Genomic DNA, 57,671 nt, shown 5'->3' with positions numbered 1-57,671 from the left:
ATCAATAAAAATTATGTAAATTAAAGTGGCTAATAGCAATAAATACAATTGCGAACCACCAGCTAAAGAATATAAATAAATATTACAAATAATAGCAATAAGAATAGTTAGGCTTCCACCTAAAAAACTATACCAATCAAGATACCTTGCTATTGATTTTTTCTTCCTATTTAGTAGCAATAAATAAAATAATAGCGTGCATATTATATAAAGCGAAGATATAAAAAACTCCTTAGCAAATAGCATAGCAACACCTAAAAAGCCAAAAACTATGATAATAGTTAATATCAAAATAACATATATTCTTTTTAGAGTAATATTTCTATTTTTTATATCTTCATAAGTTTCGTAAAGTTCTTGTATAAATTCTACTTTTTGATTGTCGTTTTGCATCATTCCTCATCAAAACTATAATCGTCATCATCATACATATCTTCATCATAGATATTGTATTCATCAAGACTGCCTAATTCATCTTCATCAAATTCATCATCAAAGTCACTAAACTCGTCTTCATCATCTAAGAATTCTTCATCAAAATCATCATATTCGCTAAAGCCGTCTAATTCGTCTTCATCAAAAAATTCTTCATCATCATAAGCCATTTGGATATCCTTAAATAAGTTCAAAAACTGCTAATATACCATTTTATTTATATTATTTGTTAAAATCCATAGAAAAATAAAGGAAAAAAATGCAACTTACTCACATAAACGAACAAAATAATCCAACAATGGTAGATGTAAGTGATAAAAATATCACAAAAAGAAGAGCTTTGGCAAGTGGTAAAATCACAATGAACGAAGAAGCATTTAATGCAGTTTTAAACGGAAATGCTAAAAAAGGTGCTGTGATAAATACTGCAATTGTAGCAGCAGTTCTAGCTGCAAAACAAACATCAAATTTAATCCCTATGTGTCATCCACTGCCTATTAGCAAGGTTGATGTTGATATAACTCCCGTTGATAACGAATTTGCTTTTAAAGTAAGCGTTGTGGTTGTTACTGAAGGAAAAACAGGTGTTGAAATGGAAGCACTAAATGCTGTTAGCGTTGGCTTATTAACTATTTATGATATGGTTAAGGCTATTGATAAAACAATGGTTATTGATGATATAAAATTACTTGAAAAAGACGGAGGCAAAAGTGGTCAATTTAGAAGAAATTAAAGCTGATTTAAAGATTGAATATCCTTGCAATTGGAGTTATAAAGTAATCTTAGATAAAGATAAGGATATAAACGAATTAGTTAAAGAATTAAAAATAGAAAATGCAAAAATAGAGAATTCAAAATCAACTGATAATTATAAAAGCTATAACATAAGCTTAGAAGTGCCTAATGAAGCTTATAGGCTTGAGTTATTTTCTATGCTAAAAAAACATTCTAAATTTGTTTTATAAGGATAATTATGAAAAACATACTATTTAATGAAATTAAAGAAAAAGCAAAATCAGAGTTTTTAAAATCAAATGATGAAGAGCTAATCTCTAAATTATATAAGCAATACTGCAATGAATTAGAGCAATTACAAGCACTCAGTAATGAAAATAAAAACATAGTTTTAAAAGCACTTTTAAGAGCAAAAATGTCTATAAAAGAGCAAGAAATCTATAATCTTACAAATGAATTAGAAAACATTAGAAAAGCTATTAAGCAAAAAGAAAACGAGCTTTATGATATAGCAAAATCAAGCTTTAATGAGCTTAGCAAATTAGATTTAAACGATATTCAAAAAGAATACCTTGAAGAATTAATGCTAAATGAAGCAAATTCATTGCAAATACTTTATGAAACAGCTCAAAATGCTTTCATTAATGTGCTTGAAAATAGCGTTATGATAGAAGAAAGATGCTTTTTAATAAGTAATTTTATGTTAATTAATGTTCTTGAGTATGCTAAATTTAATAAAGACAAGATTATAAATGCTGCTGAACTTATTTTAAAAGCTGCAATTGAACTTGCAAACGAGTGGCAAAGCTATGCTGAAGAGCTTTTAACTGGAGTTTTAAACGGGCTTTTAGAAGGAATTTTTGCGATACTTGAAAGACTTAAAAAAGAATTAGAAGTAAGCCTAAGCGATAATGAACTTGATAATATGAAATTATCATTACTTAGCCTTGAGCGTGATTTTATTGCAATGATTAAGCAAAATCTTAATAATGATGCTTCAGGCAAAGCATTAGAAAATATTTTAAACAATAAGCTAGATAATAACTTCGCAAAATTTGCAAGATTAGTAAGAGAAAATAAGCAACTGCTAAATATAAAACTAATCAAATTCCAAAACTCAGAACTAAATGAAAAAATCAAAAAAGAGCTAAATACTTTAGAAAAAGATGTGAAAAAAGCTTATAACGATTTTGATGCGAAAAAATTAGCAAAAAATCTAATGTCAAAATTTAGACAAAATAAAAACTAAAGAATTTGAAATAGGAAATTCCTATTTCAAATTCTGATTAAAAAATATTAGTCTTAAAGGTATTTATAACAACTAGCCTAAAATTTGTTTTGGCTAATTTCTTATCTCTCATAAAATTTATATAATAATTCATTTTTATGTATTTCTTTTTCTTCACCATCATTAATTACAAACGCATCCTTGCAAGCAACGCTTTTATCAGTATTTACAAAAAAGTTAATTTTGTAAGTTCTTGATTTTACTTCTTTTGGTAACTCTCTAAACCAAATAGGTTTTATCTCTTCTTGACTATATCTTAAAATAGGAAGCAAATAATTATCTAGCCCTATCTTAAAAAAGCTATCTCTAGGCTCATAGTTAAAATTTTTTAACTCTTCATCTGTACTCTCATCACATTCTCCCATAGATAATGAAAAAAAACTTTCATTTTTGTTTAATTTACAATGTTTTTTTGCAAGTTCTAAAAGTTCTTGAATACTAGGAAACTTAACATCAGTTTTACTTAAACTTTGTAAGTTATCCTTAAAAATATTATAAGTATTCTCAATCATCTCTTGATTTCTTTGTTTTGCAGCATCTAAAGCTTTTTGATACTCAGCGTTTATTTGATTAAACTCATCTTTTAAAATCTCACTCTTGATTTTACAAGTTACAGTTACTATATTTTGTTTATTCTTGCTAGTATCTTCCCATTTTACACTTTCGCATTCTTTAAAACTATCAATTGCATCGCCTATTGTCATAGTTTTGTTTTGTGATAATGTTGCTTTTTTTACAATATCTATATTGCTATCACCACAACCAATTAAAGCCAAACAAGCAAGTGAAAAATAAAATTTTTTCATAATTATCCTTTCTGATTAAATAAAATTCTTTTTCAAAATACTACTTAAAAATATTTAAATAATAAATCATGAATAATTAATTTAAATATATAAATATTATTTTAAAAGCGTTTATATAAGTTAATTTAGATTTTAATTCTAATTAAATTTTAGCTTATTTAAAGTAGATATTTTCTTTCTTTAAATAAGCAATATTAATTATTATATATTCATAATATTTTTTTGGTTTTTAAGCACAATCAAACTCTTATCTTTTATAAAATTCACGAAGCATTCTATCAGCGCTTACTTCTAATTCTTTATCATCATCAATTACAAAAGAATCTTTTAAGTCAATAGTTTTATCAGTATTTACATAAAAACTAATTTTATAAGTTCTTGATTTTACTTCCACAGGAGTTTCAAATAAAACAATTTCTTCTCCTTCTGCATTATAATACGCAAATGCTTTTAAAAGATTTTCTAAATTATAAGCAGTATATTTAGGCGCACAATTAAAATTATTGATTTCATCACTTATTGTTTTTTCACATTTTAAGTAAGAAAATGCAAGACCTTTAGTTCTTTTGGTTAATTCGCAATGTTTTTTCGTAAGTTCTAAAATCCCTTGAAGATCTGGAAGTTCTAAATCACTCTTACATTTATTTTGTAAATTCTTTTTGATAGTTTCATATTCTTTAGCAATTGCAGCTTGATTAGATGCTTTTTTGCTCTCAAAAGCTTCTTGCTTTTCTTTAAATTCATTTTTTAAAATCTCTTTTTTAATTTCGCAAGTTGCAGTTACTATATTTTGACCGCCTTTGCTAGTATCTTTCCATTTTACGCTCTTGCAATCATTAAAATTATCAATTGCAGTTCCTATTGTCATAGTTTTATTAAAATTTAAAGTAGCGTTTTTTACAATATCTGTATTGCTATCTCCACAACCAATTAAAGCCAAACAAGCAAGAGAAAAATAAAATTTTTTCATATCTATCCTTTTAGTTTAATAATATTTTTCAAGATACTACTTAAAAATAATTAATAATTTTAATTTTATTTATTTATTGTTTAAAAAAGACCTTTTATTTATCCACAAGTAAGCTTTAAAATTTTTGATTTAAAGGCATTTACATCGGCTAAATCATGAGTTACCATAATACAAGCGATATTTAATTTGCTTATATAATCAAGCACGAAGCTTCTAATTGAAGAGCGAAGATTAGCGTCTAATGCACAAAAAGGCTCATCTAAAAGCAATAATTTTGGCTTTTGAGCTATACATCTTGCAAGAGCAACGCGTTGTTGCTGACCACCACTTAGGGTTTTTGGATAAGCATTTGCTAGGTTGCTAATCTCAAGTGAGTTTAAAATATCCATAGCGATTTCTTTTTTATCGCCATCTTTTATACCAAATGTTACATTTTCTATTACTTTTAAATGTGGAAAGAGTGCGTAATCTTGAAATAAAAAACCTATATTTCTTTTATATGCAGGAAGTTTAGAAATATTTACACCATCTAAAATAATTTCGCCTTGTTTTAATTCTATAAAACCTGCAATTAGTTTTAAAATAGTGCTTTTTCCACTTCCACTTTGACCTAAAATGCTTAGCCTTTCTGATTGTTCTAAACTAAAGCTAAGATTAGAAAATAAAGGCTCTTTATATCCAAATGTAACATTTTTAAATTCTAAATAACTCATTTTCTTTCCTTAATAAAATTAAAAATAACTAATAATATAAAGCAAGTAATAATTACAACAAGTGCAGGAGCACTAACCATAGCAAGCTGCTCATCACTTGCGTATCTATCCATTTCAAACGAAAGGGTTTTAAAATCACTCGTAGCAAGCAAGCTAGCAAGTGGTAATTCTTTTATAACTTCTATAAAAATTAATATAAATGAGCTAAGAAAACTTGGAATTATTAGCATAAACTCAATTTTAAAAAAGCCTATTAATTGATTTTTGCTAAGGCTTTGCCTTGCATAAATAATTGAGCTTGATAGTTTATTAAATCCTGCATCAAGTCCATTAAACCCAAGTGAAAGAAATCTTACCACATAAGCAAAGATTAAAACCACAGGGCTAAGCGTTAAAAATAAAGTTTTGTTAATTCCAAAAAACTCATAAATAGGTGCATTTAACCTATCAAAAGATATAAATAAAGTAAGCATACAAATAGCAATAACCGAACCAGGAATGCTATACCCCATATTTGCTAAAGAACTTATTGCAAGTTTATTAACGCCACTTTTAAAGCGTTGATTATATGCTAAAAACATAGCTACAAATAATATAATTAAGCTAGAAATCGTGCTTAAGAAAAAACTATTTTTGCTAAGCGTAAATAAAGCTGAGTAATCAACATCAAAATAACTTCTCTTAAACCAAATCAAAATATGAATAATAGGAAGTAAAAAACAAATAAAAAACACTAATGAAAATAAACTTATGATAATAAAACTAGCTTTTTTACTAAGTTTTGCCCTTGTGATAGGATATTCTTTAGAGCTTATTTCATAAGGCTTTCTAAAAATCTTTTCAACAAAAAGAATAAAAAACACAATTAATAATAAAATCACAGCTAATTTAATAGCAGCATTTAAATCGCTATATCCAATCCAAGCTTTATAAATACCAGTGCTAAATACATGAAGTCCGTAATAATTAGGCGCTCCGTAAGCATTAAGGCTTTCCATAGCACAAAGACTTGCACCTGCTACAATTACAGGGCGACTTAATGGCAAAATAATTTTAAAAAATATTTCCGTATCACTTTTACCAAGACTTTTTGCACTATTTATAATACTTGCTGAAAATCTTGCAAGAAAACCTCTAGCTAATATATAAACATAAGGAAAAAACGATATTGTAAATATAAAAATACACCCATAAATATTCATAATATCAAAGTGGATTTTAATATCAAAAGTATTTCTTAAAAATATATTAAACCACGAAAAATACGAGAAAAAATCAGCATAAACATAAGCAAACAAATAGCTAGGAATTGCGAATGGTAATACTAGCACAAAACGAAAAAACTTCCTAAATTTATACTCATAAAAACTTTCAAAATATGCTAAAAATACACCGATTATAGTTGAAAATAAAAGCGTAAAAAATAAAATAATCGCTGTATTTTTAAGATACTCCCCTAAGTAACTCTCAAACAACACAGCCGTATTTGGCTTTATCGGCTGTGTTATAAAAAACATTACATAAAAAATAGGAATAAGTATTATAAAAAGTAAAAAATAAGCAAAAAAATCGCTTAACTTTCTCACTTCCACATTGCCTTATCTGCTATTACTTGTGCTTCTTCAAGATTTTTTGCTATTTCGTTAAAATCAATTTCACTTGCTTTAAACTCGCCCCATGATTTTACAACATCAGCTGGACTTGCTTCACTATTTACTGGGAACTCAAAGTTTGTTTGAGCTAAAATCTCTTGAGCTTCTTTACTTACTAAAAACTCCATTAAAGCTGTTGCTTCTTTTACATTCTTAGCATATTTTGTAATTCCTGCACCACTTATATTAATATGTGTTCCGCCATCATTTTGATTTGGGAAGAATATTTTAAGATTTTTAAATACCTCTTGCTCGATTGGATCTTTTGAAACTGACATTCTGCCTAAATAATAGCTATTCATAATAGCAACCGCACCTGTGCCACTTACTATTGCTTTTGCCTGATCTCTATCGTTACCTTTTGGATCTCTTGCAAAGTTTGATACTAATTTATTAGCCCAATCTTGAGTTTTATCGATTCCATCTTTTGCAATCATAAATGCGATTAAATGACGATTATATGATGATGTTGATGAGCGAGTTAAAACCTTGCCTTTAAACTTAGCATCAGCTAATGCTGCGTAGGTGCTAAGCTCTTTTTCGCTAATTTGTTTTGGATCATATACAAATACTCTAGCTCTATAAGTTACACCTGCCCAAGTTTTATCCTTATCGCTAAATTTTGCAGGAACTTTTTCATCAACTAATTTTGATGAGTAAGCTTGTAATAAACCTTTTGATTTAGCTTTATATAAATCCCCAGCTCCAACTGTCATAAAAAGATCAGCACTTGTGTCTTTTCCTTCTTGCTCTAGTTTTGCAATTAATGGGTCAATTTTGTCTTGCACTAAATTTACCTTAATGCCTGTTTTTGCTGTAAATGCGTCAAATACGATTTTATCTGAATCATAATGTCTTGAAGTATAAACATTTACTACACCTTGTGCTAAAAGCACGCTACTTGCTAATAATGTTAAAGCTAACTTTTTCAATTTTTCTCCTTAAATAATATTCATAAGTTTTGAGATATTAGCAAGAAATTTATAACAATTATTATTTTTAATATTAAATAATTTATAAAGATTTTATACTTTATTAGATATTATTAAAAATAATAAAAATATTTATTTAATTAAATAAATTTTTATTATAAAAGTATTTATTATTTTATATTTTTTAAATGCTAATTCCGAATTCAAATTCTTTTGTTTAAATTAAATATTTTTCTTAGAATTTGAAATAGGAATTTGAAATAAGAAATTAGTATGTTTATTTTTGTATTTTACAAAGGTTTTTGCATAATTCTAATTTATAAAATTTAGAAAGTTCATTAATCTTAAAATGAATTAATAAAGTATAACGACCATCTGATAATTCGCCCAAATTAACTTTAAATTTCTTTGTATTGTCATCAAAATCAACATTTAAAACTCTATCTTCATTCTTAGTATGTGGTCTTGTAAGCTTTGCTTTAGTGCTTATATCTTTTGCTTTTAGTTTTGATTTTTCTTTAATTTCTATCTCTACTACATTATCTACAAAAACCGCAGGGCGTTTAGTAATATCTAGCCTTGTCTTATCGCCAATCACTCTTAAAGCAAAATTGTTTAAAAACTCTTGCTCTCTTTCTTTAATTTCTGCGAAATTTTTCTCTACTTCTTGATATTTTAAAAAATAGCTCTCGTCTTCATCAACAGGATAACCAAATGATAAATAAACCGTGTAAATACAAGCAATCATCATAAAAATGATTGAACCTACGATTAAATACGGCCAATATCTTCCTTCTTTTATCATTTTTTCTTAACCTTTCTTTTTATTAAAACAAATATAAAAATAATCACAAATATATAAAATAGCATTCTTAAAGTGTTAATAATATTGCTATTTAGATTGCTAAAACCATTTTCTAATTTAACATTTTTACTATCTGCAATTACATTGCAAAGTTCTGCAAAACCATTTAATACTGAAGTATTTACTAAATCATTTCCTTTAGGCTGAGTAAGTATCGGTAAAATCGCACCTTGTGTAGGAAAAAATCCATATTTTAAATAATAATATTCAGTTACACTTCTAAAGTCTAAGCCCAAATCACTAATAACATCAAGCTTTTTATCTTTTAAACTCATTACTAAACAAGCATAATTTTTCTCATTTTTTACGCTTTCTTTAAGCTCTTTAAAAGACAAATCATTAGATATTAAAACACTTGCTTTAACGCCTGTTTTTTGTTCTAATTCATTACTTAAAATATTAATTTCATTTAATACATTTACGCTTAATGGCTCTTGTGAAAATAAATTCACAAGAGCTAAAAGCATTATAATTGCTAATTTTTTCATCCTATACCTAAGTGATTAGGAGTTAAAACTGACCAAGCAGTGATAATAGCTAATGCAACCATACCTAAAACTATAATTGTTTCTAATAACTTGCTCATTTTGCGTCCTTTCTAAAATCTTCTAAACTTCTATTTTCACGCATTTTAGCATCTTCAATTTTTTCTAGTTTGTATGGATTTCTCATTTCTTTTTGTTGAACATTAATTCCCCAAATAGTAAGCCCAACAAGGATTGATAATAATAAAACGGTTGCTATTAACATCCCTGTAATTCCATGCAAACCAAATACATTTCTATTATGATTATCCATATTTTACTCCTTTGATAATGTGCTTACATAGCGTGAAAGCGCATCAATTTGCTCTTCACTTAGCATAGCTTTAAAGCTAGGCATTGCACCTATAACTTTTACACTAGCATCACTATCTGCAATTTTTCCACTAGCTAAAACCATCTTAATAAAATCAGGTTTTGTGTAAATATTTAATGCAGGTGCTACGCCTTCTGTTCCTTCGCCGTTATCTCCATGGCAACTTGCACAATTTTCTTCGAAAATATCTTTTCCAACTTCACCTTGCATACCATTTGCCACATAAGTTGCAACAGCTTTTGCATCATCGCCCTCAACTAAACCAGCTGGCATTTCACCAAATCCTAGTCCTGTTGAACCATTAGCTAATACATCTAATATACCTGCAACACTGCTCCATTTTGTTAAATCTTGAGCTTTGCCATTAATTCCTGTTGCTTGAACCCCATGACAAGGTGCGCAGTGTAAGAAGAATAAGTTTTTACCAACATTTAACTTTGATTCATCATCTAAAGTTTGATATTTTTCTTTATATTTTGCATTATGAGCTGCAACTTCTTCATTATATTCGCCTATTGATGAATATTTATTTAGCGGATATCCTGCTAAGAAATACCATACTGCAAATACTAATAAAACAACAAACATAACAGCCCAACCGGTAGGAACAGGGTTTTTATACTCTCCTATTCCATCCCAACTATGCTCACTTAATTCACTTTCTTCTCTTTTGTTTTTCATTTGCTTAAATGCATTTAAGCTTACTATTAATACAGCCAAAACAATAATTGTTGCACCGACAATAGAAAGCAAGTTTACATTATCAGAAAGGTTAAACCACTTCATTACTTTCTCCTATTTTCTAATAAAGATGAATCTATATCATCATCTAATGCAAGTTTTGCATACTTTTCATAATCTCTTTCGCCGCTTCTTTGAGCTTTATATAAATGCGCTATGTAGGCATATAAAACTATTGTTAAAAATGCTACTAAGAAAAAATAAGCGTGTCCTTGATATTGCGCAATTTCAACTAAACTCATATTTTTTCCTTACTTTAAGCTATTTAAATAAGCAATTAATGCAACTATTTCTTTAATCTCACATTTACTATCAAGTGCATTTGCACGGCAAGGTTCAAACGCCTTTTTAACATTCTCATCACTCATCGCATCAACAATAGGAGTAGCTTGTTCTACCATCATTTTGCGTGATTCTTCATAGCTGCCTAATTTTGGATAACCAGCTTCATCATAAGGAACATTGAAAACTTTTTTAACAGTTAAAGCTTCTGCATAAGCAGTTTCTAAATCTGCATTTTTGTTAAATAAATGCGGATACTCAGGCATAATTGAGTTTGGAACAACTGAAACAGGTTCTTTCATGTGATTTTCATGCCAATCAGTAGTTCTATAATTACCAACTCTCATTAAATCAGGGCCTGTTCTTTTTGAACCCCATAAGAATGGTCTATCGTAAGCATACTCACCTGATTTTGAATACGCACCATATCTATCAGTTTCTGCTTTAAATGGGCGAATTAATTGTGAGTGACAAGCGTTACAGCTTTCTTTAATATATACATGACGACCTGCAAGCTCTAAAGCTGTATATGGCTTTCTATTTTCAATAGGTCTAGCGTTTGGACTAAATGCAGGTAAAATCTCAACTATACCAGCATAAGCGATTACAACAAATACAAATACCGCAAAAAAGAAAGGATTTTTTTCTAACCAACTAAACATATCTTACCTCCTTACGCTTGCATAGGACTTGCTGATTTTGGTTCAACTTCAATGCTTCTGCTTGAAGTAACTGACTTATAAATATTATAAGCAAACATGAAAAATCCTATTAAGTATAATAATCCACCGATAGCTCTTATAATAAAGTAAGGGTGTAATGCAACAACAGTATCAATAAATGAGTAAAGTAAAGCACCACCATCATCATAAGCTCTCCACATCATACCTTGAGTAATACCAGCTATCCACATTGAACTAAAGAATAAAACAATTCCTAAAGTTTGAATAGTAAATTGTAATTCCATAATTTTCTTTGAATAAATCTCTTTTTTGAATACTCTTGGAGTCATATGATAAATTGCAGCCATAGTCATAAATCCTACCCAACCTAGCGTTCCATCATGCACGTGTCCTGGAATCCAGTCTGTAAAGTGTGCTAAAGCATTGATTGATTTAACTGATTGAATTGAACCTTCAAGTGTGCTAAACATATAGAATGTTGAAGCAAAAATCATAAACTTAATTAATGGGCTTTCTTTTACTTGGTGCCACTCACCTTTCATTGTAAGAAGAATATTTATAGCACTACCCCAGCTAGGAAGTATCAATACAACAGAGAAAATTGAACCCATTGTTTGCATCCAATCAGGAACAGTTGAATAAATCAAGTGGTGTCCGCCTGCCCATAAATATATAAACATTAATGACCAGAATGAAAATAATGATAATTTATAAGAAAATATCGGCTGACCGCTTTCTTTTGGTAAGAAATAATATATCTCAGCAATAATAGCAACAGTGAAAACAAACGCAACCGCATTGTGTCCAAACCACCATTGAACTAAAGCATCGTTACTTCCTGCATACATTGATACTGAGTGAATCCAGCTTCCCATTCCTGTAACAAGTCTAGTTGGAACTTCCATATTGTTAAATAAATATAGCATTGCTACACCTAAAAACGCTGCAATGTAATACCAAACAGAAATATATAGGCTTTTCTCACGGCGAATTCCTATTAGTCCAAAAATACTCATTCCCCATAAAACCCAAATCACAACCACTGCAATATCAAATGGCCACTCAAGTTCTGAATATTCTTTAGATGTCGTAATACCAGCAAAAAGGCTAACAACAGCTAGTAAAATAGTAATCATAAATATAATAAAATGAGCTTTACCTACGAACATCAAAAACTTTGATTCTCTCATAGATACCTTTAAAACTCTTTGACCTACATAATACCAAGTAGCCCAAATTCCACTAAGCATAAAACCATAAATCACACCATTAGTATGAAGTGGTCTTAGGCGTCCAAATGTAGAATATTCACCTGCTATATTATTTAGCTCAGGAAATGCTAATTGAAACGCTATTAAAGTTCCAATTCCCATACCGATTATGCCAAACAAAATACATGCGAACATAAACCACTTAGCTACGGTATAATCATAGCCAAGATTTTGCGATGGATTTGCCATAACTTCTCCTTAAATAAAAATTAAAATAATCTTCTAATTATAGTCTTAAAAAAAATAATTTAAGCTTAATTTGTAATAATTTTGAAATCTTTTTTATGAAATTCTAAAAAAATTCTATTGTTTCTCTCGTGCAATTTAAAATCATTCAAACAATCTAGCTCATCTTTTACGAAAGAGCCTTTATATAAAATAAATTTTGTATTAGAGTTTGAAATATCATTACATAATGTAACAATCATCTCGGTTTTTGCAAAAGCCCTTGATGTAATTAAATCACATTTCAAATCATTTTCACATTCAACCTTAATCGGCTTAACAAAAACATTTTCTAAATTAAACTTAGCTTTCATTAAAGACAAAAAAGCAGCTTTTTTGTAATTTGGCTCATATAAATAAAACTCACAATCACGCTTTAAAAAAGCTAAAAATAAAGCAGGAAACCCAGCACCTGAGCCAATATCAGCAACTCTAATTCCTGATTTAAATTCCACGAAATTTAATATCTCAATGCTATCAAATGCTGCTGCTTTAATATCTTTTAACCTTGTAATATTATGGGTTTTATTAAAAGTCTTAATTCCTATTTCAAATTCTTTTACGAATTCTAAAAACTCATTATTCATTTAACATATGTCCCATTTTGCATGATTTAACTTTTAAATACTGCTTATTGTAATCATTGCTTTTCATTATTAAAGGTATGCGTTTTACATCTTTACTAATGGCTTTTAGTTTTAAAGGATTGTTTGTAAGTAATTTTACGCTTTTAATCTTGTAATACTCAAGTATAAAATCAACTATTTTATAATCTCTTTCATCATCTTTAAAGCCTAGTTGTAAATTTGCTTCTAAAGTATCTAGCCCACTATCTTGAAGATTATAAGCATTTACTTTATTAAATAGCCCTATCCCGCGACCTTCTTGGCGAAGATAAATAACCATTCCGCCATTTTCTTCAATATATCTTAAAGATGCTTTTAACTGGTCTCTACAATCACATTTAAGCGAGCCTAAAGCATCACCTGTAAGGCATTCAGAATGTATGCGAACATTAACCTCATCATTAATTTCACCTTTCATAATCACTAAATGCTCTTTATCATTTTCTTTAAAAGATTGGATAATAAAATTTCCAAATCTTGTAGGTAAATTTGCTTGTTTTGAAACTTCAACTTTCATCTAATAACTCTTTTTTGATTTAATTAGCTCTAATTATACAAAAAAAGGAGTTTAGTGTGCGTAAATTTAGAAGACTTAGAAAAAGCCCTATAATTAGGGATTTAGTAAAGGAAAACCAACTTAGCTTAAACGATTTGATTTACCCTTTATTTGTAGTAGATAAAAAAAATGCAAAAATTGAGATTAAATCAATGCCAGGGGTTTATCAACTAGGTTTTGATGAATTATTAGCAGAATGTGAAGAGTGTTTAAAGCTTGGAATTAAGAGCATTTTATTATTTGGTGTATTAGATGAAAGTGCAAAAGATAGCTGTGGAAGTGATGCGATGAATGAAAATGGGCTAATTGCAAGAGCTATTAGAGCTATTAAAGAGCGTTTTGGAAATGAGCTTTATTTAATAGCAGATTTGTGCTTTTGTGAATATACAGACCACGGACATTGCGGGGTATTAGATGAAGATGGATATTTAAACAATGAAATTACGCTTAAAAACTCAGCAAAACAAGCTCTAGTAATGGCAAGAGCTGGAGTTGATATGATTGCACCTAGTGGAATGATGGATGGCATAATTCATACTCTAAGAACTGCTTTAGATGAAAATGGCTTTGATACTTTACCGATAATGGCATATTCAACAAAATTTGCAAGTGCATACTATGGACCATTCCGTGATGTAGCTAACTCAGCTCCTAAAAAAGGCGATAGAAAAGCGTATCAAATGGATAGTGCAAATGGCAAAGAAGCTTTACATGAAAGCTTAGAAGATGAAAAACAAGGCGCTGATATATTAATGGTAAAACCTGCTTTAGCATATTTAGATGTGGTTAAAGAGATTAGTCAAAACTCACTTCTTCCACTATGCGTTTATAATGTAAGCGGAGAGTATTCAATGCTTAAAAACGCTGGAATGCAAGGGCTTGTGGATTATCCAAAAATCTTAATGGAAACTATGATTAGCTTTAAAAGAGCTGGAGCAAAACTAATAATTACATATCATGCTAAAGAATTAGCCGAAATGTTAAGGGGTTAAAAATGGATTTTAGTGTATTAGCAAAATATCAAACAAGTGGCCCAAGATATACTTCATATCCAACAGCTATTGAGTTTAGCGAAGATTATAAATACGATGAGTATATAAAAGATTTAGAAAGTAATACTGATAAACCTTTATCGCTTTATTTTCATTTGCCGTTTTGTCGTTCGGCTTGTTATTTTTGTGGCTGTAATGTGATTTATACAGCAAATGAAGATAAAAAAGAAAGATATTTAGATTATATTTTAAGAGAGCTTGATATTTTAAAAACTCATCTTAAAACCAAAAAAGCTATTCAAATGCACTTTGGCGGTGGAACGCCTACATTTTTTAGCGCAAGTCAGCTTGAAATATTGCTTAAAAAAATTAATGAAATATTTGAGTTTTTACCTGATAGTGAGCTTTCGTGCGAGATTGACCCTAGATTTTTAAATGTTGAGCAAATGAGTGTATTTGCAAAATACGGCATAAATAGAATTAGCTTTGGGGTGCAAGATTTTGATGCAAAAGTGCAAAAAGAAATCCATAGAATTCAACCTTACGAAATTACAGAAAATGCTGTAAAACTTGCAAGAGCAAATGGGGTAAAGAGCATAAATACTGATTTAATTTATGGCTTACCTTATCAAGATTTAAACTCATTTAGCAAGACACTTGAGACAATTCTTAAAATAAATCCTGATAGATTAGCTGTGTTTAATTACGCTCATGTGCCTTGGATTAAAAAGAATATGAGAAAATTTGATGAAAGCACTATCCCAGAGGCTAAAACAAAGCTAGAAATCCTAAAACATACAGCAAAATTTTTAGGTGAAAATGGTTATAAAATGATAGGAATGGATCATTTCGCAAAGCCTGATGATGAATTATTTAAGGCTTTAGAAAACGGCACACTTCATAGAAATTTTCAAGGATATACTACAAAAGGTGGGGCTATTTTAGTTGGCGTTGGGCTTACTAGCATTGGAGAAGGGACTAACTATTACGCACAAAATTATAAAGATTTAAATGATTATGAAGCAGCTATTGATAATGGCAAACTACCATTTCATAGGGGAATTAAGCTAAATAATGATGATTTAATTAGAAAAGCTGTAATAATGAGCCTAATGGCTAATTTTAATCTTAATATTAAAGAAATTGAAAAAGAATTTAAAATCGGATTTTGGGATTATTTTAAAGATGCAAAAGAGCATTTAAAAACCTATGCTGAGTTTTTACAAATTAGCGATGATGAAATAAAAGTAAATGAAACAGGCACATTATTAATCCGTAATATTTGCATGGGATTTGATGCTTATATGAAAAATAAAGGCGATAAGACCTTTTCAAAAACTTTATAAAGGTAAGTAAATGTATGAATTAGCAAAAAAAGTTATTTTTAAGTTTGATCCTGAAGATATGCATAATCTAACGATTAAAGCACTTAAAACTCAGAGATTTTTAAAGGTAATTGATTATAAAAAAACTTATAAAAACCTTGAAAATGAATTATTTAGAATGAAATTTAGCAATCCTGTTGGGCTTGCAGCAGGATTTGATAAAAACGCTGAAGTAGTAGCTCCTTTGGCAAATCTTGGCTTTGGCTTCATTGAAGTTGGAGCGATTACTCCTAAGGCTCAAGCTGGAAATCCACGTCCAAGAATTGAGCGTTTAGTAGATGAACTTAGCATTCGCAATGCAATGGGATTTAATAATGACGGAGTAGAAATTGCAAAGGCAAATCTAATGCGTGAAAATTTCGCAAAATTACCTCCGATTTTTATAAATATAGGCAAAAACAAAGTTACGCCTAATGAAGAAGCTATAAATGATTATGAGATTTTAGTGCGTGAGCTAAAGCCTTATACTGATGCTTTTGTAATCAATATAAGCTCACCAAATACTCCAAATCTAAGAGATTTACAAAATGCTGAGTTTATTGAAAATATTTTTAAAAGACTTAATGCTATTAACGATGTGCCAAAATTTATAAAATTTGCCCCTGATATGGACTTTGGCTTAGCGACTGAACTAGCCTTAACAGCCTTGCAAAATAATGCCACAGGAGTGATTTTAAGCAATACAACGCAAGATTACTCACTAAGCAAAAAGAGTGATTTAACTAAGGTTGGGGGCTTGAGTGGTAAGGTGCTAGCTAGTAAGTCTTTAGATATGCTAAAAGCAATCGCTCCAAGCATTCATAAAAAAGGCGTGATAATTAGTAGTGGTGGGATATTTAACGGAAATGATGCGTATGAGCGTATAAAATGGGGTGCGAGTTTAGTTCAAGTTTATACAGCTATGATTTTTAATGGTCCAAGAGTTGCTAGAAATATCAATGATGAACTTACAAAATTACTACAAAACGACGGCTTAAGCTCGATAAACCAAGCCATCGGCGTAGAACTTTAAGAATTTGAAATTCCTATTTCAAATTCTTAAATTAATTTAAAAGGAAAAAATGAAACCGTTTGTAAAATGGGCAGGTGGAAAAAGACAATTACTACCAACCTTAATAAACAATTTACCAAATATGAATAATTTTACAACCTATATTGAGCCTTTTGTTGGTGGTGGGGCAATGTTGTTTGAAATTGTAAAGTTATATAAATTTGAAAAGATAATAATAAATGACATAAATTCAAGTCTTATGAAATGTTATGAACTTATAAAACAAGACCCACAAAAACTAATAAATGAATTAAAAATATTGCAAAATGAGTTTTTAAGCACCCAAAAACAAGATGAGTTTTTTTATCAAATAAGAAATGAATTTAATAAATCACAAGAACCAAAATATTTTATATTTTTAAATAAAACTTGTTTTAATGGGCTTTTTAGACTTAATAAAAGTGGTGAGTTTAATACCCCATTTGGTAAATACAAAAACCCTTTAATATGCGATGAAGAAAATATTTCAAATGCTCATGAAGTTTTAAAAAATGTGATTATAAAAAATACAGATTATAAAAATTTGATAAATGATATAGACAACAAAACCTTTATATATTTTGATCCACCTTATCGCCCACTTAGTAAAACAGCATCTTTTACTAGTTATTTTAATAATATTTTTGATGATAATGAGCAAATAAGATTAGCTAATTTTATAGATAAATGCAATGATTTAGGGGCTAAGTTTTTACTAAGCAATTCTGATCCTAAAAATACAAATAAAGATGATGATTTTTTTGATAAACTTTATAAAAATTATGTGATTTTAAGAATAAATGCCACTAGATGTATAAATTCAAAGGCTAATAATCGTGGAGCTATAACTGAACTTTTAATTAAAAATTATAAAGGATAAAAATGAGAGATTTTAATGCTTGGCTTAATACTTTTAAAGAAACTATAGCTGATTATAAATACTACACAGATTTTGAAAAAGTTTATAAAAATGTTGATGAAATTAAAGTGGAGTTAAATATTTTAAATTCATTAATAGGTTCAAATAATATTGAAAATGATTTTTTAATACTTTGTGAAAAATATCCAGAGATTTTAAAATGTATTCCTATTTTGTTAGCCATAAGATGCAATGAAATAAAAATTTATGATAAGTTTCTTAAGATATATGATTTTAAAAATCCAAATTATACTACTAAAGATTACGCTTATTTTATGCAAAATAGTGGCTTATTTGAACTTGTATCTAAAAAATTAATTGCTAATTTATATGATTATGTTTTAGGCATTGAAGTTGGTCTTGATAGTAATGCTAGAAAAAATCGTGGTGGGCATTTAATGGAAAATATAGTTGAAAATTATTTAAAACTTGCAAAAGTTAAGTATTTTAAAGAAATATATGTAAAAGAACTTGAAAGTAAATTTGGAGTGGATTTAAGTGCTATATCAAATAATGGAAAAAGCGAAAAAAGATTTGATTATGCTGTAAAAACTGATAATAATTTATATTTATTAGAATGTAATTTTTACGCTTCTAATGGTTCAAAACTTAATGAAACAGCAAGATCTTATGAAAAAATAGCACTTGAATGTAAAAACCTTAAAAATATATATTTTGTATGGCTAACTGATGGCAAAGGTTGGTTTAGTGCAAAAAATAATCTTTTAAAAACTTTTGAAAAACTAGAGCATATTTATAATTTAAATGATTTAGAGAATGGTATATTTTTAAGGATTTTTAAGTGAAATTAGCTCCAGATGATTTTGCTTTAGAATTAAATACTGTTTGGAAATTCCCAAATCGTGGCAAATGGGCTACACACGATGCAAAATATAGGGGAAATTATTCTCCTTATGTGCCTAGAAATTTGATTTTAAGATATAGTAAAGAAAATGATTTGATATTAGATCAATTTGCAGGCAGTGGAACAACTTTAATAGAAGCAAAACTTTTAAATCGTAATGCAATAGGTATTGATATAAATCCAAATGCAATAGAAATTTGTAAGAAAAAATGTGATTTTGATAGTAAAAGCTTAGTGCGTTTATACAATGAAGATGCAAGAAAACTTAGTTTTATAAAAGATGAAAGCATTGATTTTATATGCACTCATCCACCTTATGCAAATATTATTAAATATAGTGATGATATACAAGGTGATTTATCCCATCTTAAAATAGATGAATTTTTAATTGCTTTAAAAGATGTTGCAAATGAATGCAATAGAGTACTTAAGAAAAATCATTTTTGTGCTATTACGATAGGTGATACTAGAAAAAATGGTTGCATGATACCACTTGGATTTTATTCTATGCAAGTATTTTTAAACGCTGGTTTTACGCTAAAAGAAACTATCATAAAAAAACAATTTAATTGCAAAGCCACAGGATTTTGGAAGACAAATAGCATTAAGCATAATTTCTTACTAATAGCTCACGAATATATTTTCGTATTTAGAAAATAAAAGTCAAATTCCTATTTCAAATTCTTGATTTTTAGCATTGCTAGAACATAAACTAAGACAAATGAATATAAGAATAACATCTTAATAAATTCATAAAAAACGCCGTATCTATCAAAGCAAATTATATGAATATAAAAAGCTATAAAAGATACTAGAGTAATTGTTTTTGCAATTATTCTAAAGCCTAATTTATAGCGATTTAATAAATAAAATATATCAATATAAATAATAGGCATTATTAAAATAGCAATGTAATAAAATATCGTTGTAATAATAAATTTATAATCCTTAAAGCCTTGATAAAATAACTCTAAACAGAATGGAATAAGCATAAGTATAAATAAACACAAGCTAAAAATAATTATCAAATTAGGCTTACTAGCATTTGTTTTAAAATCAAATGTCAAAAAATACGCTAAAGAATATTTAGGATTAGCTTCATTAAAATGCCTTTCTTTTATAAAAGCTATTAAAACAATCAAAATACTAAGCAAAACCAAAGCATAAAATGAATTAATTGCACAAAAAGATAAGAAAACAAGCAAAATTGTAATTAATAATTTTAAAGTCTTATTTTTTGTAATTGAATTAAGCCTTTGTATTACACAAGTTAAAAACACTATAAACATAGCGATTGTAAAGTTTTGATTTAAACTATTAAATATTATTTGATTATAAGCAAGTGCGACATCACGAAAATCCACACTAAAAATTGTAAAATTTGCTAATACTAAACGCACAAACCTTGAAAACTCTATCAAAAAATAAAACAAGCTAAAAGCTAAAATCGGAAAAACAAAAATCATAAAGGCATACGAACGCCTACTCATAGTAGCTCTTAAATCAAAATTAGCTACATTAATCAAGGCTTCTTTTATAAAATTCATCTTCGCTTACTCCTTTAATAATTCGCAAATATCAATACCTAAAACCTTGCTTATATTATAAACATGCTCTAGGTTAAAATGCTTGCCGTTTTTGTTGTTTTCGCAATTTGAATAAAAGGCAATTGATTTTATTCCTATACTTAGAGCTAATTCTAGTTGGCTTATATTTTTTTCGGTTCTAATTCTTTTAACATTACTTGATACGAGTTTATAAAATCTTTCTATTTCTTCAGTATTTTTCATTCATTATCTTATATAAAAATTTAAAATCTAGCTTAAAATACACTAAATAGATTTATTATACTTTTTGATTTTGATTTAGCTTTTTAAAAGTCAAATTCCTATTTCAAATTCTTTTTTTATTATAATCAGCAAAAAGGAGTTTTGATGAAAGAGATTTTAAAGACTTATATAGATAAAGATTATAAAGCATTTCATGAAAGGCTAGTTTTTACAAAATACGAGATTTTAGGAATTCGCTCTAATATTCTTAAAGATTATGCAAAAAATCTTCAAAAAGAAAATAAATTTGATGAGTTTTTTCAAAACTTTTTAAAAGATGAAAAATTTTATGAATATTTGCAACTCATAGCCTATGGGATAAACTATGAAAAAGATTACCAAAAAGCCTTAGATTATACGAAAAAATATCTTAATTTCGTAGATAATTGGGCGAATTGCGATACTTTAGTTCCTAAAAGCTTTAAAAATAAAGACCTAAAACCTTTAGCAAATGAATTAATTAGCTCAAAGCATACTTATAAAATCCGTTTTGGGATTTTGTGCTTTATGAAATTTATTACCCCAAATGAAGGGCTAAAAATAGTTTTTGATATAAAAAGCGATGAATATTATATAAATATGGCAAGAGCTTGGTATTTTCAAGTAATGATGGTAAAGGATTTTAATCTTACATATAACTTTTTAAGCGCTAATAAACTAGATGTAACAACTCTTAAAATGACCTTGCAAAAATGTCGTGATAGCTTTAGGATTAGTAAAGAAAATAAAGAAAAATTGAAATTCCTAATTCAAATTCTTTAAAAATTTCTTAAAACGAAATCATCATTAAATATGCTTAAATCTATTAATTGCAAACTTTGTTTTAAGTTTGCAAGATTTTTATAATCTTGAAATTTTTGTAAATAATATTTGTTTTTATAGCCTGATTTTCTTAAAAACTCATACATATTGAAAATATCGCTAACACTTAGTAAGTCATAATGCCAAGTAGTTCTTATTTCAAATTCCACATCGCTATTATTAAGTAAATCTAAAGTTTGCTTAAACTCATCAAAATAATCAAGCCCTGTTAATTCGTATAATTTTTCTTTAGGTGCTTTAAAATCAATAGCAAAATAATCAGCCAAATTATTATCTAAAATGCTCTTTATTACATTAGGATTTGAGCCATTACTATCAATTTTGCACTTAAAATTAAGCTCTTTTGCAAGGCTTAAATATTTTAATAAATTAGGTGATTTCGTGCATTCTCCACCGCTAAAAACAACCCCATCAAGCAAAGAAATCCGACTTTTTAAAAAGTTTTTATATTCGCTAAAGCTAATATTTGCTTTAGTGCTTTTTATAATTTCTTCGTTATAGCAATATTTACACCTTAAATTACAACCTGATAGCCAAACTATGCAAGATAAATAATCCGGATAATCAATTATGCTAAATGGGGTTATATCATAAATCATTTTATCTCAAACATTTTTCTTTCTTTATGTTCGCCTTTTTTTCCTAGATTAAAGCTTTCTACGGGTCTGTGATAACCCATCACTCTTGTATAAACCATACATTTTGTTCTTTTTTCATTATCTATTGTTTTCATTTTAACTCCTTTTTTATAATTTCTTCATCGCACTTAGGACAATACTCATGCTCGCCTGCAATATATCCATGAATAGGACAAACGCTAAAAACAGGCGTAATTGTAAAATACGGCAAACGATAATTACTTGCGATTTTTTTCACTAAATTTTTGCATACATTTTTGTTTTCTAATTTTTCTTTCATATAAAGATGAAACACCGTTCCACCTGTATAAGCACATTGTAATTCATCTTGCATATTTAAAGCAAAAAATGGATCATCTGTATAATTTACAGGTAATTGTGTGCTGTTTGTATAATAAATCTCTTCGCCATTTCCTGCTTGAATAATGTCATTAAATCTTTTTTTATCTTCTTTAGCAAAACGATATGTAGTTCCTTCTGCTGGGGTTGCTTCAATATTGTATAAATTACCTGTTTGAGCTTGAAAATGCTTGATTTTTTCTCTTATGTAATTTACTAATTTTAAGCAAAAGCTTTTGCCAAAATCTGAACTTATATCATAAGTATCATTTGTGTAATTTCTTAGCATTTCATTAGCACCATTTATTCCTATGGTAGAAAAATGATTATTAAAGCTTGGTAAATATCTCTTAGTGTAAGGATAAAGCCCCCTATCATACATTTTTTTAATGAAAGCTCTTTTTAATTCAAGGCTATCTCGTGCTAGCTCTAATAACTCATCTAAGCGTTTATAAAGCCCTATTTCATCGCCTTTATACAAATACCCAAGTCTAGCAAGATTTATAGTAACCACACCTATACTTCCTGTCATTTCTGCACTTCCAAAAAGTCCGCCACCACGCTTAAGCAATTCTCTTAAATCAAGTTGCAATCTACAACACATTGAACGAACTGCATTTGGTTTATAAGCGTTTTCATCTTCTATTTTATTGCCAAATTCGTCTAATTTATATTGAGAACCTATGAAATTTTGAAAATACGATGAACCCATTTTCGCAGTATTTTCAAAAATCGCATCAGCAACATCGCTATCAAAGTCAAAATTTTCAGTTAAATTAATAGTTGGGATAGGAAAGGTAAAAGGCTGATGTGTTCTATCTCCTTCGCTTAAAACTTCATAAAAAATCTTGACAATTCTTTGCATTTCTTCTTCAAAATCGCCGTAAGTAAGCTCAAGAAGTGAGTTTTTGCCACGCTCTTTTGCTAATTTAAGTAATTCTTCATCATTTACGCCTTTAAAAAAATGGATATCATTTGAAGTTGGAAATTGATTTTTTAAATCATCAGGACAAACAATATCAAGCGTAATATTTGTAAACGGACTTTGTCCCCAACGAGCAGGAACATTTAGGTTATAAACAAAACTTACTAAATCCCTTTTAATCTCTGCATCATTTAATTTATCTTTAAAAACATAAGGCGCAAGATAGGTATCAAAACTAGAAAACGCTTGAGCCCCCGCCCATTCGCTTTGTAATATTCCTAAGAAATTTGCCATTTGCCCTAAAGCTTCTTTAAAATGTCTAGGTGGCTTGCTTTCTACCCTACTTCTTACTCCGTTAAAACCTTCATTTAGTAATACTCTTAAGCTCCAACCAGCACAATATCCACTAAGGCAATCTAAATCATGAATATGAAAATCAGCATTCCTATGTGCTAAACCTATTTCATCATTATAAACATTATCAAGCCAGTAATTTGCAATAACTTTTCCCGCTGAATTATTTATAAGACCTGCGTGAGAATAGCCTGTGTTTGAGTTTGCTTGTATTCTCCAATCGCTTCTATCAATATATTCGCTAATAGTAGCCGAGCAGTTTATGTAAGTGCCGTAATCAAGACTTTTTTCACGGCGTAATTTTCTTGTGTGTCTATATAACATAAAGCTTTTTAAAACTTCAAATTCTCTAGCTTCAAATAAGGCTTTTTCAATTTTATCTTGAATGTTTTCTACGCTTAAAAGCTCATCTTTTTCACAATCTTTAATAAGTGCTAAAATTAAATCTTTTGAAGCTTCTTTGTTACAACTTGCGTAAGCTTTATTTATAGCTTGCTCTATTTTATATGCCTTAAAAACTTCCTTTAAACCATTTCTTTTTAGTATCATTTTGATTGTCCTTTTTGTAATGAATATTTTCATTTTAGGCTTTAAAGTTAAAGAAAAGTTGCTACTAAGTTAAGCAAAAATCAAAGTGAAACATTAAAGTAAGAAAAGCAAAAGTTTAATTTTTGTAACGATTTATTTCACCGAACTTTTGCTTATTTTGATAATTTTAATTTTAAGATAAAAAATTTTACTTTAATTATAAAAGTTTTTCTAATTCCTAATCTAAATTCTTTAAGAATTAAGAAATAGAAATTAGCTATTTTATTTCGCATAAAATTTATGAAAAACTGCTGCAATTATCATTAATAAACTTCCTAAAGTAAAATTATAAAAATCAATATCAACCTTAAAAAATATCAAATTAACAAGTATTGCAACAGGAATAATCGCATTATTCATAAGTGCTAGCGTGCCACTATTTACTAAGGTTGCTCCTTTATTCCAGCAAAAATAACCTATACTTGAAGCTATTAATCCTAAATAAATTAAAGCCAAATATGAGTTCAAATCGCTTGGAATTTTGCTAAAATCTCCTAAAATCAAAAAGGCAATTAAGCTAACAATACAAGCACCTAAGAAAAAATATCCGAAGATTTCTTTATGAGATTTGATTTCGTATTTTTCGCATACTATTTTATAAAGACTTTGAGCAGCCCCAAAAACAATATTTGCAGCTTGAATTAACAAAAATCCTTTTAAAAAATCGCTACTTATTTCGCCTTGTTTGATTATAAAAGCTCCTAAAACACTTATGCTAATACTAATTAGATAAAAAGCTCTTAGTTTTTTAGAAAACAAATCATAAAACAAACTCACATAAAAAGGCGTAAAAATAGTAAAAAGTGCAACTTCACTAACGCTTAAAAACCTAAAAGAATTGTAATAAAACAAATACATTAAGCCTATTTCTAAGCTTCCTATTAATATTAAAAGCAATTTTAATTTGTTAAAAATGTTTCTATTTAAAAGTGGTAAAAATACCAAAAACGCTATAAAAACTCTAATAAAAATAGCAAAATAGCTATCCATTTTGCCACTTATAAAATATCCTATAATAGGAAAAGAAAAAGCCCAAATAAATGTAGTAATCCATAAATAAAACATATCATGCCGCCTTAAATCTAAGATATAAAAAGCCAAAAATAGCCGAGCAACAACTTGCACTTAGCACTGCTAATTTAGCACTATTAAAAATATCTGCATTTCCTTCAAATACCAAAGTATTTATAAAAAAACTCATTGTAAAACCTATTCCTGTTAAGATACTTGCTCCATATAAAATCTTTTTGCTAGATGGCAAGGTAGCTCCAAATTTATTTGCAAGCAAGCAAAATCCAAAAACACCTAATTGCTTACCTAAAAATAAGCCAAAAAATATTCCAAAAAATACACTATTTAAATTGCCTAAACTAAAATCAAGCAAAACTCCTGCATTAAATAATGCAAAAATAGGAAGTATTGCGTAATTTACATAAGGTGTTAAATCGTGCATTATTTTTTCTAAAAACTCTTTATTGTCTTTAGTTTTAAGTGGAATAAAAAAAGCACATAACATTCCTGCTAAAGTTGTATGAACTCCGCTTTCTAAAACGCACACCCAAATAAAAGCACCTGTAATTAAATAAAACATCTTATAAGTGCAATGAAAAAAATTGAGTAATAATAAAACAAAAACTCCAATAGACGCTAAAACTAATGATATATATAAAAGCTCATTTGTATAAAATATAGCAATTATAATAATTGCTGCAATATCATCAAAAATTGCAAGGCTTAACAAAAATACTCTAACGCTATTTGGAACATATTTTCTTAAAATCAGTAGTATAGCAACAGCAAAAGCAGTGTCAGTTCCCGTTGGAATTGCAAAGCCACTTAATTTATAAGAATCATAAAAATTAAAAAGCATATAAATAATAGCAGGAACTAAAATACCGCCTATTGCACCTGCAACTGGTAAAATTCTTTTTTTATTAGTATCTAATTCTCCACATAAAATCTCTTTTTTAACTTCTAAACCAATCCAAAAGAAAAAAATAGCAATCAAACCATCATTAACCCATAAAAACAAAGGTTTGCTTAGCGAATAATCAAGAAAACTAACAGACGCTCTAGCATTTAAACTTGCATCATAAAACTCGCTAAAAGATGAGTTTTTTAAAACAATTGCCAAAAAAGTCATAAATAATAATAAAAAAGCCGGTAAAAGTTCTTTGTTTATAGCTTGTATTTTCATCATTCTCCTTTTAATAAATTAAATAAAACATTCATAAAATGCTTGATTTAAAACACAAAAAGGATATTTTTCATACTAATTAAAAAAAATTAATAAAAGTTTCTATTAATAAAAATTCTTAATTAAAAAATTAAAAAAATAAAGCGAATAATAAAAATCCTAATTCCTATTTCAAATTCTTTAAGAAATCTTTGGAATTTGAAATAGGAATTTAAAATATTAAAAATAATAAGCAAGTCCTAATTCATAGCTTTCATTGCTATGTTTAATTTTTTTATAATCAGTAAAAATCGCAAAATTTTTAAATATTTTTGAATGAGTTTTGATATTAAAAATATCTAAATTATTATTTTTATAAAAATTTTTTTGATATATAAAGCTTAATTTATTTGTTTTGTAAGATAACTGAAAAATAATTTTATTATTAAAATTAATGCCCTTTTTATAAAAATCAAAACCACTTAAAATTGATAATAAATAAAAATTATTAGAAAAAGTAAGCCCGCCTAAAGTTTCTAAATTAAAATAATTTTTATCCAAAACTTCATCATACGCTAGTTTTATCGTAAAGCTTGGTTTGTGATTTATGTAGTTAAAATCAGATAAACTTGCTAAATTTAATAAAGTAAAATTATCAAGTTTTAATCTCTTATTTAATTTAACTTTAGTATTAAAAAACTCAACTGCAATTCCTTTGTCAAAACCAAAATCATCTTCATAAATATCATGAATAGCTGCTCTTAGATTTAAAAAAATATTATTATTTTTATCATAAGAAATTGCAATTTTGCTTGGATAATTTGAATAAATTATGCTTGTTTTTTCAGGTATTTTTGGTAATTTATCAATATTTGCTTTTGATAAAAAACTTGATATTTTGTGGGTTGTGTTTTTATATTCTTCTAATGGTATTTCACTTTTACTTGCATAATAACTGCTTAATTCATTTGCTAAAGCTAGGGTTAAATAATCATTATTTGGCTCTTGTTTGTTTAAGGCTATTTCTTTTGCTTGTTTAATTTGCTTATACGAAAGATTATTTGCTTGAGTTAATATAGTATTTAATTTAGAAGCTCTGTAATGATAATTTGTTATTAGTTCTTTTTCATTCATTTTTTGAATAGTATTGCTAGGAATTATGGTATAAAAAAAGCTATCTCTTAAATTTAAATTAGGCTTTGCATTTTCTAAAAGCCATAAAATATTATATGAACAATTTTTATTCAAAAATAAATAAGTTGAAGTTGTATCTTTTATCTCCCATAAATGCAAAATTAATCTACGAATTTCATCTTCATTTAAAGCTAAATCATACTCATAAAGATCCCTATTTTCACTATCTTTGTAAGTTTTTAACATATCATAATATGGTTTTAAAGAATACTTACCAACATATCCACCAAATAAGCCTTTGTATGCAAAAGCGATAGCATTCTCACTTTTTTCATCAACATCAGCAGCCCAGTTGATAGCATAAGAAATAAGCCTTGAGTTATAGTTAGAATTAATAAGTAAAAATGTATGTCCAAACATAGATGCAGGAGAATTTAAATAAGCTGCTGGATAAACAATACTTACTGATTTTGGATTTATGTATTCAAAAAAATTATTTAAATCAGAACAATTTAATTCTTGCGTTCTCTTAATATCTAAGTATTTTTCTAAAAATAAAGCCCTTAAAGGATATTTACATATAAAATGCAAATTATCATTGTCATTGCTAAATAAAATAGCTGAGTTTTCTTGATTTAATTTTATTTTCTTATTTAAATAATATTTTTTATCAATAAAATAATGAAACAAACTCTCGTAAAGCTCATTTTTTAAATCTTTATTTGAATAAAAAAAATCTTCATTAGTAATCTCGCTTTGATTGTTTGAATAATGTAAAAGATTTTTCCATTCTTTATGTAAATATAATTTATTTGTATCTATTGCATTTAAAAGTTTTAAAAAATATTCTTGAGAAATATTTAACTTCGAAAAATCATAAGATAGATTAAAATCTTGTGCTTTTATATAAATACAAAAGCACAAAAAAACTAATAGCTTTTTCAATTATAAAGCTGAAGCTTTGTCTAAAACTTCAGAGCCTACAACATTACTTGAATTATAAACTGCAAGATAATTAGCTCTTAAATTAGCTTTAAAACTTTCTACATCGCTTACTTCTAATAACTCCGCTAAAGTATCTAAATGCTCGCCTGTTCCTAATGCAGCCTCATTTGATAAAGCATCAAGATTAGCATTTACAAAATTAATAGCTTTTTCATTATGAACTAATCTTGCTTCTTGGCAATTTAAAGTTCCTGTTGTAATACCAAAAGTTTGATTACCAAAAGTACTATTTGTAGTAGCTTGTAATGCGTATAAAATAGCTGAATCAGGATTTTTAATGATTAATGTTCCTAAACCACATCCTGTTTGAGTATTTGCACCAGCAAATAAAGAAGTGCTAATAGCACCAACAACAAATAAAGAACCTAAAAGTTTCTTCATCTTATCTCCTTTTTAAACAAAAATTAAATGAATATTATAAAATTATAAAATAAACAAAGATTAAAAGTGGTGCGCCCGAAGGAATTCGAATCCCTGACCTTTTGAACCGCAATCAAATGCTCTATCCAGCTGAGCTACGAGCGCATAAAATAAGTTGTTTGAAAAAGTGGCGGACAGAGAGGGATTTGAACCCTCGAGCCCCGATTAAGAGCTGCACCCTTAGCAGGGGTGTGGTTTCAGCCACTCACCCATCTGTCCTTGATAAGTAAAACGCATATTATATATTTTAAAAATTAGTTTTAGCTTAAATTATTCCAAAACTTGTAATTTTTCATCACATAAATTTTTCCATTCACCGCTTCTACATTCTTTTAAAGCTTCTTTTGCTTTCATAAATTCTTTTTGTTCTATTAAAATTCTTGCTTCTTGATATTTTGCATAGCTAAATTCATCATCACTAAGCTTTAATTTATATAAATCAACTAAGATTTCTTTTGCTTCTTTTAAGCGATTTTTATTAATTAAAGCATCAATAGTAATAAACTCAATCTTAGGACTATATAAATTAACTCCTAAATAATTTTGTATATCAATAGCTTTCATTCCATAATTAATAGTTGAAATATCCAAATTATGACGCTTAAAGTATTCTAAAAACTCATCATACACCTCAACTAATCTTAAACCTTTGCCGTATTTTTCTAGTTGCTTTAAAGCAAAAATAGCATCGTTGTATTTATTTTGTTTTAAAAGTGCTAAAGATAAATAATAATAAGCATCAAAATACTCATGATTTTTGATTTTAAATCTTTTATTTAAAATAGAATGGATTGTTTTTTCTACTTCTTTGTAATTTTGCTTAATATATAAAATCTTAGCTTGTTGTATTCTATAAAATACTAAATCTTCATTTTCAAATTTTAATGCAAAATCTAATGCTAAATCTTTTTCTTTCTTGCGATCTAAACATTCTAAATATTTTTTCTTGTTTATAATAAACTCATCACTTACAAAATGATAATTTTTAATATAATTTAAAACATCATCACAATCATCGTTATTTAGAGCAATATTTAAAAGTTTTATTAAACTTTCTTTATATAGATTTATTAGCTCTTCATTCTCACTATCTTTAATTTTATCTTCTAATTTAAGAATTTTTTCATAATCTTGCTCTTTAAATAATAATTTTACTTCTTCATATAAAGCTCTTTTTGAAATATTATTATCATATTTAGCCATTAAAAAATTATAATATTCATGTAATTTAAAGCTGTCTTTTTCTTCTTTTTCAAAATATAAACTATCAATAGTTTCATCAATTACATTCATATATTCGCCATTAGGGAATAATTTTTTATATTCATTTAAATACTCATCAGCTTTTTTATAATCATTATTTTTTGCTAAAGATACTGCAAGATTTTTTAAAATTCTTTCATAATAATTATCTAACTTGCTTGAGTTTTTAAATAAAAATTCATATATCGGAGCACTTATGTCATACATTTTTTCTTTATAAAAATCATCGGCCAATGCTAAGGTTTTTTCCTTATCTTCTAATAAAAACTGCTCATTTGCATTAAATACCTTTAATACAAATTCTTTTGCTTCCTTTGCTTTATTGTGATTTATATTAATTTTTGCTAATGAAATAGCTGCCTTACTTGCAAGAACTGCATCATCTGAGCTAAATAATATATTATTATAAATTATAGTAGCAGCATCTCTTTTGCCGTGAGATAGTAAAAAGTCTGCGTAATTTAAACTTGCTAATTTTGTATAATAAGAGTTAGGATGTTCGTTATTTAATATATCAATGAAATATTCTGCATCACTTCTTTGCTCAAGTTTTAAATAAGTTTTTATCATCATTTGCAAAATTTCTGCATAATTTTCATCGCTAGGAAATATTCTTATATAGTTTTTAGCACTTGTAATTATTTCTTCACTAAGGCTTGTATTCACATTTAACAAATTAAACATAGCCCTAATTCTATACAAATAAAACTCACTTATAAAAACACTATTTTTATATTTTTCTAAGGCTGTATTACATAAATCAAGCAATTCTTTATATTGTTTATTATCATAATATTTTTTAATATTTAAATACGCATTTATGTCGCTATTATCACTGATATTTACTGGATTTTGATCTAAATCTAAACCTTCTATAAAAGGAGTTTTTAAATCAGGAAAAATTACATCAAAATCTAAACCATTAGGACTTAAATGACCTTGCGGATATTGATAAAACACAAAGGTATAATTTTTTGATTTATTTTTATTGCTTGAAAAAACTATATTATTCTCATAAAGCTTTTGCTCGCTATTTATTATAGATACATTAGTTTTTGGATAAATATATATATCTAACTTATCTTTTTTATTTTGAAATTCTAATTTAAATAACGATAAATCTTGATTAGCTAATAATCTTGATTTACCCTTAACGCTACACTTAATATATTGTTTTAAATTCTCATCATGCAAATCATCGCATGTTATATCGGTATTATTCTTAATATGTAGAACTGAAATATCTTTATTAGCTTCTTTGCCTGTGTTTATAAATAATTCAAAAGAATACAAATAAACAAAAGAGCAAAGAAGTAATAATTTTTTCATCAGCTAATATAATCTAAACCTAAGCTTGCTACAAATGAAGCAATAACTGCTAACACAAATGCTATTTTTTGTGCGTTATTAAAATATAAAAATCCTATTTCTTTATCAGCAAAAATAGCTTTTATAAATCTTAAATAAGCAAATAGCATAATAATTGAACTAACAGCCATACAAATAGCTGCATAAATATTTACATGAAGTGCGATATTAATAACTCCTACTTTAGCAAAGAATACTCCAAATGGCGGAAGCGCTGCTAAGTTAAGCAGTAAAATCACAATACAAATTCCAAGTAATGGATATTTTTTAAATACGCCTTGTAAATTATCATAAGAACTATCTTTAAATGCTCCTAAAAACATAAATAAAGCAATATTTACAAAAGCAAAAGTTAAGAAATAATATAAAAACATACTAGCTGATAAATCAACAAAAGCTAAAGTTGAATAAGCAAAAGATGAATGCGAAACAGAACTATATACAAGCATTAATTTAGCATTATCTTGCTTTAGCGACATAACACTAGCAAATAGCATAGAAATACAAGCAATGATTAAAACAATTTCACTTACATTAAAGAAATTATCAAAAGAACTAATAAATCTAAATGCAAATACCATCATTGCAATTTTTGGAACAATTGAAATAAATCCAGCTAAACTTGAATCAGCCTTTACATAAACATCTTTAAGCCACATATGAAGTGGAGCGATTGATAATTTAAATAAAATTGTAAGACCTACCATTACGAATGATAAAACACCTGCTGTGCTAACAACTTGTAATGTTTTTAATTCTAAACTTGCACTATCAAAGTAATACATAGCAGAACCCATAGCAAAAAATGCTGAGCCTAGCATTCCGTAATTAAAATATTTTAAAGCTCCATCTATTGCTTTTTTCTTAAATGCTATTAAGCTATAAAGAGCTAAAGATGAACCTTCAAGAGTTATAAACGCTACGATTAAATTATTTGTGCTAACCATAAAACTAAGGCATGAAATCATCATTAAAAATAATGCAAAAAACTCGCCTTCATCTGCTCTTTTGTTTGCAAGTAAGAAATAAATAGCCGATAAATAAATCAAAATACTTGAATATTTTGCTAAATCATCATATATAAACAATCCAAAAAAACTTTGCATATAAGAATCAGTGCTTATTTTACAAACAAGAGCTAAGATAAGAGCTAAAATACTAAGTCCTTTTAAGGCTCTTAAATCAAATTTATAAAATAAACTAGCTACTAGTATAAAACACGCAATAACTATTAATATAAGCTCTGATAAAATCAGTGATACATTTAAATCTAGTTGCATACAAACTCCTTATATAGCAAATTTAACATAATCTAAAATCATATTAGGATTTACTCCAAATACAATTATTATTATTGCTATAAATGTTAAAATCAATACTTGAAAAACGCAAGTGTTTATACTAACATTAGAATTACTTGTGCTTAAAAAGCTCTTTCTAAACATATTTAACATATAAATAGCACCTAAAATAACTACTAAAGTAGCAAATACACCAGCAATCTTGCTTGCTGCAAAAACACCATAAAGAACTAAAAACTCACCCGCAAAACTAATAGTTAAAGGTAGTGATATTGAAGAAAATAACAATACTCCAAATATAAAAGTCATATAAGGCATAGCTTTAGCAAGACCTTTTAATTCATCTAAATTATAAGTTTTATAATTATCTTTTATAATCTCAGCATAGAAAAACATTGCCCCACTTACAATAGCATGAGCTACCATATATAAAACAGAACCTGCTAAGGCAATAGGATGCATTACAAAAATACCTAAACAAATTATTCCTAAGTGTGAGATTGAACTCATTGCGCTTAATTCTTTAAAGTTTTTTGCATTGCTTGCTAAAATAGCTGCATAAATTGCTGAAATTATACATAAAGAATAAATTATTCCACTAAGCTCACTAATACTAGCAGCAAATAAAGGAACACAAAATTTAATCATTCCAAACGGAGCCATTTTAAAACTTGCAAGCATTACTGAAACAAAATTAGGAGCTTTTGAATAAGTCTTAATCGCCCAACTATGGAAAGGAAAAATAGGAGCTTTTATAGCAAAAGCTAAGAAAAAGCTTAAGAATAATAAAGTGTTTTCTTTAGCACTTAAATTACTTGTAGAAAAATAACTCATATCAAAGTTTAAAATAGCATTATTCACTCTTGCATTATAAGCTAAATAAATCATAGCTACAAGCATAAAAATAGAACCTAAAAACGCAAATACGAAAAACGATCTTGCTAGTTTTGCTTCATTATTTTTAACCATTAAATATAAAAGTGGTAATAATGATGCTTCCCAAAATACATAAAACAATAAAGCATCATTTGCTAAAAACAATCCATTCATACAAGCACTTAAAATCATAGCACTTATTAAAAAATCTCTTTTTTGATTTGAGAAAAAACACATAGATAAAAATAACATTAAATTAGCTACAAATGCTAAAGTAAATGCTATCTCATCTGCTTTTAAATTAATTCCGAAATTAAAAGCCTTAATAAGCGTATAATTAAAAATATGCAAATCTTCAACAATAACATAATAATTAAGGCATAAAATTATGAAAGAAAATAAAATTCCACTAACTTTAACAGCCTTATCATTTATAAAATAAGCACTTGCACCGAAAATCAAAGGTAAAAATATCAATAAACTAAGCATATATCACCACCATTGTTAAAAGTAAAAACGCACAAAAAGCACCTATAAACACTATATGAAGAGTTAGGCTATTGTTTTTGTGTTCGCAACAAATAAGATTAATAATCTTCTTTGGACATTCAAAAATTAAAGCATACAATCCTTCTTCAAAACCTGTTAAAACTTTTGATAAACACTTATAAGGATTTATAAAAATAATCTCATAAAGTTTTGGTATATAGTATTCATTTTCTAAAAGCTTTTTATATTTGCAATTACAAGTTTCTTTAGAGCCGTTTTTATACACAAAAATTGCCAAAACAATACCAGCAATAGCAACTACTAAAGATACAGCTATTAATAAATAATTATGGTGTAATTCTTGCATAGGTATTCTTATAAAATCAAAAAATGAACTATCCCAAAAACCTGAAATAATAGCTAAAATCGCAAGTGGTAACATAGCAAATAGTGCAATAGGTTTTGCTTCATGTGGATGGATATTATGATTTTGTGGAGCAAAAAATACCATCATAATTAGTCTAAAGCTATAAAACGCAGTTAAAAATGCAGTAAATAATAAAACAGCATAAATGCCGTAATGATCGCTTATGAATGCAAAATCTAAGATTTTATCTTTTGAGAAAAATCCTGCAAATGGATAAATCCCACTTAAAGCTAAACTTGCAAGTATCATTAAAACCGCAGTAATCTTCATAGGCTTATATAATTTTCCCATTTTATAAATGTTTAATTCATCGTGCATTGCATGCATTATATTTCCTGCACCTAAGAATAATAAAGCCTTAAAGAATGCGTGAGTTACTAAGTGAAATAAAGCTACTTTATAAGCACCTAGACCACAAGCAACGAACATATAACCTAATTGCGAAAGAGTAGAGAATGCTACAATTCTTTTTAAATCTTTTGCAGCAATTGCCATTGAGGCAGCAAAAAGCGCTACAAAAGCACCCAAACAAGCTATAAAATAACTAACGCTTGGAACTAAAGAAAATAAATCATGAGAGCGAATTATTAAATAAACCCCAGCAGTAACCATTGTTGCAGCGTGAATTAATGCTGAAACTGGTGTTGGACCTGCCATTGCATTCGCAAGCCAAGTGTGGAATGGAAACTGAGCTGATTTACCCATAGCACCTACAAATAATAAAGCTGCTATTAGAGTTAAAACATTTGGATTTAAAGTTTCGTGAAAATTTAAAATCCCAAAAACTTCCTTATAGCTTAAAGTTCCAAAATTAAAATATATTAAAAATATTCCTAAAAGCATTGCAAAATCGCTAATTCTATTCATAATGAAAGCTTCATTTGCTGCTAGCGAGAATTTTTCGTTTTGATACCAAAATCCGATTAATAACCAAGAGCATAAGCCAACGCCTTCCCAGCCTACGAATAATAATAAGAAGTTATCACTCATAACAAGAATTAGCATACAAAATACGAATAATCCTAAAAATGCAAAAAACTTGTTAAATCCAGCGTCATGCTCCATGTAATAAATACTATAAAAATGAACACAAGTTGCAACTAAAGTAACAACACACATCATAGTAAGGCTAACAGAATCTATTAAAAGACCGAAATTAATTCCTAATAAGCCTATCCACTGACCTAAATTTAGATAAAAATTTACATTCATTAAATGATAAAGCGAAATTAAAGAATAAACAAAAGCAAGCAACATCAAATAAGAACAAAAATATCCTATTACCTTATTTTTAGGTGAAAAAGAATAAATCCCTGCAAAAATCGCACTTAATAGCGGTAAAAATAAAACATATAAAACACTCATTTGTAATCTCCAAAATCAAGACTCTTTGTTTGTCTATATTTAATCACACAAAAACTAAGTCCTATCGCAATCTCACAAGCAGCTATTGCCATTATAAATATCGCAAATACTTGCCCATCTAAAGCATTATGTAGCTTAGAAATTGATACAAAAGCAAGATTTGCAGCATTTAGCATAATTTCTGTTGATATAAAAAACATTATTAAATTTTGTCTTCTTAATACCCCAAATAAACCTACTAAAAACAAAATAAGTGATAATAATAAATAATTCATTGCTCATCCTTTATTTTCTTAGCAACTAAAACAATAGCAGCTACTATTACCATCAATAAAATCAATGCAACTATTTCAAATGCTAAAAGATATTTTGTAAATAAAATTATTCCTAAGCTACGAGTATTCTCAAGCTCTTCGCTTACTAATAAGGTTGACTTAGATGAATTAAGTTTAAAACCTAAAGACATAATAACCATAAGAGCACTTGCTAAAATACTCAAAGTAAAAAAAGTCTTTTTATGTTTTAGATTTTCTTTTAATTCTTTACTTAAATCAAAAAACATCATAGCAAAACTATAAAGTCCTAAAACAGCTCCACTATAAACAATAATTTGTGCAGCACCTAAAAACTCAGCACCTAATAAAAAATAATGAGCACTAAGCAAAACCATTCCACAAGCAAGAGAACTAAGAGAATATAAAATATTTTTAGAACTTACAGCTATAACAAAAAATCCCGTAACTAACGCGGCGAAAACATAAAACACAAATAACTCAAACATCTTTTGCCTCTTTATTAGTTTTTTCTTCGCTAGAATTTGAATTAGGAATTAAAGCTTCCCTTTCTTTCATTACATCATAATAATTAGGGGTTTGTTTAACAAACTCATCAGCATCAGCTCTTAAACTTCCACTTCCTTCAAACTCAACTTGATTAATCAAATCATCAATAGGAGTTAATATATCTTTTTTATGAGCGAAATACGCTCTTTGCTCTGCTGCATTTTCATATTCAACCCCATGAACAATAGCAAGCTCAGGGCAAACCTCAGCACAAAATCCACAATAAATACAACGGCCAAGGTTAATAGAATAATTACTTACAAGCTTTCTTCCATCTTCGCCTAATTTTGTCTCCATTCTAATACAATTTGAAATACAAATTTTTTCACATAATCCACAGCCTATACAACGCTCGGTTTCACTTTCTATAAATCTTTGCAATCTATGAACAGCACGATAGCGATTATCAAGCTTGATTTTTTCCATAGGGTATTTAATAGTTGCTGTGTTACCCCTTTTAAATGTTTCGTTTATAATAAATGCTAAACCGCTGATTAAGTCAGTATTTAAGCATCTTTTTACACTTCTTATAAATTTTTCATAAGGAGTTAAGATTAGTTTTCTTTTTTCATCTACTACATAATACTTTTTCATAAGTTCTCCTTATAGTGCTAATAATGCAGTTATGATTAAATTAGCACCTGCAACAGGTAATAAAATCAAATAACTCATTCTCATAATCTGATCAGCTCTTAAATGTGGAAAAGTTCCCCTAGCCCAAAAATACCATGAAAATACAAAGCATATTTTTAAAATCATAGCAATTGCACCTGGTATAAAATAAAAATCATTATATCCGCCAAGGAATAGTAATGAAATTAAAATTGAGCCTAAAATCATACTAGCATACTCACCTATAAAAAACATTCCCCAGCGAAGACCACTATATTCAGTTCCATAACCTGCAACTAATTCAGGGTCGTTTTCTGCTAGACATAAAGGAGTTCTATTTGTTTCCATAAATATAGCTATTGTAAATAATATACAAGCTATAGGCTGCTTAAATACTAGCCATGATAAAATTCCGCCTTCTTGATAAGCATTAATATCAACCAAACTCATAGAACCTGTTAATAGTACAACAGCAAGTAAGCAAAGTCCGCTAACACCTTCATAAGAAATAATAGTTACTAAAGCTCTAGCACCACCAATTAAAGGATATTTACTTGAGCTTGCCATACCGCCTAAAAATATAGCATAAGCACAAAGCGAAGAACATCCAGCAATATATAAAACTGCAATATTTACATCAGCAATTATAGGCTTAATTGTATGTCCAAATAATGTAAATTCAGGAAAAATTGGCACAGCAGCAAAAGCCATAAAAGCACAAATTGCAGAAATTAACGGAGCAACCTTGAATACCTTACTATTTGTCATATAAGGGATTAAATCTTCTTTAGTAAATAATTTAATCATATCTGGAACGATTTGTAAAACCCCAGCAGGTCCTACCATATCAGGTCCAAGTCTTCTATGAACATAGCCTAAAACTTTTCTTTCTAAATAAGTTGCAAAACCTGCTAATGAAGCAAAAATTGCAATTACTAAAAGACACTTAATTAGTGTAATTATTACAAAAAACATTGTTTCACTCATGGCTTATTTCCTTTATATTTAACGCATAATAACGTCTTGTTTTAAAGAATTTATAAGGATTTATCTTATCATCAAATGTAGGCAAGTATGCACCATTTTCAATATCTTTATCAAGAACTACCTTAATGATAATTTCATCTTTATCATCATAAATCTTCACCATAGAATTTTCTTTTAAATTATGCTTTGCTAAATAATCTTTACTTGCATAAAGAGAGGCACATTCATTAAAAAAGCTTGATTTATTTGTGTATTTTGATAGATTTCCAACAGGATTTGCAAGTATTACAACATCATCTTTATTGCACTCACAAGCTAATTGTTGATTTTGTGGGATTTGTAATTCCTGATTCAAATTCTTTACAAATTCGCAAGTATTTATTAAATAACCGCGATGATTATTTCCTGCATTATCATAATAATTCGTTAAATCATCAAAAGCTATATTTAAAAATCCTTTATCTTTAGGTAATTGCTCTGTGTAATCAATTGTATATTTAGCATTTAAGCCTAATTCATTTGCTAAATCATTTAAAAAATATCCTTTAAAGCTTAAAGCAGCATTTGTAGGAACTAATCTTGTGTCATAATTTACAAAAGTTCCTTCTTGCTCTATCAAGCTTGAACTTGCTAAATTATTATGTTCATCATTTGAGAATGAAAAGTCTCCACGCTCATTATAACCCATAGTAAATCCATCACAAGCTTTACTTAATTTACATATTAAACTAACACCTAAAGTATTAGTGCGAGGTGGTATTAACATTACTTTAAAATCTGTTGATTTTTGAATATTTGCAAGTAAATACGCTAAATATTTTGCATTTTCATGATAGAAATAATCATTTCCTACAATTAAAGTAAAATTAGATTTCTTTAATAATAAATCTTTTAATTTATCTTCATCAAAGCCTAATTCTTTTGCAAGGCTTGATTTTTTAATTGTTTGAGTTTGCTTTTCTTTAATTTCATTACCTTCAGCATCTTTTGATTTAACTTCTACTTCAATTTGTTCTTCATAAAAGGCTTCTTTTATATAGCCTAAATCTTGTGGTAAATCTTTTGCAAAATACTGCAAAATAAACTCAAGAACTTTTGCTTCTTTACCATAATCACAAGCTACATTTACGAAGTTTTTAGCAATTTTTGAAAGTTTAGTGTCTTTAATAGGATGAAAATAAAGCCCAGCACCCTTATTCATAACAATAGCATTATTTACTTTATATGATAAAGTAGGATTATCGTGTCTTAAAAAACTTCCTGCAATAACAATAAAATCAGATTTTTTTACATCTTCACTACTTGCATTATAAAAACTACCTGCAAAAGAACAAAATGTCTTTAAAAACTCTTGAAAGCATAAAGCTTCATTATTTACTAAATTAAAGCCAAATTTAGCTCTTAATAATTCTAAAATATATGCTTCTTCGTTTGTTATATAGCTATTAAACTTAACATTTTTAATCTTATTTTCTTTAAACAATAAAACCAAGCGATTAAACTCAGCTGTATCTTTACCCTTACAATCACTTGTAATATCATAAGCAAATCTAGCTGCTTTATTTAAGGTTGTGAAATGAAAATCATTTGAAACCCTATAAATCATTTTAGAATTATCTTTAATGCTTTTTTGTTTTATATCATAATATAAAAGCTCACAATCACTACTATGTGGATTGCTTGCAGGTATGCGAGTAAGTTCCCATGCGTTTGAGCGATATTGAAAGTTTTTGTTTATTAAAGCTCCAGTTGGACATACACTAACACACTCCCCACACTCTTGACATTCAAGGCTTTTGTCATTTTGTGGAGATATTAAAGATTTTTGAAATTTTGTCCATACTGCATAAGCGTCTTTACCCATAGTATCTTTAAAATCTTTATCAGGTGCATCACCACCACGAGCAGTGGTTTTTAATTCATTATCACCGATTTTATCTTTACATACCGTAATACATCTTTCACATACTATACAAAGGCTTGGGTCGTATTGTAATAAACCCCAATCTTTATGGCGTCTATCTATTTCTTTTATCCAGTGATTTTGAGTATCTACTTTAGCTTTATGAGTGAAATTTTGTAATTCACATTCTCCACTTTTATCACAAACACCGCATTGTAAAGGGTGATTTATACAATAAGTTTGCATGATTGCATTACGCTCATCCCATAACTCTTGCGTATTGCTTAAAACTTGCATTCCATCTTTTACTTTAGTATTGCATGCATAAGAACGTTTGCCATCAACTTCAACCATACACATTCTACAAGCTAAAGTTGGGCTACAATCGTTTAAATAGCAAATTGCAGGGATAAAGATATCATTAGCACGAGCAACTTGCAGTACATAATCGCCTTCATTTGCTATGCATTCTTTACCATTGATATTAATTTTCATTGCTTACTCCTTTAACTACGCAAGGACTAAAAGCGTAATTATTTTCTTTTTTACTTAATGCAAAAAGTCCTTTTAAGCTACTATCAATTTTTACTTGTTTTCTTAATACCTTGTTTTTAGTCTTTATATCTACTAAATCAAATTCTTTAATTCTTGCAAGAGCAGCAAATGCTGGGCTTACAATAAATTCATCATTTTCTAAGCATTCATATAAAATTAAACCATTATTATCATCTAATTCTTCTAAACTAGAAGCCTTTAATTCATAATCAAACATTAGCTCAATATTAAAATGCTTAGCTAGTTTTTTTGCAAAATAATAAATATTTTTATCTTTATGATAGAGCAAATTACTATCTAATAATATCAAATTAGCATCTTTTAAAAACTCTAAAATCTCTCCTGCTTCTTCTTCTCCAAAGCAGCTTTCTGCACTAAGCTCTCCTATATCAAATTCATCTAAACCTGCCATAGTGCAAAGTAAAGCTAAAACATAGCATTCAGTTCCTAATTCGCATTTATAAAACTCTTGCTTTAAACGCTCATCAAAAAAACTGCCTATGTTAATTATCTCGTCGTTTTTAAAATTATTTAAGACTTCTTTGCTTGCATAATTTAAGAAGCTTAAAATTTTCATTTTGCTTCCTTTTTAATAACTATAGTCCAATCACATTGATTAAACTTAAGTGAATTCATCATTTTGCAATTATTATTAGCTACAAACTCGTAAGCTTTATCAATATTTGAAAAATCTCCAATTTCAAACAATACAACTAAAACTTCGTTTTCTTTAGCATTATCTATATGATTTTTTAAATCTACGAATAAATCTTTACTTTTTCTAAGGTCAATTCTTCTCATCTATCAATCTCCCCTAAAACAATATTAGTTGAACCCATAATAGCAACAACATCTGCTACATAAGTTCCAACAAGTAATTCTTCATAAAAAGAACAATGCCAAAAACTAGGAGTTCTAGCCTTAAGGCGATATGGTCTAGTTGAACCATCACTTTTTATAAAGTATCCAAGCTCACCTTTAGGACTTTCAGTTGGAACATAAACATCTCCAACAGGTGGGCGAAGACCTTGAGTAACCAATACGAAATGCTGCATTAAAGAATAATTTTGTGTCATAATTTGCTCTTTACTAGCACTTACAAATTCTTTATTATTACAAATTAATTCAGGAGAACTCTCTCTATACATAGGAACTAATTGTCTAAGTATTTTTACGCTTTCACGAAATTCTTGCATATAGCATTTATATCTTGCGTAAGTATCACCTTGTTTTGCTACTGGAACTCCGAATTGAACTTCATTATATAACAAGTATGGCTCTTCTTTTCTAATATCCCATTCAACACCACTACCACGAAGCATAACGCCACTACAACCCCAGTTTAGTGCTTGTTCTTTTGTAACAACTCCAACTTCTTCAGTTCTTAAACGCCAAATTCTATTATCATCAAGCAATGTTTCATAGTCTTTTACATCGTTTAAAAATTTATCACAAAATCTTAAAAGCTCTTCATTAAAACCTTGTGGTAAATCGAGCATAGCTCCACCAATTCTCATAGATGAATGTGTAAGTCTTGCTCCACAATATTTTTCTACCAAATCCATTACATATTCACGCTCTCTAAAGCAATATAAAAACACAGTCATTGCCCCAATATCAAGCGCGTGGGTAGCAAGCCATAATAAGTGGCTTGCAATTCTATTTAATTCTAATAGCATCATTCTAATAATTTGAGCGCGTCTAGGGATTTCTAAACCACAAAGCTTTTCAACAGCAGCTACATACGCATAGTTATTTGCACTTGCTGCTACATAGTCCATTCTATCAGTAGTTGGAATAAATTCTTGATAAATCATATTTTCAGCCATTTTTTCCATACCACGATGCATGTAACCTATCATAGGAACACACTTTACTACCTTTTCGCCATCAAGCTCTAAAACTAATCTTAAGTTTCCATGCGAGCTTGGGTGCTGAGGACCCAGGTTTATAATCATTCTGCCATCTTCTTTTGTAAAAGCTATATTTTCATAATATGGTTTTAATTTTGATGGTATTTGCATTATCTTCTCCCATCTATATATTTTGAATCTGCGCGTTTAATTTTCTTAACAAACATAACGCCTTCATCTTCTTGATATTCTTGCTTATAAGCAATACTTATAGGCTCAGCTCCTTTTGGAACTTCATGATAAATTCTTGAGAAATTATTAGTATCATCACAATCTACTCTACCTGCATCACGATTCTCAGGGCCAACAACCTCACGATAATCTTTACCGAAGATTCTATCAATTTCATACCATTGTGCAAATTCATCACCTTGTAATGGATATGATTTTTTAAGCGGATGATCAAACCAATCATCAGGCATTAATAATCTTTTTAAATTAGGATGATTAATGAAATTAATTCCTAACATATCATAAGCCTCACGCTCAGACCAATTTAAACCCTTAAACACACAAACTCCGCTCTCAATAGTTTCGTTTGCTTTACAGGTTGTAACTATTCTAATTCTTTGTTTTTTAGTCATATTTAATAATAAATATTGAACTTCGTATGAATTATCTTTTGCTAGAAAATCAGAGCAAATTAGTTCGGTAAAAGATGTAAATCCTAAATCTTTAGCTAATCTTAAAGCCTTTAAATTATCTTCTTTATTTATAAAAAACACTGCAATATCTAATTCTACGAAAGAATTTGAAATAGGAATTATGTTTTGAAATTCATTGTATAAATATTCAAATTCACTACCTATTATTGATACTTTATTTGTCTGTGGTGCATGATAAAATCTATCTTTATAATAATCTTGTTTTTGTGCATTTATCCTATCTTTATACTCTCTCATCATACCAACCTTTTTGCTGCTATTTTTTTACATATTTTTTCTTTTCTTATCTTTTTTTGAAGTATCATTAAAGCAAATTGAAAAGACTCAGGTCTAGGCGCACAACCAGGCACATAAATATCAACAGGAACAATTCTATCTACACCTTGCACGGTTGAATAAGTATTAAACATACCGCCAGTATTCGCACAGCTACCCACTGATATAACCCATTTTGGATCAGGCATCATATCATATAATCTTCTTGTAAATTCAGCATGTTTTTTACTAAGAGTTCCAGCTACTAACATTACATCACTATGTCTTGGACTTGCTCTAAAAATAGTTCCAAATCTATCAAAATCATATCTAGAACCACCGCCTGCCATCATTTCAATAGCACAACATGCAAGACCATAAGAAAAAGCCCATAAAGAGTTACTTTGTCCCCAACCAACTAACTTATCAACAGAAGTTAAAGCTATTGGCATACCATTTGTATTTAGTTGATGCTCTGCCATTTTAAAGCTCCTTTCTTATAAGCATAAATAAATCCAATTAAAAGTAAAACAAAAAAGCAAACCATTTCAATCAATGCAAATAAGCCTAATTTTTTATACATTAAAGCCCAAGGATACATAAACACAACTTCTATATCAAATAAAATAAAAATTAGTGCGAAAATAAAAAATTGTGAGTTGATTTTAACAGCTTGTTTTTGTGGTAATGGACCGCATTCATAAGGTCCTAAGCCTAATTTTTTTCTATTTTTTCTAGCTAAAGAATTGCCTATTGTTTTAGCCAAAAAAACTAGTCCAAAAAATAAACCAGTAGCAATAACTAGCATTGCCAAAATACCAAAATATTGAATTTCTATACCCGAACTAGACATTTTGTTCCTTTCAAAAAATTGTTTTGGATTTACGAAAATAATTCATAAATGATAATCAAAAAAACTTAATTATTTCTTGCTTTTAATTAAGTATTAAAGTATTAAAACTTTTTTAAGAAAAAATATTATATAATTCACGCTTTTTAATAAATTTTTTGAAAGGATGAAACGTGCCTACCATAAATCAATTGGTTAGAAAAGAACGCAAAAAAGTGATTGTAAAGTCTAAATCACCAGCGTTAAAGGATTGCCCACAAAGACGTGGCGTATGTACAAGAGTTTATACTACAACTCCTAAAAAACCTAACTCAGCGTTAAGAAAAGTTGCAAAAGTTAGATTAACAACAGGATTTGAAGTTATTAGTTATATCGGTGGTGAAGGCCACAACCTACAAGAGCACAGCATTGTTTTAGTGCGTGGTGGAAGGGTTAAGGACTTACCAGGTGTTAAGTATCACATTGTTCGTGGTGCATTAGATACTGCAGGTGTTGCAAAAAGAACAGTTTCAAGATCAAAATACGGAACAAAAAGACCAAAGCCAGGTCAAGCAGCAGCTCCTACAAAAGGCAAAAAATAATAAAGAGTTTCGCAGATTCGCAGCTTAGATATGCGGCGTAATTTGAGTAAATTAAAAATTTTAAGTTGAAGAGGAAAAAATGAGAAGAAGAAGAGCACAAGTTAGAGAAGTTCTAGCTGATCCTATTTATGGTAGTAAAGTAATTACAAAATTTATTAATTCATTAATGTATGATGGTAAAAAATCTATTGCTACTGAAATTTTATATGGTGCGATTGATTTAATATCGTCAAAAAATAGCGAAGTTAAAGGTATTGATGTATTCAATGATGCTATTGAAAATGTTAAGCCTGTATTAGAAATTAAAGCTCGCCGTGTTGGTGGTGCAACTTATCAAGTTCCAGTTGAAGTTCGCCCAGTTCGTCAACAAGCTCTAGCAATTCGCTGGATTATCCTAAATGCTAGAAAAAGAAGTGAAAGAACTATGATTGAAAAACTAGCAGGTGAGTTAATGGATGCAGCAAATAGCAAAGGTGCAGCATTCAAGAAGAAAGAAGATACTTATAAAATGGCAGAAGCTAACAAAGCGTTTGCACATTATAGATGGTAAGAAGGAGTTAATATGTCAAGACAAACTCCTTTATCACGTGTTAGAAATATCGGTATTGCTGCGCATATTGATGCTGGTAAAACTACAACATCTGAAAGAATTCTATTCTTCACAGGTATGAGCCACAAAATTGGTGAAACCCATGAAGGAACAGCAACAATGGACTGGATGGATCAAGAGAAAGAAAGAGGTATTACAATTACTTCTGCTGCTACAACTTGCTTTTGGAAAGATCATCAAATTAACCTAATTGACACCCCAGGCCACGTTGACTTCACTATTGAAGTTGAGCGTTCAATGCGTGTTCTTGATGGTGCTGTATCAGTGTTTTGCTCAGTTGGTGGTGTTCAACCACAAAGTGAAACTGTTTGGAGACAAGCAAATAAATATCATGTTCCAAGAATTGTATTCGTTAATAAAATGGATAGGGTTGGAGCAAACTTTTTCAATGTTGAATCACAAATTAAAAACCGCTTAAAAGCTAATCCAGTTCCAATTCAAATTCCAATCGGTGCTGAAGATACTTTCCGTGGTGTAGTTGATTTAGTAAAAATGGTTGCTTATGTTTGGGATGATGATAAAAAACCAACAGATTATAAAGAAATTGAAATTCCTGCTGAAGTAAAAGAGCAGGCAGAAGAATATAGGACAAAATTAGTTGAAGCAGTAGCAGAAACTAGTGAAGAGCTAATGGATAAATACTTAAGTGGAGAAGAATTAAGTATAGAAGAATTACACGCAGGTATTAAAAAAGGTTGTCTTGATTTATCAATTATACCTATGTGCTGCGGAACTGCATTTAAAAACAAAGGTGTTCAACCATTACTTGATGCAGTTGTAAAATACTTACCAGCTCCTGATGAAGTTGCAGATATTCGTGGTCAATATGAAGATGGCACTGAAACAAGTGTTAGATCAACAGATGATGGCGAATTTGCTGGACTTGCATTCAAAATTATGACTGACCCATTCGTTGGACAACTTACTTTCGTTCGTGTTTATCGTGGTAAACTTGAAAGCGGAAGCTATGCGTATAACGCAACAAAAGATAAAAAAGAAAGAATTGGCCGTTTATTAAAAATGCACTCAAATAAGCGTGAAGAAATTAAAGAACTTTATGCTGGTGAAATCGGTGCTATCGTAGGTCTTAAAGACACATTAACAGGTGATACTCTATCAAGTGAAAAAGATAAGGTAATTCTAGAAAAAATGGATTTCCCTGATCCTGTTATTAGTGTTGCAGTTGAGCCAAAAACTAAAGCTGACCAAGAAAAAATGGGTATCGCACTTAACAAGCTTGCTCAAGAAGATCCAAGCTTTAGAGTATCAACTGATGAAGAAAGCGGACAAACAATTATTTCAGGTATGGGTGAATTACACCTAGAAATTATTGTAGATAGAATGCTACGTGAATTTAAAGTTGATGCTGAAGTAGGTAAGCCACAAGTTGCTTATCGTGAAACAATCCGCCAAACAGTTGAGCAAGAATACAAATATGCAAAACAATCAGGTGGTCGTGGTCAGTATGGTCACGTATTCTTACGCCTAGAGCCACTAGAGCCAGGTAAAGGATATGAATTTGTTAATGATATCAAAGGTGGGGTTGTTCCAAAAGAATATATTCCTGCAGTTGATAAGGGTATTCAAGAAGCACTACAAAATGGTGTTTTAGCAGGATATCCAGTAGAAGATGTAAAAGTTACATTATTTGATGGTAGCTATCACGAAGTTGACTCAAGTGAGATGGCGTTTAAATTAGCTGCTTCAATGGGCTTTAAAGAAGGTGCTAGAAAAGCTGGTGCAGTAATTCTTGAGCCTATTATGAAAGTTGAAGTTGAAACTCCAGAAGATTACATGGGTGATGTTATCGGTGATTTAAATAAACGCCGTGGCCAAGTAAATAGTATGGATGAGCGTGGTGGAAATAAAATTATTGCAGCATTCTGCCCACTAGCTGAAATGTTTGGATATTCAACTGATTTAAGAAGCCAAACTCAAGGTCGTGCTACATACTCAATGGAATTTGACCATTATAGTGAAGTTCCAAGAAACGTTTCTGAAGAAATTATCAAAAAAAGAAATATGTAATATCAAGCTAGGGTGAAAAACCCTAGCACTTTCAAATATAAAACTCCAAAAAAGGTCCTCATAGCTCAGCTGGATAGAGCGTAGAATTCCTAATTCTAAGGCCACAGGTTCAACTCCTGTTGGGGACACCATTCGCTTATTTTTCTAATATATCTTTTTATAAAAAACCAGTTTAAACCCCTTGAATACGAAATTTAAGCCTTTTTAAAAACTTTAGTCTTTTATATTCTTTTATCTTTATTTATATAAAATCCATATAATTTTGGGAACATTTTGGTGGGAACACTTGGGATTTTTACAAAAAAATCACTTTAAACAATCATAAAAATGAATAAGCATCAATAAATAAGTAAATACAAACATAAAAATCTAAAAATAAAAATTAAGCGTTTATAATAATATTTACACGAGAACAAACATTAAAAACCATTCCACTTATTCTTCACCAATTATCATTGTTTTCAATATTTTATAACTTTAATTATATTTGTTATTCTAAAGCAAAATATAAGTATTTAAAAACAATGAAATAATATATAAAAAATATTTTAAATAAATTTTAAAAGATAATTAATTTTATATAAAGAATTTATATTTTCAGTAGAATTTGAATTAGGAATTTAAACCCTTTTATCGTAAATATTTTCGCCGTCTTTATAAGCTAAAAATAAAGCCAATAAATCTCTTTCATCTTTTATCTTGCGTGGGTCAATCTTACTTAAAATCTCTTCCATACTCTCACGCACATTATCACTTTTAGCTTCTATGGGCTTAAATATTTTTTGCTCTTCTTCGTTTATTTCATCTATATTGGTTTTTTTGCTTTCTATTTTTTCTTTAATCTCTAAATATTTTTGCTTAAAATCATCTACGCTTAAACTCTCATCAGCAAAAAGCTCCATAATCTCATCAGAATATTCTTTAGGGATTTTAAAAAATCTTCCACTTAAATTTAGCCCTTCAATACTATTATCTTTTAAGAATTGAACTAAATCCTTTACCTCATCAGCACTTGCATTACCTTGATATGCCTTTTGATAAATACTATCTGTTTTAATACCAAATGCTACTTGAGCCTTTAACTTAAACTCGCTAAGCCTTGCGTCATCGCCTTTTTGATATTTAAATATTTCTTCATTGCTTGGCAATTCTTCATAAGGATTTGAGCCGTAAAATAAAATTCCTTTATAAAGATGACTTTCTAAAGCATTAAAAATTTCGCTACCTTTTTCATAAGCTCCTATTTTGCTAAGCACGGCATTTGGCTCATAAGTACCCCACTCATCTTGCGCGGCATCTTTTAAAATATTTGCGATTTGCTCTTTTAAACTATCTTGTTTTATTTCTTTTGTAACTTCATTATTTACTTTTATATTATTCGTAAAACCAATATTAAGATTTGAATTAATTTGCATTTTTAACCCCCATTTGCTTAATATCGGCAAATATTAAAAAATCTTAATTCCTATTTCAAATTCCAAAATGCTTTATTAATTAAATCTTTTATATTATTAAGCTTATTTGCTTTATTTCCTAAGCTAATTAATTGTATATTTAAAATACTTTCAAGCTCGGCTAAATATTCGTTTTTAAGCTTAATTAATTGCTTTTTATTTATCAAAATTTCTTCAAATTCAAAAAACGTGCAGTCCGTTAATAGCCTTTGATAAATCTCATTTTCACTAGGCAAATACAGCTTAAACTGAATATTATCAAGCTCATAAAATTCTCTACTTGCATTAATTTTCTCATAAAAAAATGAAAGGCTAAGTTTTGCTGCATTTTCGTAATTATTTAAAGCTTTTATATTGATTTTTTCTATTAATTTATTTAATTTTAACTCATAATTATTTAAGGCTTTTTGATAATCGCTTATAATTAATTCATCAATCGCTTTATAAAAATCATCGCTAATTGCGTATAAAGAGGCACTCGCTAATTCATTATAATTTTTATTAAGCTCCTTTGTTTTAGCGATATTTAAAGTATTTTTAAACTCATTTAAAAGCTCTTCATAATTAATAAAAAGCCTTGCAAATAATTCATTTATATCTTTTCTAATCTTTAAAAACTGCTTATTTACCACATCTTTATTGTAAAAAATGCTTAAAAATGTATCATCAGGACTTAGCGTTTTATAAGAATACTCGTTTTTTATAAAACAATTTTTGTGAAGCAAACTTTTATTTGGCGTATAAAAATAAGCATTTTTTACCTTAAAATTAGCCATAAATTCATTAGCAATGGTTCTTGCGATACTTTTTAAAGCATTTAAAAATTCATCATTTAATTCATCATAATTAAATTTATTTTCATTTAAGGTTTTGATATAATTTTTAATTTTCAAAGCTAATTCATCAAGGCTTTTTAGGTTTTCATTTATCACGCTTAAAAGCTCGTTGTTTAGAGCATTTAGGCTATTTTTTATATAAGTTTTTTTGATATTTTCTTTATCAAGTTCTTTTAAAAAATCATAAAAAGCAAAAATATTTGAATTAGGGTTATTGTCTTTTGCTTCCTTACAAGAAATTAGCTCAATTTTATCAAAATATTTAGCAAAAACATCATCTAAATAAGCTTTTAAGCGATTTTGCTCGGCATCACTAAGTTTATCTTTTTGATTGATTAAACAAAGCTTTTTAATATTTGGATTTAGTTCTTTTATAGCCTTTTCTTCACTAGCTTTTCCAGCACTTTCAGCCAAACTTAGCCAAACGATAGCGTCAAAGGAACTCATTAAATTTTTAGAAAATTCTTCATCGGTAGTATTTGCATTTAGCCCTGGGGTGTCAATTAGCGTAATATCTTTTAAAATCTCGTTATTTGTAAAAATACTAATGCTTTTAAGTCCGTTTAGTTCTTCATTTTGATCGTTTAACGCCCCACCGATAAATGGCTTAATCCCGTCTTCAAATTCCGTTAAAACTAACTCATTTAAACCATAATTAATATAAGTCGCCACCACGCTTACAGGTCTTGCACCAGTAGCTAGCAAATCACTTTTAAAAAGCAAGTTTAATAAGCTACTTTTACCAGAGCTAAACTGCCCGATAACTCCTACTTGAAGTGGCAATTGATAGTGTTTTATGAGATTTGAGAGTTTATTAATTAGTGTTTCACTTAGCATTAAATTTGGATTTTCTAAGACTAATTTTAAAGCTTTTAAATCTCCTAAAAAGCCTTTTTCATAACTTTTATTAAATTTTTCATTATATTCATTCAAAACACTTTTTATCATTTTAAACTCTCTTTTAATTTATTTAAAATTTCAATTTTTCTTAAATTATTTTCTAAACTCAAATCTCCACTAAAATCGCTAATTTGTGCCTCTTCAATATGATAAATCCTTAAAAACTCATCTTTTAAAAACTCATTTGCCTTGCTTTTTCTCTCATTAAAATTAAAAATATTTAAGTTTATATTAAGATAAATCGCAATTAATTGCTCATAAATTTTGTTCTCAATTTTAGAAATTTCTAAGCCACTTATAATTCTTTCAAACTCGCTAAATATCTCTGATAACTCATCTTTATTAAAGCTGATTTCACAAGTTTTATTAATATTTAGCCTTGTTTTAATCTCTTTAAAATCGTTTAAAAATTTATTAGCTAAACTTGAAAAACTAGCATTCAATAAATCCTTAAATCCTTGTAAAATCACGCTTTTAGCCTTTTCTTGTGAATATGCTTTATCGTAATTAAACTCATCATAAAGCCTTGCAGCTTGATTTTTTGCTAAGAGTTCAAGCTCGTGTTTTTGGAATGTGAATTCATATTTTAAATACTCGTTCAAGTAATTTTCAAGCTCTATTTTTATAGATTTTTTACGCTCAATTTCCGATTTTAAATTCTCTAAATTTTTTGTATATTCGTTTTTATCAAGCTTTAAAAGATTGTTTTGATTTTCTAGGCTAAGTAGCTCTAAATCTATTATATTTTTAAACTTTTCGCTAATGCTATTTATAAAATCTTTTGTATTTGTAGAATTAAAACAAACATCGTTTAGATAAGCTTTTAAGGCGTTTATTTCACCTTTTGTATTATCGTTTTTAAATTTATTTGCACTTATACAAAATAATTCATAATTTGTATTTATATCAAGGTTTTTAAGCTCATTATTAAAGCGATTTTTTACATATTCTTTTAATTTTATTTGCTCATCTAGGCTTATTAAATCGCTTTTTGTAAGCACTAGAACAAGCTTTGAATTAGGATTATTTTTAGTAAAGCTTAGCAAAAACTCCAAATCTTTAATGCTAAGTGCTTGCGTGCAAGTCATAAGATATAGCACACAGTTTGCATTCTTTAAAAACTCCTTACTTTGTTGCTCACGGCTAATTATTACATCATCAAGACCAGGGGTGTCTATGATTTCTATTTTATTTTTAAGATATTCGTTATCAAGATAAATATTAATATCTTTTACAAAAATACTCATTTTTGAATTCGCACTCGTGTAGTTATAAAGCTCATTAAAACTCGTTTCAATGCTTTCATAGGCTTTAAAATCCACACTAAAGATTTTATTTAACTCTTCATTTAAACTTGCTTGAGTTTTTAGGGCGTTAAACTCGCTTTCGTTATAAAAATTTACTTTTATATTTTCATTTCCATAAGAAATTATGCTTAGATTTGCAGTTTCAGGTGCATTTGAAACGCCCAAAAAATCACGCTCCAGTAAAGCATTTATAAGGCTACTTTTACCAGCGTTAAATATCCCACTAAAAGCGATTTTAAATGTTTTGTTTATTAGTTGATTATAAAACTCATCTAGCTTTGTTTTTAGCTCAGGGCTTAAAAGATTTACTAAATCATTATAAACGCTTTCAAGCTTAGTTTGCTCGTTTTTGTAAGTATTATTTAGCTCTTTTTGATTTTGACTTTTTGCGTTTTTTAAGTATTCTAAAACTTCTAAATTTATTTTTAAAGGCTTTAATTTTTCAAGATAAAAGCTAATTTCAATTGGGTTTAAAAGATTGTTTTTAATAGAATTAAGCACTGCAATTTGAAGCATTTTTAACTCAAAAAAATTATTAGTATTTATATAATTTGTATATGTTTTTAGGCTTAATAATTCTTTGTAATTTTGCTCGTTCGCACTTAAAATTAACGCTGCTAATTCGGGATTAAAAATATTTTGCTCGTAAGTTAAATCAAGATTTCCTAATTCATCTTTCCATAAATCAAATAACAGTTCTTGCAAGTTTGTCCTTTAGTTAAGATTTAAAAATCTTAGCCTTGAATTTTTAAATAAATGTTACAAATAGTAATTAAGATAAAAATTATCTATTTTATGTGTAAAAACTACACCAAATCAAAAGAATTTGAAATAGGAATTATAAAAATTTTTCTATTTCTTTTTTAAACTTTTCTACCTTTTCATCTATATTTGTTTCATCAAAGTATTCTAAATGTGCGATTTTTACCCCTGTGTATTTAATAATAAAATCATCAAGTCTAGTATCAATCTCACCTATCATTACAACGCAAACAATTTCTAAACTATTATCTTGCAATGCTTTTATGCTCAAAATTGTATGATTTATCATACCTAGATAATTCCTAGCAGCTAAGATTACTTTTCGCTTATTTTTCTTCATAAAATCAATCATAGTAAAATTATCATCAATAGGACAAAAAAGTCCACCCGCAAGCTCAACTATCATTTTATTATCATCTGGCAAAACTAAATCATTCATAGAATATTCAATATTATCAAGCTTTTTTGCTATGTGTGGAGATGCTGGGGTGTGTAAAAATATCCCATCATTGTGTATTTTTACATCTTTTACAAAACGCCTTAAAATATCGCTATCTTTATTGCTACCTGCTTGAACTAACTTAAAATATGAATACTTAAAAGCCTTGCATAAAGCAACACATAGATGGGTTTTGCCTGTATCTGTATGAATGCCGCTTATATACATTTTTTATCCTTTTTTAAATAAAATAATTTGTATTTTAATAAAAGGAAATTAAATGAAAGAGATATTTTTATGTTCAATTTGCAATGTAAAAAGTGGAAATTGTAATGAAGATTGTGCGTACTGCACTCAAAGTAAGCACTATAATACAGGCATTCAAAGTTATGATTATAAAAACATTCAAACCATTTTAAATGAAGCAAAAATCGCTAGTGAGGCTGGTGCTTTGGGATTTTGTCTTGTTACTTCTGGGCGTGGGCTTGATAGCAAAAAGCTTGATTTTATTGCCCGTGCAGCTAGTGCTATCAAAGAAAGCGGCTTGCATTTGCATTTAATCGGCTGTAATGGAAGGGCTAGTTATAAGGATTTGGTATTTTTAAAAGAGCATGGAATTGATAGCTATAATCACAACCTAGAAACTGCTAAAAGCAATTTTAAAAATATCTGCACAACTCACACTTATGAAGAAAGATATGAGACTAATCAAAACGCTATAAGTGCTGGGCTTGGCATTTGTTGTGGTGGGATTTTTGGTCTTGGTGAAAGTAATGAACAAAGAATTGAACTACTTGACGCACTAGCTACGCTAAATCCACACACAAGCACGATAAATTTTTATATAAAAAATGACGCTTTAAAAATCAATGCCCCACAAATTACAAAAGATGAAGCGATAAATATCATAAAACTAGCTGGAGTTAAAATGCCAAATACAAGGCTAATGGCTGCAGGTGGTAGAGAAATGGTATTTAAAGATGATTTTAAAGCTATGTTTGAAGCAGGGATAAATGCTATCGTGCTAGGAGATTATCTAACCACGAAAGGCGAAGAAAAGCATAAAGATGTAGAATTAATCTTGCAAAACGGCTACGAGATAGCTAAGAGTTGCTAGCACTAACGAAAATGGCGTGGTAGTTTAGAGTGTTATGATATTTATCATTAAAGATTTTTAAATCATTTTTGCCTAAAAATACCCCACTAAAGGCATTTACACCGCTAAGTTTTAAATGTCTAAAAACATCAATGCTAGAATTAAACATTAGCTCATAATTTTTCTTATAAATCTTTATATTTTGATAATGCGGCTTTAAAATCTGCTCTATTTCATCAATACTTAAATACTCAAGCCCCACACCAAAATGCTCTTTAATCTGCCAAAGATTATTCACCCCAAAAGTGCTAAAAACAAGCTTAGAATTTGATTTAGGAATTTCATTTATTAATTTTGCTAAATCAAGCCACTGAAAACACGCATTTGATATGATTAAATCAAAATCCATTTTAGCTAAAAACGAATTTTCAAAATCTCTTAAATCCTGCTTTACGAAAATAAATTCCTTGCCATAATCAAGACTAAAATCATTGATATCTACGCAATAAAACTCGCTAAATTCTATCTTTTTAGCCACCATTTTACTAAACTCGCCCCTATTTGAGCCAAGCTCAAGCACTCTACAAAAACGCCCATTTATTTCGCTAAGCAGCACTTCTCTCATATCATTTTGCACGATAGCATTTTTTAAATAAGTATCTTTTGCTTTTAAAAAGCTTTTCATATTTCATCCCAGCTTAAAAATTCATCAAAACAAAAATGAGAAGCATTGATTTTACAAATATTTTTAAAGCTTTTTAAAAGTGCGTTTTGTGGGAAAATTTCATCCATATTTGATGAATATGCTAAATCATAATCTTGCCAAATACAAGGCTTTTTAGCAAGTTCTAAAATGCTTAAAAGCTCATCTTTAGGATTTTGATTAAACGCCTTATTTATACCGCCACAACGACTTAAAAAGCTTTCTTTATCAAATCTTTTAGCCGTGATTTTAAAAAGTTTCTCGCTAATTCCAAACTCATCATCAATGCCTTTTGTAGTGCCATTTATCGCTATTTTTTGCACGATATTAAGCGAGCTTAAATCACACTTGCAAGACACCATAACACCCATTGAAAAAGCGATTAATTTAATGTTTTTATAGGCTTTACAAATTTCTAAAAATCCTAAATCAAATTCCAAATAATCATAAACCATTAAAACATCATTTTTAGAAGCTAAATTATAAGCACTCGGTAAAAAGCCAAAACCACCAAAAAACAGCACCAAATCACTAGAATTATTTTTATGCAAAAACTCAAATTTCATAAAAAGCCTTAGCAAAATTATCTAAATCGCTAAAATCCATATTAGCGTTTATTGATAGTCTTATTCCTGTATCCTTAGCAGCTACGGTTGGAGTTTTTATGCTTGGGGCAAAAAAGCCTTTTTGCATAAGTTTTGCTGAGTATAGATTAGCTTTTTCATTATCCCCTAAAACTATCATTTTTATATAACTAACGCCTTTTATTTTATCTTTTAACAAATCATTTAAATATGAGCTAAGATTTATTAAATGCTCTCTTTTTTTATCAAAATTAGCTAATTTTGAAAACACAAAATGCGAATAAGCCACATTTATAGGAGGCAATGCAGTTGAATAGATTAGTCCCCTAGCTTTGTTTATAAAAAAATCTTTTGCTTCTTTTGAGCAAATCATCGCAGCACCCATACTAGCAATACTTTTGCCAAATGTAAGCACTAAAAAATCAATATCTTTTAAGTATCCAAGTCCAAGCCCATTAATGCCGAGTGAGCCAATGCTATGTGCTTCATCAACATAAAGCATAATATTTTTATATTTTTTCTTAAGCTCTAAAAGCTTGTCAAGTGGTGCAAAATCTGCATCCATACTATATAAACTCTCGCAAATTATTATGATTTTTTCATAATTTAAATTCGTTTGCAATAATTTTTCTAAATCATTTATATCGTTGTGTTTAAAGCGTTTAAAATTAGAATGCTTTATGCCATCAATTATACTTGCATGAACTTTTTTATCAGCTAAAAAAAGCGTATTTTTTAAAGTAGCTAAAGCACTTAAACAACTATAATTTAACAAAAACCCACTACTAAACAAAAGCGCTTCTTTTTTATATAAAGATGATAAATATTCTTCAAATAAAAAGTATTCATCGCCTCCACCACCAAGACTTCTGCTAGCACTTGAGCTAAGACTTTGGTTTTTGTAAGTGTTTAAAAACTCACGCTCAAGCTCACCGCTACTTGCCAAGCCAAGATAATCATTACTTGCAAAATTAAGAAGCTTTTTGCCATCATATAAAACATACTTGCCGTCGTTTTTAAATCTTTTTAAAGTTCTAAAATTATTTTCTTTTTTTAGTTCATTTAATAAGTCTTGCATTTTCATCCTTTATAATAATTTTATTAGATTTTCATAAAGGAGTTACAAATGCAAAATGATTTAATAAAACTTGATTTAGCCCACATTTGGCACCCTTGCACGCAAATGAAAGAGCATGAGTTTGTGCCACTAATTCCTATAAAAAAGGCAAAAGGTGTGTATTTATATGATTTTAATGATAAAACATATATTGATTGTGTTAGCTCTTGGTGGGTAAATCTTTTTGGGCATAGCAATGATTATATAAATGCTAAAATAATAGAGCAATTAAACACCCTAGAGCATATCATAATGGCTGGATTTTCTCATAAAAGCATTATAAGATTATCAAAAAGGCTTACTGATTTACTACCAGCAAAACTAAATAAATGCTTTTATGCTGATAATGGCTCAAGTGCTGTTGAAGTAGCACTTAAAATGAGTTTTCATAAAAATCTTTTGCAAGGAAAATTAAAAAACAAATTTTTATCACTTAGCAATTCTTACCACGGAGAAACGATAGCAGCACTAAGCGTAAGTGATGTTGAGCTTTATAAAAAGACTTATAAACCACTTTTACTTGA

General features: G+C 28.6%; 63 protein-coding genes and 3 tRNA genes (2 of these 66 running past the window's edge). 16 read left to right on the top strand and 50 right to left on the bottom strand.

The annotated features are described in order from the left end of the window. On the bottom strand, nucleotides 1–393 hold the 5' end (the start) of the coding sequence (locus AVANS_RS01480) for a hypothetical protein (protein WP_239817891.1). The gene continues 807 nt to the left of window position 1, outside the view; the window shows 393 of its 1,200 coding nt (coding positions 1–393); it begins with the start codon at nucleotides 391–393; the stop codon falls past the left edge of the window. Continuing rightward, nucleotides 393–605: a hypothetical protein gene (locus tag AVANS_RS01475; RefSeq protein ID WP_239817890.1), complete on the bottom strand. Its 213-nt coding sequence runs from the start codon at nucleotides 603–605 to the stop codon at nucleotides 393–395. Before AVANS_RS01475 ends, AVANS_RS01480 begins: the two co-directional genes overlap by 1 nt. An 89-nt stretch (nucleotides 606–694) precedes the next feature. Between AVANS_RS01475 and moaC the strand changes: the two genes are divergently transcribed. The 3 genes from moaC to AVANS_RS01460 are packed head-to-tail and all read left to right on the top strand — an operon-like array spanning nucleotide 695 to nucleotide 2,419. Next, nucleotides 695–1,168, top strand: coding sequence for a cyclic pyranopterin monophosphate synthase MoaC (moaC, locus tag AVANS_RS01470; protein ID WP_239817889.1), 474 nt, complete (start codon nucleotides 695–697; stop codon nucleotides 1,166–1,168). Then, nucleotides 1,146–1,400, top strand: a complete 255-nt coding sequence (locus AVANS_RS01465; protein WP_239817888.1) for a DUF493 domain-containing protein — start codon at nucleotides 1,146–1,148, stop codon at nucleotides 1,398–1,400. Before moaC ends, AVANS_RS01465 begins: the two co-directional genes overlap by 23 nt. 8 nt (nucleotides 1,401–1,408) lie before the next feature. Beyond that, complete coding sequence (locus AVANS_RS01460; RefSeq protein ID WP_239817887.1) at nucleotides 1,409–2,419, top strand: hypothetical protein; 1,011 nt, start codon at nucleotides 1,409–1,411, stop codon at nucleotides 2,417–2,419. Nucleotides 2,420–2,520: 101 nt separating this feature from the next. Here the strand turns inward: AVANS_RS01460 and AVANS_RS01455 are convergent, their stop codons facing one another. The 15 genes from AVANS_RS01455 to ribA all read right to left on the bottom strand — a co-directional run bounded on the left by AVANS_RS01455 (nucleotide 2,521) and on the right by ribA (nucleotide 13,599). After that, nucleotides 2,521–3,264 (bottom strand): hypothetical protein, encoded by a 744-nt coding sequence (locus AVANS_RS01455; protein ID WP_239817886.1) that lies wholly within the window; start codon nucleotides 3,262–3,264, stop codon nucleotides 2,521–2,523. Between the two features lie 247 nt (nucleotides 3,265–3,511). After that, on the bottom strand, nucleotides 3,512–4,234 hold the full coding sequence (locus AVANS_RS01450; protein WP_239817885.1) for a hypothetical protein: 723 nt from the start codon (nucleotides 4,232–4,234) through the stop codon (nucleotides 3,512–3,514). 98 nt (nucleotides 4,235–4,332) lie between these two features. Further along, nucleotides 4,333–4,947, bottom strand: coding sequence for an ABC transporter ATP-binding protein (locus AVANS_RS01445; RefSeq protein WP_239817884.1), 615 nt, complete (start codon nucleotides 4,945–4,947; stop codon nucleotides 4,333–4,335). Continuing rightward, nucleotides 4,944–6,533: an iron ABC transporter permease gene (locus AVANS_RS01440; RefSeq protein ID WP_239817883.1), complete on the bottom strand. Its 1,590-nt coding sequence runs from the start codon at nucleotides 6,531–6,533 to the stop codon at nucleotides 4,944–4,946. The genes AVANS_RS01445 and AVANS_RS01440 overlap by 4 nt, the downstream gene beginning before the upstream one ends. Beyond that, nucleotides 6,530–7,531, bottom strand: coding sequence for a Fe(3+) ABC transporter substrate-binding protein (locus AVANS_RS01435; RefSeq protein ID WP_239817882.1), 1,002 nt, complete (start codon nucleotides 7,529–7,531; stop codon nucleotides 6,530–6,532). Before AVANS_RS01435 ends, AVANS_RS01440 begins: the two co-directional genes overlap by 4 nt. Nucleotides 7,532–7,808: 277 nt before the next feature. Then, complete coding sequence (locus AVANS_RS01430) at nucleotides 7,809–8,336, bottom strand: FixH family protein (protein ID WP_239817881.1); 528 nt, start codon at nucleotides 8,334–8,336, stop codon at nucleotides 7,809–7,811. Continuing rightward, a complete protein-coding gene (locus AVANS_RS01425) occupies nucleotides 8,333–8,884 on the bottom strand; it encodes a hypothetical protein (protein WP_239817880.1) in 552 nt (183 codons plus the stop codon). Before AVANS_RS01425 ends, AVANS_RS01430 begins: the two co-directional genes overlap by 4 nt. Beyond that, nucleotides 8,881–8,982, bottom strand: a complete 102-nt coding sequence (locus AVANS_RS01420; RefSeq protein WP_239817879.1) for a hypothetical protein — start codon at nucleotides 8,980–8,982, stop codon at nucleotides 8,881–8,883. Before AVANS_RS01420 ends, AVANS_RS01425 begins: the two co-directional genes overlap by 4 nt. Beyond that, entirely contained in the window at nucleotides 8,979–9,194 is a 216-nt protein-coding gene (locus tag AVANS_RS01415) for a DUF4006 family protein (RefSeq protein ID WP_239817878.1), read from the bottom strand. The genes AVANS_RS01420 and AVANS_RS01415 overlap by 4 nt, the downstream gene beginning before the upstream one ends. Nucleotides 9,195–9,197: 3 nt before the next feature. Further along, nucleotides 9,198–10,040, bottom strand: a complete 843-nt coding sequence (locus tag AVANS_RS01410) for a c-type cytochrome (RefSeq protein ID WP_239817877.1) — start codon at nucleotides 10,038–10,040, stop codon at nucleotides 9,198–9,200. Next, nucleotides 10,040–10,237 (bottom strand): cytochrome c oxidase, cbb3-type, CcoQ subunit, encoded by a 198-nt coding sequence (locus AVANS_RS01405; RefSeq protein ID WP_239817876.1) that lies wholly within the window; start codon nucleotides 10,235–10,237, stop codon nucleotides 10,040–10,042. Before AVANS_RS01405 ends, AVANS_RS01410 begins: the two co-directional genes overlap by 1 nt. A gap of 9 nt (nucleotides 10,238–10,246) precedes the next feature. After that, nucleotides 10,247–10,939 carry a cytochrome-c oxidase, cbb3-type subunit II gene (ccoO, locus tag AVANS_RS01400; protein ID WP_239817875.1) on the bottom strand — a complete coding sequence of 231 codons (693 nt, stop codon included), beginning with the start codon at nucleotides 10,937–10,939 and terminating at the stop codon, nucleotides 10,247–10,249. 11 nt (nucleotides 10,940–10,950) lie between these two features. Further along, a complete protein-coding gene (ccoN, locus tag AVANS_RS01395; RefSeq protein ID WP_239817874.1) occupies nucleotides 10,951–12,420 on the bottom strand; it encodes a cytochrome-c oxidase, cbb3-type subunit I in 1,470 nt (489 codons plus the stop codon). A gap of 65 nt (nucleotides 12,421–12,485) precedes the next feature. Continuing rightward, nucleotides 12,486–13,043, bottom strand: a complete 558-nt coding sequence (gene rsmG, locus AVANS_RS01390) for a 16S rRNA (guanine(527)-N(7))-methyltransferase RsmG (RefSeq protein WP_239817873.1) — start codon at nucleotides 13,041–13,043, stop codon at nucleotides 12,486–12,488. Then, nucleotides 13,036–13,599, bottom strand: coding sequence for a GTP cyclohydrolase II (ribA, locus tag AVANS_RS01385; protein WP_239817872.1), 564 nt, complete (start codon nucleotides 13,597–13,599; stop codon nucleotides 13,036–13,038). Before ribA ends, rsmG begins: the two co-directional genes overlap by 8 nt. A 56-nt stretch (nucleotides 13,600–13,655) precedes the next feature. Here ribA and hemB point away from each other — a divergent pair, with 56 nt between their 5' ends. From hemB to AVANS_RS01355, 6 genes are read left to right on the top strand one after another with little or no spacing between them, the layout of a single operon-like run. Next, a complete protein-coding gene (gene hemB, locus AVANS_RS01380; protein WP_239817871.1) occupies nucleotides 13,656–14,630 on the top strand; it encodes a porphobilinogen synthase in 975 nt (324 codons plus the stop codon). Between the two features lie 2 nt (nucleotides 14,631–14,632). Continuing rightward, on the top strand, nucleotides 14,633–15,976 hold the full coding sequence (hemN, locus tag AVANS_RS01375) for an oxygen-independent coproporphyrinogen III oxidase (RefSeq protein WP_239817870.1): 1,344 nt from the start codon (nucleotides 14,633–14,635) through the stop codon (nucleotides 15,974–15,976). Between the two features lie 10 nt (nucleotides 15,977–15,986). Next, on the top strand, nucleotides 15,987–17,027 hold the full coding sequence (locus tag AVANS_RS01370) for a quinone-dependent dihydroorotate dehydrogenase (protein ID WP_239817869.1): 1,041 nt from the start codon (nucleotides 15,987–15,989) through the stop codon (nucleotides 17,025–17,027). 49 nt (nucleotides 17,028–17,076) lie between these two features. Next, nucleotides 17,077–17,925: a DNA adenine methylase gene (locus AVANS_RS01365; RefSeq protein WP_239817868.1), complete on the top strand. Its 849-nt coding sequence runs from the start codon at nucleotides 17,077–17,079 to the stop codon at nucleotides 17,923–17,925. A gap of 2 nt (nucleotides 17,926–17,927) precedes the next feature. Continuing rightward, nucleotides 17,928–18,770 carry a type II restriction endonuclease gene (locus AVANS_RS01360; protein WP_239817867.1) on the top strand — a complete coding sequence of 281 codons (843 nt, stop codon included), beginning with the start codon at nucleotides 17,928–17,930 and terminating at the stop codon, nucleotides 18,768–18,770. Continuing rightward, nucleotides 18,767–19,489: a DNA methyltransferase gene (locus AVANS_RS01355; protein ID WP_239817866.1), complete on the top strand. Its 723-nt coding sequence runs from the start codon at nucleotides 18,767–18,769 to the stop codon at nucleotides 19,487–19,489. The genes AVANS_RS01360 and AVANS_RS01355 overlap by 4 nt, the downstream gene beginning before the upstream one ends. An 11-nt stretch (nucleotides 19,490–19,500) precedes the next feature. On the opposite strand, the gene AVANS_RS01350 is transcribed toward AVANS_RS01355, so the two are convergent. Further along, entirely contained in the window at nucleotides 19,501–20,376 is an 876-nt protein-coding gene (locus AVANS_RS01350) for a hypothetical protein (RefSeq protein ID WP_239817865.1), read from the bottom strand. A 6-nt stretch (nucleotides 20,377–20,382) separates the two neighbouring features. After that, on the bottom strand, nucleotides 20,383–20,619 hold the full coding sequence (locus tag AVANS_RS01345) for a helix-turn-helix transcriptional regulator (RefSeq protein ID WP_239817864.1): 237 nt from the start codon (nucleotides 20,617–20,619) through the stop codon (nucleotides 20,383–20,385). A gap of 144 nt (nucleotides 20,620–20,763) precedes the next feature. On the opposite strand from AVANS_RS01345, the gene AVANS_RS01340 reads away from it, so the two are divergent. Further along, the gene (locus AVANS_RS01340) at nucleotides 20,764–21,420 is read left to right on the top strand and encodes a DNA alkylation repair protein (protein WP_239817863.1); all 657 of its coding nucleotides are present in this window, start codon (nucleotides 20,764–20,766) and stop codon (nucleotides 21,418–21,420) included. On the opposite strand, the gene AVANS_RS01335 is transcribed toward AVANS_RS01340, so the two are convergent. The 24 genes from AVANS_RS01335 to AVANS_RS01225 all read right to left on the bottom strand — a co-directional run bounded on the left by AVANS_RS01335 (nucleotide 21,417) and on the right by AVANS_RS01225 (nucleotide 44,733). After that, complete coding sequence (locus tag AVANS_RS01335; RefSeq protein WP_239817862.1) at nucleotides 21,417–22,079, bottom strand: anaerobic ribonucleoside-triphosphate reductase activating protein; 663 nt, start codon at nucleotides 22,077–22,079, stop codon at nucleotides 21,417–21,419. The genes AVANS_RS01340 and AVANS_RS01335 overlap by 4 nt on opposite strands. After that, on the bottom strand, nucleotides 22,076–22,213 hold the full coding sequence (gene nrdD / locus AVANS_RS09540; RefSeq protein WP_275583449.1) for an anaerobic ribonucleoside-triphosphate reductase: 138 nt from the start codon (nucleotides 22,211–22,213) through the stop codon (nucleotides 22,076–22,078). The genes AVANS_RS01335 and nrdD overlap by 4 nt, the downstream gene beginning before the upstream one ends. Further along, nucleotides 22,210–24,291, bottom strand: a complete 2,082-nt coding sequence (locus tag AVANS_RS01330; RefSeq protein WP_275583460.1) for a ribonucleoside triphosphate reductase — start codon at nucleotides 24,289–24,291, stop codon at nucleotides 22,210–22,212. The genes nrdD and AVANS_RS01330 overlap by 4 nt, the downstream gene beginning before the upstream one ends. 255 nt (nucleotides 24,292–24,546) lie before the next feature. Further along, complete coding sequence (locus AVANS_RS01325; protein ID WP_239817861.1) at nucleotides 24,547–25,389, bottom strand: EamA family transporter; 843 nt, start codon at nucleotides 25,387–25,389, stop codon at nucleotides 24,547–24,549. Between the two features lies 1 nt (nucleotide 25,390). Further along, nucleotides 25,391–26,524, bottom strand: a complete 1,134-nt coding sequence (nhaA, locus tag AVANS_RS01320) for a Na+/H+ antiporter NhaA (RefSeq protein WP_239817860.1) — start codon at nucleotides 26,522–26,524, stop codon at nucleotides 25,391–25,393. A gap of 216 nt (nucleotides 26,525–26,740) precedes the next feature. Further along, the gene (locus AVANS_RS01315) at nucleotides 26,741–28,579 is read right to left on the bottom strand and encodes a DUF4105 domain-containing protein (protein ID WP_239817859.1); all 1,839 of its coding nucleotides are present in this window, start codon (nucleotides 28,577–28,579) and stop codon (nucleotides 26,741–26,743) included. Further along, complete coding sequence (locus AVANS_RS01310; protein WP_239817858.1) at nucleotides 28,580–29,020, bottom strand: DUF3015 family protein; 441 nt, start codon at nucleotides 29,018–29,020, stop codon at nucleotides 28,580–28,582. Nucleotides 29,021–29,087: 67 nt separating this feature from the next. After that, nucleotides 29,088–29,164: transfer RNA gene (locus AVANS_RS01305), tRNA-Arg, on the bottom strand. 23 nt (nucleotides 29,165–29,187) lie between these two features. Then, nucleotides 29,188–29,278: transfer RNA gene (locus tag AVANS_RS01300), tRNA-Ser, on the bottom strand. 51 nt (nucleotides 29,279–29,329) lie between these two features. Further along, nucleotides 29,330–31,651, bottom strand: a complete 2,322-nt coding sequence (locus AVANS_RS01295) for a tetratricopeptide repeat protein (RefSeq protein ID WP_239817857.1) — start codon at nucleotides 31,649–31,651, stop codon at nucleotides 29,330–29,332. Next, entirely contained in the window at nucleotides 31,651–32,970 is a 1,320-nt protein-coding gene (locus AVANS_RS01290; protein WP_239817856.1) for a proton-conducting transporter membrane subunit, read from the bottom strand. The genes AVANS_RS01295 and AVANS_RS01290 overlap by 1 nt, the downstream gene beginning before the upstream one ends. A 9-nt stretch (nucleotides 32,971–32,979) precedes the next feature. After that, nucleotides 32,980–34,356 (bottom strand): NADH-quinone oxidoreductase subunit M, encoded by a 1,377-nt coding sequence (locus tag AVANS_RS01285; protein WP_239817855.1) that lies wholly within the window; start codon nucleotides 34,354–34,356, stop codon nucleotides 32,980–32,982. Beyond that, entirely contained in the window at nucleotides 34,349–36,148 is a 1,800-nt protein-coding gene (nuoL, locus tag AVANS_RS01280; protein ID WP_239817854.1) for an NADH-quinone oxidoreductase subunit L, read from the bottom strand. Before nuoL ends, AVANS_RS01285 begins: the two co-directional genes overlap by 8 nt. Continuing rightward, complete coding sequence (gene nuoK / locus AVANS_RS01275; RefSeq protein WP_239817853.1) at nucleotides 36,145–36,423, bottom strand: NADH-quinone oxidoreductase subunit NuoK; 279 nt, start codon at nucleotides 36,421–36,423, stop codon at nucleotides 36,145–36,147. The genes nuoL and nuoK overlap by 4 nt, the downstream gene beginning before the upstream one ends. Next, on the bottom strand, nucleotides 36,420–36,929 hold the full coding sequence (locus AVANS_RS01270; RefSeq protein WP_239817852.1) for an NADH-quinone oxidoreductase subunit J: 510 nt from the start codon (nucleotides 36,927–36,929) through the stop codon (nucleotides 36,420–36,422). Before AVANS_RS01270 ends, nuoK begins: the two co-directional genes overlap by 4 nt. Continuing rightward, complete coding sequence (gene nuoI / locus AVANS_RS01265; protein WP_239817851.1) at nucleotides 36,922–37,584, bottom strand: NADH-quinone oxidoreductase subunit NuoI; 663 nt, start codon at nucleotides 37,582–37,584, stop codon at nucleotides 36,922–36,924. The genes AVANS_RS01270 and nuoI overlap by 8 nt, the downstream gene beginning before the upstream one ends. A 9-nt stretch (nucleotides 37,585–37,593) precedes the next feature. Next, a complete protein-coding gene (gene nuoH / locus AVANS_RS01260) occupies nucleotides 37,594–38,589 on the bottom strand; it encodes an NADH-quinone oxidoreductase subunit NuoH (protein ID WP_239817850.1) in 996 nt (331 codons plus the stop codon). Then, nucleotides 38,582–40,987 (bottom strand): NADH-quinone oxidoreductase subunit G, encoded by a 2,406-nt coding sequence (locus tag AVANS_RS01255; RefSeq protein WP_239817849.1) that lies wholly within the window; start codon nucleotides 40,985–40,987, stop codon nucleotides 38,582–38,584. Before AVANS_RS01255 ends, nuoH begins: the two co-directional genes overlap by 8 nt. Further along, nucleotides 40,977–41,624 carry a hypothetical protein gene (locus AVANS_RS01250; protein WP_239817848.1) on the bottom strand — a complete coding sequence of 216 codons (648 nt, stop codon included), beginning with the start codon at nucleotides 41,622–41,624 and terminating at the stop codon, nucleotides 40,977–40,979. Before AVANS_RS01250 ends, AVANS_RS01255 begins: the two co-directional genes overlap by 11 nt. Continuing rightward, on the bottom strand, nucleotides 41,621–41,848 hold the full coding sequence (locus AVANS_RS01245) for an NADH-ubiquinone oxidoreductase subunit E family protein (protein ID WP_239817847.1): 228 nt from the start codon (nucleotides 41,846–41,848) through the stop codon (nucleotides 41,621–41,623). The genes AVANS_RS01250 and AVANS_RS01245 overlap by 4 nt, the downstream gene beginning before the upstream one ends. After that, entirely contained in the window at nucleotides 41,845–43,071 is a 1,227-nt protein-coding gene (nuoD, locus tag AVANS_RS01240) for an NADH dehydrogenase (quinone) subunit D (protein ID WP_239817846.1), read from the bottom strand. Before nuoD ends, AVANS_RS01245 begins: the two co-directional genes overlap by 4 nt. Beyond that, nucleotides 43,071–43,862 (bottom strand): NADH-quinone oxidoreductase subunit C, encoded by a 792-nt coding sequence (locus AVANS_RS01235; RefSeq protein ID WP_239817845.1) that lies wholly within the window; start codon nucleotides 43,860–43,862, stop codon nucleotides 43,071–43,073. The genes nuoD and AVANS_RS01235 overlap by 1 nt, the downstream gene beginning before the upstream one ends. Further along, the gene (locus AVANS_RS01230) at nucleotides 43,862–44,362 is read right to left on the bottom strand and encodes an NADH-quinone oxidoreductase subunit B (RefSeq protein WP_239817844.1); all 501 of its coding nucleotides are present in this window, start codon (nucleotides 44,360–44,362) and stop codon (nucleotides 43,862–43,864) included. The genes AVANS_RS01235 and AVANS_RS01230 overlap by 1 nt, the downstream gene beginning before the upstream one ends. Beyond that, on the bottom strand, nucleotides 44,344–44,733 hold the full coding sequence (locus AVANS_RS01225) for an NAD(P)H-quinone oxidoreductase subunit 3 (protein WP_239817843.1): 390 nt from the start codon (nucleotides 44,731–44,733) through the stop codon (nucleotides 44,344–44,346). Before AVANS_RS01225 ends, AVANS_RS01230 begins: the two co-directional genes overlap by 19 nt. 170 nt (nucleotides 44,734–44,903) lie before the next feature. Between AVANS_RS01225 and rpsL the strand changes: the two genes are divergently transcribed. From rpsL to AVANS_RS01205, 4 genes are all read left to right on the top strand, one after another. Then, a complete protein-coding gene (gene rpsL, locus AVANS_RS01220; RefSeq protein WP_214117487.1) occupies nucleotides 44,904–45,311 on the top strand; it encodes a 30S ribosomal protein S12 in 408 nt (135 codons plus the stop codon). A 79-nt stretch (nucleotides 45,312–45,390) separates the two neighbouring features. Beyond that, complete coding sequence (rpsG, locus tag AVANS_RS01215) at nucleotides 45,391–45,861, top strand: 30S ribosomal protein S7 (protein ID WP_239817842.1); 471 nt, start codon at nucleotides 45,391–45,393, stop codon at nucleotides 45,859–45,861. A gap of 12 nt (nucleotides 45,862–45,873) precedes the next feature. Further along, the gene (fusA, locus tag AVANS_RS01210) at nucleotides 45,874–47,949 is read left to right on the top strand and encodes an elongation factor G (protein ID WP_239817841.1); all 2,076 of its coding nucleotides are present in this window, start codon (nucleotides 45,874–45,876) and stop codon (nucleotides 47,947–47,949) included. Nucleotides 47,950–48,003: 54 nt separating this feature from the next. Further along, a tRNA-Arg gene (locus AVANS_RS01205) sits at nucleotides 48,004–48,080 on the top strand. Between the two features lie 489 nt (nucleotides 48,081–48,569). Here AVANS_RS01205 and AVANS_RS01200 read toward each other — a convergent pair. The 4 genes from AVANS_RS01200 to bioD all read right to left on the bottom strand — a co-directional run bounded on the left by AVANS_RS01200 (nucleotide 48,570) and on the right by bioD (nucleotide 53,875). Continuing rightward, complete coding sequence (locus tag AVANS_RS01200) at nucleotides 48,570–49,364, bottom strand: hypothetical protein (RefSeq protein WP_239817840.1); 795 nt, start codon at nucleotides 49,362–49,364, stop codon at nucleotides 48,570–48,572. Between the two features lie 50 nt (nucleotides 49,365–49,414). Continuing rightward, nucleotides 49,415–51,187 (bottom strand): dynamin family protein, encoded by a 1,773-nt coding sequence (locus tag AVANS_RS01195; RefSeq protein WP_239817839.1) that lies wholly within the window; start codon nucleotides 51,185–51,187, stop codon nucleotides 49,415–49,417. After that, nucleotides 51,184–53,151, bottom strand: coding sequence for a dynamin family protein (locus tag AVANS_RS01190; RefSeq protein WP_239817838.1), 1,968 nt, complete (start codon nucleotides 53,149–53,151; stop codon nucleotides 51,184–51,186). The genes AVANS_RS01195 and AVANS_RS01190 overlap by 4 nt, the downstream gene beginning before the upstream one ends. Nucleotides 53,152–53,284: 133 nt before the next feature. Then, on the bottom strand, nucleotides 53,285–53,875 hold the full coding sequence (gene bioD, locus AVANS_RS01185; RefSeq protein ID WP_239817837.1) for a dethiobiotin synthase: 591 nt from the start codon (nucleotides 53,873–53,875) through the stop codon (nucleotides 53,285–53,287). Nucleotides 53,876–53,927: 52 nt separating this feature from the next. Between bioD and AVANS_RS01180 the strand changes: the two genes are divergently transcribed. After that, nucleotides 53,928–54,764 (top strand): biotin synthase, encoded by an 837-nt coding sequence (locus AVANS_RS01180; RefSeq protein ID WP_239817836.1) that lies wholly within the window; start codon nucleotides 53,928–53,930, stop codon nucleotides 54,762–54,764. Here AVANS_RS01180 and AVANS_RS01175 read toward each other — a convergent pair. From AVANS_RS01175 to AVANS_RS01165, 3 genes are read right to left on the bottom strand one after another with little or no spacing between them, the layout of a single operon-like run. Then, a complete protein-coding gene (locus AVANS_RS01175; protein ID WP_239817835.1) occupies nucleotides 54,751–55,428 on the bottom strand; it encodes an SAM-dependent methyltransferase in 678 nt (225 codons plus the stop codon). The genes AVANS_RS01180 and AVANS_RS01175 overlap by 14 nt on opposite strands. Further along, the gene (locus AVANS_RS01170; RefSeq protein ID WP_239817834.1) at nucleotides 55,425–56,012 is read right to left on the bottom strand and encodes a pimeloyl-ACP methyl esterase BioG family protein; all 588 of its coding nucleotides are present in this window, start codon (nucleotides 56,010–56,012) and stop codon (nucleotides 55,425–55,427) included. The genes AVANS_RS01175 and AVANS_RS01170 overlap by 4 nt, the downstream gene beginning before the upstream one ends. After that, nucleotides 56,002–57,114: a pyridoxal phosphate-dependent aminotransferase family protein gene (locus AVANS_RS01165; protein ID WP_239817833.1), complete on the bottom strand. Its 1,113-nt coding sequence runs from the start codon at nucleotides 57,112–57,114 to the stop codon at nucleotides 56,002–56,004. The genes AVANS_RS01170 and AVANS_RS01165 overlap by 11 nt, the downstream gene beginning before the upstream one ends. Nucleotides 57,115–57,156: 42 nt before the next feature. Between AVANS_RS01165 and AVANS_RS01160 the strand changes: the two genes are divergently transcribed. Continuing rightward, nucleotides 57,157–57,671, top strand: partial view of an adenosylmethionine--8-amino-7-oxononanoate transaminase gene (locus AVANS_RS01160; protein ID WP_239817832.1) — the 5' end (the start) only. It continues 772 nt past the right edge of the window; only the first 515 of its 1,287 coding nucleotides appear in the window; its start codon is at nucleotides 57,157–57,159; its stop codon lies beyond the right edge, outside the window.

The organism is Campylobacter sp. RM5004 (genome assembly GCF_022369455.1).
GTDB lineage: Bacteria > Campylobacterota > Campylobacteria > Campylobacterales > Campylobacteraceae > Campylobacter_E.
This window is presented reverse-complemented; position numbering and strand designations above follow the sequence as displayed.

Excerpts from the sequence above, each read along its gene's own strand:
- AVANS_RS01415 (WP_239817878.1), bottom strand. The coding sequence starts at position 9,194 with ATGGATAATCATAATAGAAATGTATTTGGTTTGCATGGAATTACAGGG.
- AVANS_RS01335 (WP_239817862.1), bottom strand. The coding sequence starts at position 22,079 with ATGATTTATGATATAACCCCATTTAGCATAATTGATTATCCGGATTAT.
- ribA (WP_239817872.1), bottom strand. The coding sequence starts at position 13,599 with ATGAAAGTTGAAGTTTCAAAACAAGCAAATTTACCTACAAGATTTGGA.
- AVANS_RS01270 (WP_239817852.1), bottom strand. The coding sequence starts at position 36,929 with ATGTTTGAGTTATTTGTGTTTTATGTTTTCGCCGCGTTAGTTACGGGA.
- nhaA (WP_239817860.1), bottom strand. The coding sequence starts at position 26,524 with ATGATGAAAATACAAGCTATAAACAAAGAACTTTTACCGGCTTTTTTA.
- AVANS_RS01290 (WP_239817856.1), bottom strand. The coding sequence starts at position 32,970 with ATGCAACTAGATTTAAATGTATCACTGATTTTATCAGAGCTTATATTA.
- rpsG (WP_239817842.1), top strand. The coding sequence starts at position 45,391 with ATGAGAAGAAGAAGAGCACAAGTTAGAGAAGTTCTAGCTGATCCTATT.
- AVANS_RS01180 (WP_239817836.1), top strand. The coding sequence starts at position 53,928 with ATGAAAGAGATATTTTTATGTTCAATTTGCAATGTAAAAAGTGGAAAT.
- fusA (WP_239817841.1), top strand. The coding sequence starts at position 45,874 with ATGTCAAGACAAACTCCTTTATCACGTGTTAGAAATATCGGTATTGCT.
- AVANS_RS01195 (WP_239817839.1), bottom strand. The coding sequence starts at position 51,187 with ATGATAAAAAGTGTTTTGAATGAATATAATGAAAAATTTAATAAAAGT.
- nuoH (WP_239817850.1), bottom strand. The coding sequence starts at position 38,589 with ATGAGTGAAACAATGTTTTTTGTAATAATTACACTAATTAAGTGTCTT.
- AVANS_RS01170 (WP_239817834.1), bottom strand. The coding sequence starts at position 56,012 with ATGAAATTTGAGTTTTTGCATAAAAATAATTCTAGTGATTTGGTGCTG.
- AVANS_RS01230 (WP_239817844.1), bottom strand. The coding sequence starts at position 44,362 with ATGGCAGAGCATCAACTAAATACAAATGGTATGCCAATAGCTTTAACT.
- AVANS_RS01445 (WP_239817884.1), bottom strand. The coding sequence starts at position 4,947 with ATGAGTTATTTAGAATTTAAAAATGTTACATTTGGATATAAAGAGCCT.
- AVANS_RS01200 (WP_239817840.1), bottom strand. The coding sequence starts at position 49,364 with ATGCAAATTAATTCAAATCTTAATATTGGTTTTACGAATAATATAAAA.
- AVANS_RS01295 (WP_239817857.1), bottom strand. The coding sequence starts at position 31,651 with ATGAAAAAATTATTACTTCTTTGCTCTTTTGTTTATTTGTATTCTTTT.
- AVANS_RS01350 (WP_239817865.1), bottom strand. The coding sequence starts at position 20,376 with ATGAATTTTATAAAAGAAGCCTTGATTAATGTAGCTAATTTTGATTTA.
- moaC (WP_239817889.1), top strand. The coding sequence starts at position 695 with ATGCAACTTACTCACATAAACGAACAAAATAATCCAACAATGGTAGAT.
- ccoN (WP_239817874.1), bottom strand. The coding sequence starts at position 12,420 with ATGGCAAATCCATCGCAAAATCTTGGCTATGATTATACCGTAGCTAAG.
- AVANS_RS01345 (WP_239817864.1), bottom strand. The coding sequence starts at position 20,619 with ATGAAAAATACTGAAGAAATAGAAAGATTTTATAAACTCGTATCAAGT.
- AVANS_RS01420 (WP_239817879.1), bottom strand. The coding sequence starts at position 8,982 with ATGAGCAAGTTATTAGAAACAATTATAGTTTTAGGTATGGTTGCATTA.
- hemN (WP_239817870.1), top strand. The coding sequence starts at position 14,633 with ATGGATTTTAGTGTATTAGCAAAATATCAAACAAGTGGCCCAAGATAT.
- AVANS_RS01365 (WP_239817868.1), top strand. The coding sequence starts at position 17,077 with ATGAAACCGTTTGTAAAATGGGCAGGTGGAAAAAGACAATTACTACCA.
- AVANS_RS01475 (WP_239817890.1), bottom strand. The coding sequence starts at position 605 with ATGGCTTATGATGATGAAGAATTTTTTGATGAAGACGAATTAGACGGC.
- AVANS_RS01430 (WP_239817881.1), bottom strand. The coding sequence starts at position 8,336 with ATGATAAAAGAAGGAAGATATTGGCCGTATTTAATCGTAGGTTCAATC.
- ccoO (WP_239817875.1), bottom strand. The coding sequence starts at position 10,939 with ATGTTTAGTTGGTTAGAAAAAAATCCTTTCTTTTTTGCGGTATTTGTA.
- AVANS_RS01370 (WP_239817869.1), top strand. The coding sequence starts at position 15,987 with ATGTATGAATTAGCAAAAAAAGTTATTTTTAAGTTTGATCCTGAAGAT.
- AVANS_RS01250 (WP_239817848.1), bottom strand. The coding sequence starts at position 41,624 with ATGAAAATTTTAAGCTTCTTAAATTATGCAAGCAAAGAAGTCTTAAAT.
- AVANS_RS01340 (WP_239817863.1), top strand. The coding sequence starts at position 20,764 with ATGAAAGAGATTTTAAAGACTTATATAGATAAAGATTATAAAGCATTT.
- AVANS_RS01405 (WP_239817876.1), bottom strand. The coding sequence starts at position 10,237 with ATGAGTTTAGTTGAAATTGCGCAATATCAAGGACACGCTTATTTTTTC.
- AVANS_RS01455 (WP_239817886.1), bottom strand. The coding sequence starts at position 3,264 with ATGAAAAAATTTTATTTTTCACTTGCTTGTTTGGCTTTAATTGGTTGT.
- AVANS_RS01360 (WP_239817867.1), top strand. The coding sequence starts at position 17,928 with ATGAGAGATTTTAATGCTTGGCTTAATACTTTTAAAGAAACTATAGCT.
- rsmG (WP_239817873.1), bottom strand. The coding sequence starts at position 13,043 with ATGAATAATGAGTTTTTAGAATTCGTAAAAGAATTTGAAATAGGAATT.
- AVANS_RS01410 (WP_239817877.1), bottom strand. The coding sequence starts at position 10,040 with ATGAAGTGGTTTAACCTTTCTGATAATGTAAACTTGCTTTCTATTGTC.
- AVANS_RS01285 (WP_239817855.1), bottom strand. The coding sequence starts at position 34,356 with ATGCTTAGTTTATTGATATTTTTACCTTTGATTTTCGGTGCAAGTGCT.
- nuoI (WP_239817851.1), bottom strand. The coding sequence starts at position 37,584 with ATGAAAAAGTATTATGTAGTAGATGAAAAAAGAAAACTAATCTTAACT.
- AVANS_RS01175 (WP_239817835.1), bottom strand. The coding sequence starts at position 55,428 with ATGAAAAGCTTTTTAAAAGCAAAAGATACTTATTTAAAAAATGCTATC.
- AVANS_RS01255 (WP_239817849.1), bottom strand. The coding sequence starts at position 40,987 with ATGAAAATTAATATCAATGGTAAAGAATGCATAGCAAATGAAGGCGAT.
- AVANS_RS01460 (WP_239817887.1), top strand. The coding sequence starts at position 1,409 with ATGAAAAACATACTATTTAATGAAATTAAAGAAAAAGCAAAATCAGAG.
- nuoL (WP_239817854.1), bottom strand. The coding sequence starts at position 36,148 with ATGAGTGTTTTATATGTTTTATTTTTACCGCTATTAAGTGCGATTTTT.
- AVANS_RS01225 (WP_239817843.1), bottom strand. The coding sequence starts at position 44,733 with ATGTCTAGTTCGGGTATAGAAATTCAATATTTTGGTATTTTGGCAATG.
- AVANS_RS01165 (WP_239817833.1), bottom strand. The coding sequence starts at position 57,114 with ATGAAAATGCAAGACTTATTAAATGAACTAAAAAAAGAAAATAATTTT.
- nuoD (WP_239817846.1), bottom strand. The coding sequence starts at position 43,071 with ATGCAAATACCATCAAAATTAAAACCATATTATGAAAATATAGCTTTT.
- AVANS_RS01325 (WP_239817861.1), bottom strand. The coding sequence starts at position 25,389 with ATGTTTTATTTATGGATTACTACATTTATTTGGGCTTTTTCTTTTCCT.
- AVANS_RS01245 (WP_239817847.1), bottom strand. The coding sequence starts at position 41,848 with ATGAGAAGAATTGACCTTAGAAAAAGTAAAGATTTATTCGTAGATTTA.
- nrdD (WP_275583449.1), bottom strand. The coding sequence starts at position 22,213 with ATGAAAACAATAGATAATGAAAAAAGAACAAAATGTATGGTTTATACA.
- bioD (WP_239817837.1), bottom strand. The coding sequence starts at position 53,875 with ATGTATATAAGCGGCATTCATACAGATACAGGCAAAACCCATCTATGT.
- AVANS_RS01450 (WP_239817885.1), bottom strand. The coding sequence starts at position 4,234 with ATGAAAAAATTTTATTTTTCTCTTGCTTGTTTGGCTTTAATTGGTTGT.
- AVANS_RS01425 (WP_239817880.1), bottom strand. The coding sequence starts at position 8,884 with ATGAAAAAATTAGCAATTATAATGCTTTTAGCTCTTGTGAATTTATTT.
- AVANS_RS01310 (WP_239817858.1), bottom strand. The coding sequence starts at position 29,020 with ATGAAGAAACTTTTAGGTTCTTTATTTGTTGTTGGTGCTATTAGCACT.
- AVANS_RS01235 (WP_239817845.1), bottom strand. The coding sequence starts at position 43,862 with ATGAGAGAGTATAAAGATAGGATAAATGCACAAAAACAAGATTATTAT.
- nuoK (WP_239817853.1), bottom strand. The coding sequence starts at position 36,423 with ATGAATTATTTATTATTATCACTTATTTTGTTTTTAGTAGGTTTATTT.